Genomic DNA, 55,251 nt, shown 5'->3' with positions numbered 1-55,251 from the left:
TGGCAAACGCCGGCTTCAGCGACGGGATCTTGTCGACCTTGATGCGGCGCGGCCCCTCATCGGTGTCGATGACGGTATCGCCACCCTTGCCCGACACCGTCACCGGCACGATCTCCCAGCGGAAGTCGCCCTGCTCGGTGGCACGCTGGGCGCGGCGCACCGACTCCATCGCGAACGCATCCTGCTGTTCGCGCGTGAAGTGGTACTTGGCGGCGCAGTCCTCGCCGAAGGTGCCCATGGCCCGGCCCTTGTCGTACGCATCTTCCAGGCCGTCCAGCATCATGTGGTCGTAGATCATGCCGTGGCCGATGCGATAGCCACCACGCGCCTTCGGCACCAGGTATGGCGCGTTGGTCATGCTTTCCATGCCGCCGGCCACGGCGATATCGAACGATCCGGCCAGCAGGCCGTCGTAGACGCTCATCGCCGCACGCATGCCGGAGCCGCACATCTTGTTGACGGTGGTACACGCCACGTCGAGCGGCAGGCCCGCGCCAAGCGCGGCCTGTCGGGCGGGCGCCTGCCCCTGTCCGGCTGGCAGCACGCAGCCGAACACCACCTCCTCCACCTGCTCAGGCTTGATGCCCGCGCGCTCGACCGCCGCGCGGATCGCGGCGGCGCCAAGCTGCGGCGCCATCAGACTGCTCAGTTCACTCTGGAACGCACCCATCGGGGTACGCACCGCGGAAACGATAACGACTGGGTCCTTCTGCATGTCTGTCTCCTGAAGCAGGGGTGGAGCTTCGTGGGTTGAAATCAGCGAATCGATGCTTGTGGCGGATCGCCGTACTGGCGCAGTGCGGCTGCAATCTGCGCGTGCAGTTCGTCGTTGTTGCTGGCGGCCATGCCGAGATCGCGCAGCAGACCGTCGGACACACCGTAGACCCAGCCATGCACCGTGACGGCCTGACCGCGCGCCCAGGCATCCTGGAGCACGGTGGTCTGGCAGACGTTGTTGACCTGCTCGATCACGTTCAGCTCGCACAGGCGGGTATGCGCGTCGTCCTCGCGCAGCACGGTGCCCAGATAGCCCGCGTGCTTGTCGGCCACATCCTGCACGTGGCGCAGCCAGTTGTCGGCCAGGCCGACACGCTCGCGCTTGAGCGCTACCTTCACGCCGCCGCAGCCGTAGTGGCCCACCACGGTGACGTGGCGAACCTTGAGCACATCAACGGCGAACTGCAGCACCGACAGCGCATTCAGATCGCTGTGCGAAATCACGTTGGCGATATTGCGATGGACGAAGACCTCGCCCGGCGCCAGGCCAAGAATCTGGTTAGCCGGCACGCGCGAATCGGAACAACCGATCCACAGGTACTCGGGGGCCTGCTGGTTGGCCAGGCGCGTGAAGAAGGCCGGGTCTTCCGCGTTGACGCGGTCTACCCATTCGCGGTTGTTGCGGAACAGCTGGGCGATGGCGTCACTCATGCTGCCCTCCTTGGTTCTTCAGTTGCGGGGCCGGTTGCGCCGGACCCGTAGCGGTGGATGAAGCGTTCTTGGCTGTGGTACGCAAAAAAGTCATGGACATGGCCGGCCAGGAGCCGGTCTTTGTGGTGCTGCCACATCGCAGCGTCAAAGAAATCGGGGTGATGCCGCATGAAAGCGGCGCGCACACGCGGATCGCCCAGCAGGAATGTGCCGTAGGTCTCCGGGAAAATGTCGTGCGGACGTACGGTGTACCACACCTCGCCGGACATTTCCTCTTCCTCGTTGCGCGGGGCGGGCACGCGGCGGACGTTGCAGTCGGTCAGATACTCGATCTCGTCGTAGTCGTAGAAGACCACGCGGCCGTGGCGGGTTACGCCGAAATTCTTGTAAAGCATGTCGCCGGGGAAGATGTTCGCGGCGATCAGTTCCTTGACGGCGTTGCCGTATTCGAGGATGCCGTGATCCACCTGCTCGTCCGTTCCCTCCTGAAGCCAGATGTTCAGCGGCGTCATGCGGCGTTCGATATAGACATGGCGCACGACGATCTCGTCCTCGCCCTGCTTGCTGCGCTGGTACTCGATCATCGACGGCGCGTGCTGCTCCAGCTCGCGCACCAGCGCGTCGTCGAAGCGGGACAGCGGGAACGCCACATCGGAGTACTCGAGCGTATCGGCCATGCGGCCCACGCGGTCATGCTGCTTGACGAGCTGGTATTTCGATTTCACCAGTTCGCGCGTGGTCTCCTTCGGCGCCGGGAAGAAATCGCGGATCACCTTGAACACGTATGGGAACGACGGCAGCGTGAACACCAGCATCACCAGCCCCTTGATGCCCGGCGCGCTGATGAATTTATCCGACGAATGCTGCAGATGATGCAGGAAGTCGCGATAGAACAGGTTCTTGCCCTGCTTCTGCAAACCCAGCGAGGTATAGATCTCCGCGCGCGACTTGCGCGGCAGCAGGTCTCGCAGGAACGTCACGTAGGCCGACGGGATCTCCATGTCGACCATGAAGTAGGCGTGCGCGAACGAGAACAGGATCAGGATCTGCTCCCGGTGCAGCAGCACCGTGTCCAGCACGAGCTTGCCCGATGCCGCGTGAATGATCGGCACCACCAGCGGATAGGTATGGTCGCCGTTGATCACCCGGCCGATGACGAACGCGGTCTTGTTGCGGAAGAACAGCGACGACAGCGTATGCACCTGGAAATTCGGCGCGATGCGGAATTCGCCGAAGTGCTCGGTGATCGCGCGGGCCACATAGCCGGCATCCCGCTTGAGATCCTCGAACGGACGCTCGAGCTGGAAGTTGTTCACGATCCGCTCGAAGCAGGCCGCCATGCCCTCGCGGCTGCCCGGGTAGTAGGCGCGGTAGGTCGGCTTGATCGGCGACTCCTCGTTCTCGATGTACTCGGTCGAGATCGCGGGGCGCACGAAGATGAAATCGTTGTTGAAGTACGAGCGGTGCTGGATCCGCGTGAAGACCGAGTTGAAGAACGTCTCGGCCAGTTCGGGCTGGTGATGGTTCGTCAGCAGGCCGATGTAGTGCAGCTTGATCTGCTGCCAGATCTCGTCCTCGATGTCCTCCGCGTCGTACTCGTCCTGGAGCGTCACGATGGTCTCGTGCACGCGCTGGTTGTAGAACGCGATGCGGTCCCGTTGCAGTTGCTGCAGGCCATGCCAGTCACCGGCCTCGAAGCGCGCCTTGGCCTCGATGCTGACTTCGCGGAACAGCCGGTAGTGCTTGTCGAAGCCATCCAGCATGGTCCGTGCCACATCGTAGGCAATCTGCGACGAGAGCAGCTTGGGGAAGTGGGACATGGCTCGGAGGGCTCGAAGACTGTGAGAATCGGGCAGGCGGCGATGTTGAGATTGTAAAGGCGTTCGGTGCCGGCCCAATGGCGGCGCCGAACGCCTCATGAAGCACTTTTCTGTCGACTGAGCGGATTACATCGTTTCGGAGAACAATTCGCGGCCAATCAGCATGCGGCGGATCTCCGAAGTGCCCGCACCAATCTCGTACAGCTTGGCATCACGCCACAGGCGGCCGACCGGATATTCGTTGATGTAGCCGTTACCGCCCAGGATCTGCACCGACTCACCTGCCATCCACGTGGCCTTCTCTGCCGTGTACAGAATCACTGCGGCGCAGTCCTTGCGGACCTGGCGCACGTGGTCCGTGCCCAGCGAGTCCAGGTTCTTGCCCACGGTGTACAGATAGCTGCGCGCGGCCTGCAGCGTGGTGTACATGTCGGCCACCTTGCCCTGGATCAGCTGGAACTCGCCAATGCTCTGGCCAAACTGCTTGCGATCATGGATGTACGGCGTGATCACGTCCATGCAAGCCTGCATGATGCCGACCGGGCCGCCCGACAGCACGGCGCGCTCGTAGTCCAGGCCGCTCATCAGCACCTTGGCGCCACCATTCTCGGCCCCGAGGATGTTCTCGACCGGCACTTCCACGTCCTGGAACACCAGTTCGCCAGTGTGCGAACCGCGCATGCCGAGCTTGTCCAGCTTCTGGGCCACCGAGAAGCCCTTCATGCCCTTCTCGACGATGAAGGCGGTCATGCCGCGCGCGCCCAGGTCCGGCTCAGTCTTGGCGTAGACCACCAGCACGTCGCAGTCCGGCCCGTTCGTGATCCACATCTTGGTGCCGTTGAGCACGTAGCGGTCACCCTTGAAATCGGCGCGCAGCTTCATGCTGACCACATCCGATCCGGCGTTCGGCTCGCTCATGGCCAGCGCGCCGATCCATTCGCCCGAAACCAGCTTCGGCAGGTACTTCGCCTTCTGGGCCGCCGTGCCGTTGCGGTGGATCTGGTTCACGCACAGGTTCGAATGGGCGCCGTACGACAGGCCGACCGACGCCGACGCGCGGCTGATTTCCTCCATCGCGATCATATGGGCCAGGTAGCCCATGTTGGCGCCGCCGTACTCCTCGGCCACCGTGATGCCCAGCACGCCCAGGTCGCCCATCTTCCGCCAGGCATCCATCGGAAACTGGTCGGTCCGGTCGATCTCCGCGGCGCGCGGTGCCAGTTCGGCCTGCGCCCAGTTGCGCACCGATTCGCGCAGCATCTCGATGTCTTCGCCAAGGTCGAATTTCAGGCCGGGTAGTTCGGTCATGGTGGTGTCTCCTGTTGGTTCGATGGGTTCGATGAGGTCGGTGTCGGCTATTTTATTGACGTTTACGTAAACGTCAATTAGAAGTCGTATGGTGTGCCGCCGGGGCGGCAATCTCAGGCTGTGGGAGTCTTGTTGCCCGCGTTCTTCGCATGTTGGGCAGCCAGCAGCGCCTGGCACTGACGCTCGTGCTGATCGATCTCGGCAAGCTGCGCCTGCAGGTCTTCCAACTGGCGCTCAAGCGTGCCACGGTGGCCGGCCAGGAGATGCAGGAAGCGCTCGAGTTGGGGAGCGGTATCGCGCGGAGACTCGTACAGATCCAGAATTTCGCGGATCTCATTGAGAGTAAGCCCTAACCTCTTGCCACGCAGCGTCAGCTTCAACCGGGTGCGCTCACGGTTGTTGTAGACACGCCGCCGGCCGCTCGGCCCTTCGCGATCAGGCGCCAGCAGGCCCTGGTCCTCGTAGAATCGTATCGCGCGCGGTGTAATGTCGAACTCGCGCGCGAGTTCGGTAATCGTGTAGGTAACGGTTGTTGGCTGAGCCGACATGGTGCGTCCGGAAAAAGTGAACGATCGTTCGTTGCGCAATCAAGTTTTCGTCTAAGATGACGAACAAGCAGAGCGAATTGACGTTAACGTTAGCGTCAAGTCTAGCGCCTTATAACGACCAGAGACAGCCCCATGAACGCACTCGAACACCAGCTCCAATACCCGTTTGGCGAAACCATGCCCGAACCGGGCACCCGGCAGGAAGTCGCACCTGGCGTGTACTGGCTGCGCATGCCGCTACCGTTCGCGCTGGACCACATCAACCTCTGGCTGCTGCGTGACCGCATCGACGGGCGCGACGGCTGGACGATCGTGGACTGCGGCATCACCAACGACACCATCAAGGCGCACTGGGAAACCATTTTCGCCAACGAACTCGAAGGCCTGCCCGTGCTGCGCGTGCTGGTCACGCACTGCCACCCCGACCACGTCGGCCTGGCGCACTGGCTCTGCAAGCACTGGGATGTGCGGCTGTGGATGAGCCTGGGTGACTACATGTCGGCGCGCGTGATGGCCGGCGGCTCGGGCGTCGGCTCGAACGCGGGCGGCGACTTCGCGGCCAGCCACTTCGCCCGTCACGGCATGGTCGATCCCGACAACCTCGAAAAGCTGCGGGCCCGCAAGAGCTACTACCCGTCGCTGGTGCCAGACCTGCCCACCCAGTACCGCAGACTGATGGATGGCGACACGGTCAAGATCGGGGCGGACCCGGCCACCGCGTCGTGGCGCGTGATCACCGGTTACGGCCATGCGCCGGAGCACGTTGCGTTGTTCAACCCGGCCACCAACGTGCTGATTTCCGGCGACATGGTGCTGCCGCGTATCTCGACCAACGTCAGCGTGTTCGACATGGAGCCGGAAGCCAATCCGCTGCAGCTCTACCTGGACTCGCTCAGCAAGTACGAAGGCCTGCCGAAGGATGTGCTGATCCTGCCGTCGCACGGTCGTCCGTTCCGCAATCTTCACACTCGCATCAACCAGCTTCGCGAACACCACGTCGATCGTCTGGCCGAAACGCTGGCCGCGTGCGCGGAAAAGCCCTGCAACGCGCACGACATCGTCAGCGTGATCTTCCGTCGCCAGTTCGACATTCACCAGCTCACGTTTGCGATCGGCGAGGCGCTGGCCCACCTGCACGCGCTGTGGCACCGCGGCGAGCTGGTGCGCGTGGTAGGTGACGACGGGGTGATCCGGTTCAAGAAGGCGGGCTGATCAGAAGCCCTGGGCCAATGACCTGAGGTAGCGCGCGCCGGCCACGGCGCGGCTGCCGTACCACGACAGCATCTCTCCATCGACCAGCAATACCGGCTTGCCGATCTGCCGCTCCAGCGCATCGGCATGATCCTCGGTAAAGCGATAGGGTTCGGTCGACAACAGCACGGCATCCAGCTCGCGCACTAGCGCGTCGCTCCAGCGGAAGGTCGGATAGCGCTCGCCCGGCGCGTTCGGGCGGCTGCAGTCGCCGTCAACGCAGGCGGCCGGCGTGTCCGACGTATCTGCGTCATCGGGCCACGTCGCCCAGTTCACCAGCGCCAGCATCCGGCTGATATAGGTCGCGCGCGACACCGTCATCCAGGGGTCTTGCCAGATCGCATAGAGCACGCGCCGGGCCGGCCAGGTTTGCGCCTGGATGGCATCGAGTTCACCGCGTAACTGCCCCACCAGCGCTTCGGCTTGCGGCCGGCGGCCGAAGATGCCGCCCAGCAGCCGGTAAAGCGCGAAGTTGTCTTCTGGCGCACACGGATGGGTGACGATCACGTGCGGCACGAAGGTGCGGATTTCGTCGACGGTCTCCCGACGGTTTTCATCGATATTGACCACCACGTGCGTCGGAGCCCGTGCGCGCAGGCGATCGAGCTTCACATCCTTGGTGCCGCCGACCTTGGCAACGGCGCGCACTGCCGGCTCCGGATGAATGCAGAAGCCGGTACGCGCCACAAGCTGGTCAGCCAAGCCGAGATCGAACAGCAGTTCGGTGATCGATGGCACGAGCGATGCGATACGGACATCGCCGGATGCCGCCTCATGTACCTGCCCGCCTGCGTCGGTCCACATCATGCGTCCCGGGGGCGGCGCGGCTTGCGCGGCGCGCGCGCGAACAGCGCGTCGTAAAGCCAGCGCGGCATCAGGTGCAGCAGCGAAGCCACAACACCCATCTGCCAGGGGATCACCGCGAAGCGGCTGCCTGCGGCAATTCGCCGCACCGCTTTTTGGGCGAACACCTCGGCATCCATCAGGAATGGCATCCGGTACGGGTTGTGCGACGTCATTGGCGTGCGGATGTAACCCGGTGCAATCGTCACCACGCGAATCTTCTCGTGCGCCTGTTCGAGTCGCAGGCTCTCCAGCAGCTTGATCACCGCCGATTTCGATGCACTGTAGGCCCCGCCGCCGGGCAATCCCCGCACCCCGGCCACGCTGGCGATGCCGACCAGCGTGCCACGCCATCCGTCGGGTCCGGGTGGCTGCTCGCGCATCGGCCCGAGGAACGGCTGAAACGTAGTCAGCGTGCCGAACCAGTTGGTGTCCATGACCGTGCGGAACACCTCCAGATCCTCGCGCTCGCTGGCCACCGTACCCACCGAGACGCCCGCGTTGGCGATCACGACGTCGGGACAGCCCACGTTCGCAAGGAAATCGGCGGCCGCGGCCCCCATGGCGTCGACATCGCGAACGTCCACGGCATAGACGCGCACGGCGTCGGGATTGGGCAGCGTGCCCGCGAACGCCCTGAGCGCATCCTCGCGCCGGCCGACCAGGCCAAGCGTGGCGCCCTGCTCCGCGTACGCGCGTGCCAGCGCCTGGCCAATGCCGCTGGAGGCGCCGGTGATAAAGATTTTCTGTGGTTGCATCGCGTCAATATAGCGAAGTCGGAGATTCCAAAGCAGAACGGCCCGGCGCACCACATGGTACGCCGGGCCGTCGTCGGTCAAGTCGCGGCGATCAGAGCTTCTTGTCGCGCACGCCCGTGACCAGGAAGTCCATGGCCTGGATGGCGCCAGCCTTGGTGCCTGCGATCGAAGGCGAGGTCTCGTACTTGCCCTGCACCACCACGGTCGGCACGCCGTCGATCTTGTAGGCGTCGGCGATCTTGTTGGCACGTTGCGAGTTGGTAGTCACCGAGAACGAGTTGTAGGTGTCCAGCCACTGCTTCTTGTCGATGCCGTTCTGGGCCATGAAATCGGCGATTTCGTCGGTGGTCAGCATGCGCTTGCGCTGCTTGTGGATCGCGTCGAACACCTTGGTGTGCATCGCGTCCAGCTTGCCCATGGCTTCCAGCGCATAGAAGATCTTCGTGTGGGGCAGCAGGTCGTCGCGGAACGCCACCGGCACGCGCTTGAACACCACGTCCTTGCCCTGCTTCTTGACCCACGCCTCGAGCTCGGGCTCGAAGTCGTAGCAGTGCGGGCAGCCGTACCAGAAGAACTCGGTCACCTCGATCTTGCCGGCCGGCACGGGCTGCGGCGATTTCAGGACCGTGTAGTCCTTGCCTTCCGTCGGCGCGGCCATGGCGGCGGGCGCGGTCATCAGCAGGCCGCTGACAGCGGCAACGGTGGCAAGCAGTGCGGCGATTTTCTTCATGTTCGAAGGGCCTTCCGGTTTATCGAGGGTATGCAAGGGTACAGCGAAGCAGCGGATTGCGTTGTCCAGCGCCCGGCCGGGCCCGGATCTCAGGCTATGACCACGGCGGCGGCGCGCGGTTCACCGCCTGCCGCCGCGAACCTGTTACTGCTTGGTAAAGCGGATCACCGAGGCTTCGAAACCGGCCGATTGCAGGCGGTCACGTGCGCGGTTCATGTCGTCGATGCGGTTGAACGGTCCCAGTCGAACGCGATACATCTTCACGCCGTTGACATCGCGATCCGTCACCTTGGCCTCGAAACCCTGCATGGCCAGGTTGGCTTTCTGACGATCGGCGTCATCCTGCGACCGGAACGCCCCTACCTGCAGCAGGTATCCCACCTTGTTGGCATCGGCCTGGGCAATCTCCGCGATCGGGTCGGCCACCGGCTTCTCGGCCGGACGCGCGGCAGGCTTCTCCGGGGTCTTGCCGGCAACGGTGGAACTGGCGGCGGCGCTGGTGCCGGTGCCGGCATCGGCCGGACGGGTGGTCGCCACCGGGGGCTGCGGCGCGGGCTGGCCGGGCTGCGCCTGTTCGGGCTGGCCCACCGGCTTGGCCGGCGTCTTGCTCCAGAGCGGCCGGTTCGGGTCCGACGGCTCCTCGGGCTGCTGCGCCTGTTGCGTCGGGCTCGGCAAGGTGCTGACCACATTGCCAGGCTCGCTGGGACGCGGGGCCGGGGCACTACTGCCGCCCTTCTGCTGGAACGGCGCAGGAGACTTGGTGATGTACAGCGCCACCACCACGGCAATGGCCAGGCCGACGATCAACCCGAGCACTAGGCCCAGGAACGTGCCGCCACGCTGCGTCTTGGTATGGCGGACGGTGCGCGGGGCGCGCTTGGCAATCTGTTGCATGAAGTCCTCTTCGGTGATGCCGGGGATTATAGAGCCAGACCCATGACGCACGGCTTCAGATTCGTCGCAAATTGTCGACTGCCGGCCGCCGATGCCATGGGCTGGCGGGTGGTGCGTCAACCCACCACCCCTACCACGATCAGGCCGGAGCCGCTTCGCGGTCCATGCGCTGCGGTGCCGAAACACCGATCACCGCCAGGCCGTTCTTGAGCACCTGGCGCGTGGCGGCCAGCAGCGCCAGCCGCGCGCGCTTGACCGTCTCGTCGTCCACCAGAACGCGGTCGGCGTTGTAGAACGCGTGGAAATCGCCAGCCAGGTCGCGCAGGTAGAAGGCCACGGCGTGCGGGGCCAGTTCGCTGGAGGCAGCGGCCAGCATGTCGGGGAACTCGGCCAGACGGCGGCCCAGCGCGATCGCCTGCGGGCTCACGTCAGCAGCCGTCACGGCGGCCAGGTCCACGCTGGCCAGCTCGCCCAGCCGCGCTTCCCAGTCCGCGCCGCCCCAGGCCTCGAAAATCGAGCAGATGCGGGCGTGCGCGTACTGGACGTAGTACACCGGGTTCTCGTCGTTCTGCTTCAGCGCCAGGTCCACGTCGAACACGAACTCGGTGTCGGCCTTGCGCGACAGCAGGAAGAAGCGCACCGCGTCGCGGCCGCGCGTGAAGTGCGCGGGCCAGTCGGCCACGCCTGCTTCCAGGCAACCGCGGATCGTCTCTTCGCCGCCGTTGCTCCATTCGATCAGGTCGCGCACGGTCACGTACGAGCCAGCGCGCTTGGAGATCTTCACCTCCTCGCCGTTCTTCATGACGGTGACCATCTTGTGCAGCACGTAGTCGGGGTAGCCCTGCGGAATGCCGATGTCCAGGCCCTGCAGGCCGGCACGCACGCGGGCGATGGTGCCGTGGTGGTCGCTGCCCTGCACGTTGATGACCTTGGAGAAGCCGCGTTCCCACTTGGTGGTGTGGTACGCCACGTCCGGCACGAAGTACGTGTACGTGCCGTCGCCCTTCTTCATGACGCGGTCCTTGTCGTCGCCGTCGTCGGTGGTGCGCAGCCACAGCGCGCCTTCGCTCTCGTACGTCTTGCCCTTGGCGATCAGCGACTGCACGGCGGCTTCCACGCGGCCATCGCTGTACAGCGATGATTCCAGGTAGTACCGGTCGAACTTGACGCCAAACGCCTGCAGGTCGATGTCCTGCTCATTGCGCAGGTAGGTCACCGCGAACTTGCGGATCGACTCCAGATCCTCGATGTTGCCCGAGGCAGTCACCGGCTCGCCGTCCGAGGCGGACACGGTCTTGCCGGACAGGAAATCGGCCGCGATATCGGCGATGTAGTCACCGTTGTAGGCGGACTCGGGCCAGCCGGCGTCACCTGGCTTCAGGCCGCGCGCGCGGGCCTGTACCGAGATGGCCAGCGTATGGATCTGCACGCCGGCGTCGTTGTAGTAGAACTCGCGATGGACCGACCAGCCCTGCCAGGCCAGCAGGTTCGCCAGCGCATCGCCCAGCGCGGCCTGGCGGCCGTGGCCCACGTGCAGCGGCCCGGTCGGGTTGGCCGAGACGAACTCCACCAGCACCTGGCCATGCTCGCCGACCGGACGCGCGCCGTAGCGGTCGCCATCGGCCAGCACGGCACGCAGGACTTCCGCGCGGGCCTCGGGGCTCAGGCGCAGGTTGATGAAGCCCGGGCCGGCGATCTCAAGCGCGGCCACGAGCGCGGTCGCGCGCGGATCGGCCTTGACTGCGTCGACGACCTTCTGCGCCAGTTCGCGCGGATTGGTCTTGAGCGACTTGGCCACCTGCATGGCGATGTTGCAGGCCAGGTCGCCGTGGGCGGCCGCCTTGGGTCGCTCGAATGTCACCGCGGGCAGGTTGGCATCGGCGGGGGCGAGCGCACGCACGGCATCCGTGAACGCGGCGGCAAGTTGGGAGGTCTGAACAGGCAGCATGGATATCTGGGCCCTGAGGCTGGGGTGCTTCCGGCCATGCGTCGGCAAGTGAACGCCGCGCCGCGTGACCGGCAGTGGAAATCGGGAAACGCGGAATTTTATCAGGTGCTATGCTGACATCATGCGGATGGCCTGTACGCCCTGCGCCAGACACCGCCACTCGTGAAAGGAACCACTATGTTGATCACCTTCAAATCCCACGCGGCGCAAGACCTGATCATGATGAAGGATCTTGCCATTACGCTGCTTGGCATCATCGGCAAGCATCTGGGCGAGCGCGGGGTGATCAAGGCCGACGAAATGCCGGCGGCAATCCGAAAGCTCGAAGCCGCCGTCCAGGACGCCAAGAAAGTCCACCCGGCCGAAGCCACCGTCCACCCCGGCAAGGATGACGAGCGCGAAGAGGAACCGCTCCATCTGGGCCAGCGCGCCTATCCGTTCCTCGACATGCTGCGTGAGTCCGTCAAGGAAGGCGCGGATGTGATGTGGGGCGTCTGACCCACTGACGCCCCCTCGGGGCGCCACCATCGCTGGCGCCCTGCTCCACCTTCGTCCGGCGACACCGTGCCGCCGGTCTCCACACGCCCTGCCCCAGAAAGCCGTTTGAAAGGTTCTGCGACATCCGGTCGTCGCACACGAAAAAGCGCCCGGCTGCCGCAGGGCGACCGGGCGACCCGGACCAGGGATTGGTATCCGGGAAGGGGGGTTACTGCGGAAAAGCGCGCGGCAGCGGCCTGCCGCGCGCCTTCCGGCTTCGTTTCCTTGGAAGCAGCTTCAACATGAAGCGAAGCGGTTCTGGCCAGGGTGAAGCAGGAGTTTCGGCTCGCTTGCGAGCCACCTGCGGAACGACGCCAGAATCGCTTTGAAACAGCTTCTTAGTCGTCGCTACGTCGGCCGCCGGCCAGCAGCAGGCCGACGAACGCGCCAACCAGCGCGGCAATCCCCACCGCCATCAGCGGGGATTCCACCACGCGCTGACGGCCGTGGTCGACGGCATCGTCAACATGCACACGCGCCCAGTCCACGCCGTCCCGGCCACGCTCGCGCAGCCGTTCGGCCAGATCCTGCGCACGGTCACGCAGTCGGCGCCCCGCCGCCAGGCTTTCCGCCGAACCCTCACGCGCCAGCACGTCGATCGTTTGCTGAAGCTGCCCGATCAATGCCTTGACGTCCTCCGACACCGGGCCGGCGGCATCGCGTGCCGCGTCGCGGGTGTCGCGCGCGGCATGGCGGATCTGCCGGACCGCTGCGTCAGCGCTGTCGTGCAGGTGGTTGATTTCCTTGCGAACCTTGGGGTTTTGCGTGAGCATGGGATCTCCTGTTTCCGGACGTGGGGCGACTTACCGTCGGCGCACCAGGCCCATTACAAACGTTACGATTGCCACCACCAGGAATATCAAGAACAGGATCTTGGCAATTTCTACCGCGCCGGCGGCAATGCCGCCGAATCCGAAGATCGCCGCGATCAGGGCAACAATAAAGAAGACGAGTGCGTAGTACAGCATGTCCAGCCTCCCTCGGATGATGGGCACGCCGAAAGTGGCGCGTCCGGCTTGCACCACGGCGCGCAAGCTCATAGCCTCATCGTAGGGTTCGCTCGCCAGAGCAGGCACCGAATCCAGACCGATTCCCATGTCAGCCAAGTCCTACAGCGCACCGCGCGCCACACCGGGTGCGAGACCGGCCGGGCCACGGCTACGATTGACCCCGCCCCCTCAATGTGATGCGATGGTCGCCCATCGGGCCGCCGCGCACCTGGAAACGGTCTTCTAACCGGTAATTCTCAATGGCCAAGCATTCCCTACTCGTGCGAAACACACTGCTGCTGGTCAGCGGCATCATGCTGACGCTGGCCGTACTGATCGCATCCGAGACCGGCAACCAGCGCCTGCGCGAGGGATACACCGAGGCAATCCGTTCGCAGCAGCTTCAGAACGACCTGGGCGACCTGATCGGCGAACTCGTCAATGCCGAGGGCGGCCAGCGCGGCTTCCTGCTGACCGGAAAGGACAGCTACCTCGACCCGTACTACAAGGCGCTGCCCCGCATCAACGAACTGATGTCGCGCATCCGCCAGCACTACGCGGACGATCCGGAAGGCCTGCGTCAATTCGGCGAGGCATCCCAGTTCGTGACGCGCAAACTCAACGAGATGGCACTGACGCTGGTCTACGGCAAGCGCGACTTCGACGTGGCGCTCGACATGGTCCGCACCGACTTCGGCAAGCAGACCATGGAGAATGCGCGGCGCGGTCTCGAGCATCTGCAGGTGCGCGAGTCGGGCACGGTCACGCACAATCTCGAAGCGGCCGAGCATGACCTGCAACTGTCGCGCTACGGCATTGGGCTGCTCACGGCCATCAACATCGCATTGATGGTGACGCTCGGCATGGGCCACGCGCGCCGCATGGCGATGGCCGATGCCACCCGGGCCGAACTGGAAGAGGAAAGCGCGCGGCTCGACCGCAAGGTGCGCGCCCGCACGCGCCAGCTGTCCGCCCTGGCCGCTCACCTGCAACGCGTGACCGAAGACGAGAAGACGCGCCTGGCGCGCGAGCTGCACGACGAACTCGGCGCCATCCTCACCGCCATCAAGCTGGATCTGCACTGGGTGCGGATGCGCGTGCAAGACACGCATCCGGAGGCGCGCGACAAGCTGACGCGCGTGATGCAGCACGCGGACCAGGCCATCCAGATCAAGCGACAACTGATCGAGGACCTGCGTCCGACCGTGCTGCTGAACCTGGGCCTGCGCGAGGCCATCGTGCAGCTGGTGGAGGACGTCGGCACGCGCAACCAGTGGGATACCGCGCTGGACCTGCCCGAGACGCTGCCAAGACTGAATGACCCTGCTGCCATCGCGCTGTACCGCATCGTGCAGGAATCGCTGACGAATGCCAGCAAGTACGCGGAGGCCAAGCAGGTGTCAGTAACCCTGGCGTGCACGACCGAACATCTGGTGCTGACCGTGCGCGACGACGGCCGTGGCCTGCCTCCCGACTTCGACGCTGGCAGCATTGCCGGCCATCACGGCCTGCTCGGCATGGAGCAGCGCGTACTGGCGCTGGGCGGCACAATGCAGGTGGATTCCTCGCCGGGACACGGCGTGACGATCCGCATCGAGGTGCCGCTGACCGCGGCGGTGCTGGCGCAGGAAGAGCCGGCCGAGTGAGGGGAAGATATGAAGGCGCTGATCCAAGGGCACCGGAACAGGTGACGCAGGAATGAACGTCGACGTCAGGGCGTCGACATCGCGTAGTCCTCGATCACCCGGAACACCTGCTCCATTTCGAGTGACTTGTCGAAGAAATAGTCCGCGCCGGCTTCGGCGCACTGGCGCCGGTACATCGATACCTGCGCATGGTTCGTGTAGACGATGCGGATGCCCGGGAACCGCGCCTTCTGCATCTCGCGCAGCACATTGATGCCGTTGCCCTGACGCAGTTGCAGATCGACGATCGCCACGTGATAGGCCCCGGCTGCGGCCAGCCCCACCGCCTTGCTTTCCGTATCGGCCCAATCCACGGCTTCCACGAACGGGAACGCGGTCAGGTACTCCATCAACATGCTCCGAATCACGGCCGAGTCCTCGATCAGGAGGACGCGCAGTGGTCGGGGTATGGAGGCAGTGGGCTGCTCCGGCATGGTGCGATGATGGTTCCGAGAATTGAGCGATTTATGGATGCCTGCGTAGAGGCGCTATCAAAATGCAGCGACGCGGTTCTGGCTAGGCGGGGGCCGCAGACAGTACAAGTCGCACGGCAAGGCCCCGCAACGACGCCAGAATCTTTTTGATAGCGCCTTTTACTCCACCAGGCCGTTCTTGATGGCGTAGTACGTCAGATCGGCATTAGTCTTCATCCCCATCTTCTCCAGGATGCGTGAACGATAGGTACTCACCGTCTTGACGCTCAGGAACAGTTCGTCAGCGATGACCGAGACGGATTGCCCGCGCGACAGCTTGCAGAAGATCTGGAACTCGCGCTCGGAGAGGGTGCGGTGCACGGGCTGATCGGTGGGCTTGTCCAGTCCGCCGATCAGCAGGTCGGCCACGGTCGGGCTCACGTAACGTCGTCCCTGGGCAACGGTGCGGATCGCCTTGACGAGGTCGTCCGGCGCCGACTCCTTGGTCAGGTAACCGGATGCTCCCGCACGTATCAGATTGATGGCGTACTGGTCTTCCGGATAGGTCGACAGGATCAGCACAGGCAAGGCAGGCAGTCTCTGTCGGATCAGCTTCAGCACGTCGATGCCATTCCGATCCGGCATGGAAATGTCGAGCACGAGCACGTCGAACTCGCGGTCGCGCAACTGCGCCATCACTTCGTCGCCGCTGCCAGCTTCGCCCGTCACCTCGATGTCAGGCTCCTCGGCAATGAACTGGCGCAGACCTGCACGCACGATCTCGTGATCGTCGGCGATCAGGACGCGAATCATCTGTGTCTCCACGGTGAAGGATGGCCCGGCTTCGGATGGATGGACCGGGCCGGCTTTTTTGCATTGTAGTGCTGCCGCGCGGCCAAATATGTCAGTCTCAGGCTGACATGTCCGGAAGGATACCTGCCCCCACGCGCGCTGTCGGAAATGCACAACGGGCGCACAAGGCGCCCGTTGCCGGTTTGTCGAGGTCTGTCGCGGTCTGTCGACAGTGGGAGCTGGGGCAGTCTGGAGGGGCCCGCCCCGGCACCTGACAGGATTACTGCATCTTCGTACCGGCCTGACCACCCGCGCTGGCACTGGATTCGCTGGTTTCGCCCTTCTTGGATTTGCCCTTGGCTTGCTTGCCCTGATGGCCCTTCGGCACGTCCATCTGGGCGCCGGTACCGCCGTCGGCCGAGGCCCCAGGCGTCACCGCACCACCGGAAGCGTTGACCGATGCGCCGGTGCCGGTTTGCAGGGACGGTGCGTTCACCGCGGCACCGACGCCGGCCTGTGTGCCGGCACTTCCGGCGGTGGCTCCAGTGCCTTGCGCCATCGCAAGCGACGAGGCGGCGGCAATCGACAGGGCGGACAGCGAGATCAGCAGCTTGTTCATGGAAGACTCCTTTACTGGAATGCCCCGCAGCGAAACATTCGCCGCGGCATTCACGCGGTGTCACGTGAACTGAGGCCCAGTCTATGGACTCGCTCCACTCGCTTCTGTGAGGACTTGTAATGCCCTGTAAGCAGAGGTGAGGACATTGCCGCTACAAATCGGCACGATTCGACGCGATTCGGCACAGCGCGCCATGCGAGGGCATCGCGGGCCTGCCCCCAACCATCAACGGCTGACGCCGAGTATGAAAAAAGCCGGGATGCCACGCGCGCGCGGCATCCCGGCTCTTGCACCTGGTTACAGCTTCTACAGGTTCGGCGCCAGTGCGCGTTCGAGCGTAAGACGGTCCTCACCGCGACGGGCCACCATATCGTCGAGCTGGTCCTGACCGATCTTGCCGATGCTGAAGTAGGTCGAGTCCGGATGCGACAGGTAGAAGCCGCTCACCGATGCCGCCGGCGTCATGGCCAGCGCCTCGGTGATGCCCATGCCGATATCGGCAGCATCGAGGAACGTGAACATCGGCGCCTTGACCGTGTGCTCCGGGCAAGCCGGATAGCCGGGTGCCGGACGAATACCGCGATACGCTTCGGCGACGAGCTGATCATTGCTCAGCGACTCCGCGGCGTCGTAGCCCCAGAGATCCTTGCGCACGCGCTCGTGCAGGCATTCGGCGAACGCCTCGGCCAGACGATCGGCCAGCGCCTTGAGCATGATGGCGCTGTAGTCGTCGTGGTCGGCCTCGAACTGCGCCTCCTTCTTGTCCACGCCAATCCCCGCCGTGACCGCGAACAGGCCAATGTAGTCGGCCACGCCGCTCGACTTCGGCGCGATGAAATCGGCCAGGCAGCGGTTCGGGCGACGCACGCCATCCACCACCGGACGCTCGCTCTGCTGGCGCAGGTTGTTCCAGGTCAGCGCGACCTTGCTGCGCGACTCGTCGGTATAGATCTCGATGTCGTCGTCATTGACCGTATTGGCCGGCAGCAGCGCCATCACGCCGTTGGCCGTCAGCCAGCGTCCCTGGATCAGGCGAGCCAGCATGCTCTTGCCATCCGAGAAGACGCGTCGCGCCGATTCGCCGACGATCTCGTCGTTGAGGATGTCCGGGAATTTGCCGGCCAGATCCCAGGTCTGGAAGAACGGCCCCCAGTCGATGTAGTTGGCCAGTTCGGACAGATCGTAGTTGCGGAACAGGCGGCGGCCGATGAACTTCGGCTTCGGCGGCACATAGGTGCTCCAGTCGATCTGCGTCTTGTTGGCGCGCGCCTGCGCCAGCGACACCATCGGCGTGGCCTTCTTGTTGGCGTGCTGCGTGCGAATGCGGTCGTAGTCGGACTTCAGCTCGTCCAGGTACTTCGCCGCGCCTTCGTCAGACAAGAGATTCGACGCCACGCTGACCGAGCGCGAGGCATCGGGCACATAGACCACCGGGCCTTCATAGTTCGGCGCGATCTTGACCGCGGTATGCACGCGCGATGTAGTGGCACCGCCGATCAGCAGCGGAATCTTCTTCACGCGGAAGTAGTCGTCGCGCTGCATCTCCGAGGCAACGTAGGCCATTTCCTCGAGCGACGGTGTGATCAGGCCGGACAGCCCGACGATGTCCGCCCCCTCGACCTTGGCGCGCGCCAGGATCTCGTTGCACGGCACCATCACGCCCATGTTGACCACTTCGAAGTTGTTGCACTGGAGCACCACCGACACGATGTTCTTGCCGATGTCGTGCACGTCGCCCTTCACGGTGGCGATCACGATCTTGCCGCGCGCGCGCACGTCGCCGCCGGCCTCGGCCACCAGGCGCTTTTCTTCCTCGATGAACGGCAGCAGATGTGCCACGGCCTGCTTCATCACGCGGGCGCTCTTCACCACCTGCGGCAGGAACATCTTGCCCGCGCCAAACAGGTCGCCAACAATGTTCATGCCATCCATCAGCGGCCCCTCGATCACCTCGATGGGGCGGCCACCGCGCGCCGCGATCTGCTGGCGCACTTCCTCGGTGTCCTCGACGATGAACGTGGTGATGCCGTGCACCAGCGCATGCGCCAGGCGATCACCCACTGGCACCGGTTGCTCGGGCGTGCCACGCCAGGCCAGGTTCTCTTCCCGCTTCGTGCCACCGCCCTTGAAGCGGTCGGCGATCTCCAGCAGGCGATCGGTGGCGTCGTCGCGACGGTTCAGCACCACGTCTTCCACACGCTCGCGCAATTCCGGGTCGAGCTGGTCATACACGCCCAGCTGGCCAGCGTTGACGATGCCCATGTCCATGCCCGCCGCGATCGCGTGGTACAGGAACACGGTGTGGATCGCCTCGCGCACCACGTCGTTGCCGCGGAACGAGAACGACACGTTCGACACCCCGCCGCTGACCTTGGCGTACGGCAGGTTCTGCTTGATCCAGCGCGTGGCTTCGATGAAGTCCACCGCGTAGTTGTTGTGCTCCTCGATACCGGTGGCCACCGCGAAGATGTTCGGATCGAAGATGATGTCCTCGGGCGGGAAGCCCACTTCGTTTACGAGGAAGTCGTAGCTGCGCTTGCAGATCTCGGTCTTGCGCTCGAACGTGTCCGCCTGGCCCTTCTCGTCGAATGCCATCACCACGCTGGCCGCGCCATAACGGCGGATCTGCGTGGCGTGGTGGCGGAACTGCTCCTCGCCTTCCTTGAGCGAGATCGAGTTCACCACGGCCTTGCCCTGCACGCAGCGCAGGCCCGCCTCGATCACGTCCCACTTCGACGAATCGATCATGATCGGCACGCGCGCGATGTCCGGCTCAGACGCGATCAGATTCAGGAAGCGCACCATCGCCGCCTTCGAATCGAGCATCGCCTCGTCCATGTTGATGTCGATGATCTGCGCGCCGTTCTCCACCTGCTGGCGGGCCACCGCCAGGGCTTCGTCGAACTGGCCGTTCAGGATCATGCGGGCGAATGCCTTCGAACCGGTGACGTTGGTACGCTCGCCAACGTTGACGAACAGCGTGTCGTCGTCGATCGTGAACGGTTCCAGACCGGACAGGCGCATCGGACGCGGGGGCAGGTTTTGCTGGCTCATGATTTCTGTTCTCTTGCGTGCGATGGCTTCAGGCGGCCGATTGTGCGGTGTCTTCGCGATACTGGCCGGGCCAGGCGCGTGGCGTCTTGTTGGCCACGCTCTTGGCGATGGCAGCGATGTGATCGGGCGTGGTGCCACAGCAGCCGCCCACCAGGTTCACCAGGCCGGATGCCGCGAACTCCTCCACCAGCGCGGAGGTCACCTCGGGCGTTTCATCAAAGCCGGTGTCGCTCATCGGATTGGGCAGGCCGGCGTTCGGGTAGCACGACACCGCGGCATCGCACACCTTGGCCAGTTCGGCGATGTACGGGCGCATCAGCGTAGCGCCAAGCGCGCAGTTCAGGCCGAATGTGACGGGCTTCGCGTGGCGCAGGCTGTTCCAGAACGCCTCCACGGTCTGACCGGAGAGAATGCGGCCCGAGGCATCGGTCACGGTGCCCGAGATCATCACCGGCACGCGCTCGCCGGTGTCCTCGAACAACTGGTCGATCGCGAACAGCGCGGCCTTGGCGTTGAGCGTGTCGAAAATTGTCTCGACCAGAAACACATCGGCCCCGCCTTCGAGCAGGGCCTTGCCCTGTTCGTAGTACGAATCGCGCAGTTCCTCGAAGGTGACGTTGCGCGCGCCCGGGTCGTTGACATCCGGGCTGATGCTGGCTGTCTTCGGCGTCGGGCCGAACGCGCCGGCCACGAAGCGCGGCTTGTCCAGCGTGCTGTACTTGTCGCACGCGGCACGCGCCAGGCGGGCGGCCTCGACGTTCATCTCGTACGCGAGGTCGGCCATCTTGTAGTCTTCCTGCGCCACGCGCGTGGCGCCGAACGTGTTCGTCTCGATCAGATCGGCACCGGCGGCCAGGTACTGCTCGTGAATCTCCGTGATGACCTGCGGACGGGTCAGGAGCAGCAATTCGTTATTGCCCTTCACGTCGATCCGATGGTCAGCGAAGCGCGTGCCCCGATAGTCAGCTTCCGTGAGCTTGTAACGCTGGATCATCGTGCCCATCGCGCCGTCGAGAATCAGAATGCGGTTGCGCAGCAGCTTCGGCAGGCTGGCGGCCCGGGTGTAGGGGCGTGGTTGGGATTGGGCGGCGCTCATGGTGGGGCTCGATCTTCGATGCGACGGCGGAGCCGCGCAGTTTGTGACAATTCAGAACCGGCGATTTTATCAGGTAGATCAAGGCATTGCGGCGGTCAGGGACTTGCCCTGCCACTTTGATGGCCGGGTGTCGGCCCGGGTGTCGGCCCGGGTGTTGGGCCAGTTGTCAGCAACCGGCCGCGCGCCTACACTGAGAGACGCATTCGTCACGCTTATCCGCACCATGCAAACCCTCAGCCCCAACGACGCCCGGACCTTGCTCGAAGGCGAGCCCGATGCACTGTTCATCGACTGCCGCAGCGAGATGGAATACCTGTTCGTCGGTCATCCCCGCGGGGCGCACAACGTTCCCTGGAACGACGGCCCCGACTGGGAAGTCAATCCGCACTTCGTGCAGGCGGTAAAAAAACTGGCCGGGCAAGCCTCGGCCCGCCCGGTCGTGCTGATCTGCCGCAGCGGCAACCGGTCGTCCGCAGCCGCTCGCGCGCTGGAAGGCGCCGGATTCGCCACTATCTACTGCGTACTGCATGGATTCGAAGGCGACCTCGACGCCCAGCGCCATCGCAACACGGTCAACGGCTGGCGTCACGACGGGCTACCCTGGGAACAGTATTGATCTGATTTCGCGACTTCTGAGAAGACAGCAACGCCCGCATAAGCGGGCGTTTGTTTTTGGAAGCGGACAAACGGTCTACCGCCGCCGCGCCTCCCGGTGTGATGCGACGCGCCAGTGGTCAGTGCATGACCAGCGGGTTGTTCATCACCGTATCGAATTTGCCGAGAAACTCGTCGACTTCTTCCACGGAGGGTTCGCTCTCGATCAAACGCGTCACATCGGCGCGGAAGGTCTCGGCCATCAGGCCACCGAGGAAAATTTCGCGTTTCAGATTCTTGTCGACGATCTCGTAACCGCCCGAGGCAAGGGTCGCATGCTCGACGTCTGCTCCAAACTCGACAATGCAGTAATTGTCGCTGTTGTAGATCATTTGCATCGCACTTTCCTCCTGGCATAGTTAGCGGCAACTCCGCGCATTGCTGCGCTCCCGGCACAAGGCCTGTGGAATTGACGCGATTTCCTCTCCAAGCTGAGGGTAGTCGCCCGTAATTCAAGTTGTACGACCGGGCGGACCTTGTCGTGCCATTGCTGCCCTCTTACATTGGGCATCGGCGCAGCCTGCAAGTTTCTTGAGCGCCGTGCACTACTGTGTTGCGATATTTCCAATGGCGTTACGGAATATCACACTGGCCGCCACAAGCCGCGTGTCCCAGGAACGCGTCGAAGATCGCATGGAAGCGTTCCGGTTGTTCGATGAATGACAGGTGCGCCGCGTCCGGCAGCACTTCCAGCCTTGAACCGTGAATCTCATTGGCGATGGCTTCGGCGATCGACACCGGCGAGCCCTCGTCCTTGTCGCCGACCACCACCAGCGTCGGACAGTGAATCCGGGAGATCGCGCGGGCCAGATCGAAGGCTTCGATCGCCTGCGCTACACCAACATAGCCGCGCACCGGTGTTTCCAGCAACATTTTCCTGATTCTCTCGACGATTTCTGGGTGCCGCTCGCGGAACGGTGCGGTCAGCCACCGATTCAACGTCGACTCGACGGTCCCGCGCATGCCATGCGCTTCCACCTGTCCGATCCGGTCGGCCCACATCGCCCGGGCTTCCAGCGGCGTGTGGTGAATCGTGTCCACCAGCGTCAGCGACAACAGCCGCTCCGGATGGCGCACGCCCAACGTCTGCGCCACCATGCCGCCCACCGACACCCCACAGAAGTGGGCCTGCGCGATATCGAGTTCGTCCATCAGCGCCACCACGTCGTCGGCCAGCCGCGCCATGGTGTAGGCGCCCACCGGCGCATCGCTACCACCATGGCCCCGCATGTCGAAACGCAGCACGCGATAGCGTGCGGCAAGGTGCCGCGCGGTGTCATCCCACAAAGTCAGATTCGCACCGAGCGCATGGGCCAGGATCACCCAAGGGCCTTCGGCACCATCGACGCGCACTTGCAAATGCACATCCCCGACCTGAAGCCGGTTCGTTTGCGACGCGGTCGATGCGGAAGTGTCAGACATATGTCAGTCTCCGTACGGTCATGGCGCCACCCACCGGCTCCCAAGGCGCATTCGTCAATGTGTCTCACTACTACGATAGACGAGATCGATCTGAGTGCCATCAGGCTCCGTCTGACGCAGACGCGCCGGCATCCAGTTCAGGGACGGCGCCAGCCAGATTTCCACCTTGCGTTTGTCGTTCGGGTGGCGCGGCAGGCGCACGAAGTGCTTCGTGCGCACCCTGTCGATACCGATATCAATGTCCTGTTCGCCAACGTACTGCACCTGCATGACTTCCACTTCCCGCGTGTCGGACACGTTGAACGTCTCCGTCACGCCCGGGGTCGCGTAGCGCTGCGGATCGCCCCGCGCCCACCCAACCAGTTGCAGGAACACGCTGAAGCGGTCCTGGAATGCTGACGGCATTGGCACCTGTCCGCCACGCGTTTCAAACACCACTGTGCCTGCCGTGCGATCAAAGCGGGCGACTTCGACCTTGCTGCGCCGGGCTTCCTCGTAACGGGTGGGATTCAATCCCCCGTCGCTTATGTCGCCCGTGCTCTGGAACGCGAAGCGGAACCAGAGCACGCGGGTTTCCACCGCCAGCCGGTAGTGCTGACCGTCCTGCTGCCACGTGATCCGGCCATCGGGGTTCTGCACGCCGTTGACGAAACTGGCGTAGCGCAGCACCACCGACGGCGGTGCGTCGTACCTGGGCGCGGGCGGGCTCGGTGGGGCGGCTGGGGTTGCCGGCGTCACTGCGGGCGGCGCGGCCGCCGCCGATCCCTCTCCGCCTGATCCGGTGGTTGCCGCGGTCTGGCCGCTTTCCGCCGTGGCGAGTGCCGGCGCGGACTCCGGTGGCGCAGGTTTTGGCGGTGTTGAAGGGGCTGGCGGTTGCGGCGCCGGTCGTGGCGCGGGCACGGGCGGAGGAGGCGCCGGCGGAGCCGGTGGCTTGGGCGGCGGCAGCAGGATGGCGCTGAGCGTAGGGCTCGGCTCGATATCGGGCAGGCTCGGCGCCGGCGCATGAACCAGACGCAGCAGCGCCAGCAAATGGGCGGCCACCACCAACAGAATGACCACAATCCATCTGCGACGGCGCTGCCACCAGCTCAGCATGCCGCCCCGCGACCGACTACGAGGTTTGACCGGTTTGTCCGGCCCGTTGGCTGCCGTCAAGGTAACCGAGTTCCGAAGAGATTTGCCGGGCGATATCGCGCACGCGCCGATCCACCATACCGCCCCATTCTGCATCGAATACGCTCTGCGCGCCGAGCACGATCAGCGCCATCGCCAGATGGCCATTCGCGTCGAACACGGGCGTGGAGATCGCATTGATGCCCGGCAACACCCCGCCGCGCGTGCGTGCCGCGCCGTGCTCTCGCACGTCCGCGCAGATCGCGTCATATTCGTCCAGCGATACGGGCATGTCAGGCAGTGGGACGGTGCCACGCGTGGCCAGTTCCCGCTCGATCAGCGGCAGCGTCTGGCGGCGCGACAGATAAGCCCCATAAAGGCGGCCCGTGGCCGAGTTGAGCATCGGCATGACGTCACCGAGCCGCAGGCTGGCGCTGACCGGATGGCTCGATTCCTCCCAGTGGACGATGGTCGGCCCGTGGTTGCCCCACACGGCGATACCGGCGGTCTGGTCGATCTCGTCACGCAGCTGCGACAGGATCGGGCGCGCCTTGCGTACCGGGTCGAGCCGGTTCAGCCCGGCCAGGCCAAGCTGCAGCGCGAACGGGCCAAGGTCGTAGCGCTGGCTCACGGTGTCCTGCGTCACGGCGCCCAGCCGCTGGAAGCTGACCAGATAGCGGTGCGCCTTGGCCGGACTCATGTCCGCCGCCGCGGCCAGGTCGCGCAGCATCATCGCGCGCGGCGACGCGGCCAGCGCCTGCAGCAACCGGAATCCCACCTCGATGGACTGGATGCCGGCACGCCTGGTGTCGTCGGCAATATCGTCCCGGGTATCGTCGTCTTCGGCTGCGGTCATGCGTTCCTGGCAAGCGTATCGGTATTGCCGGCCATTCTATACGGTGCGCCCGCGCCGCTCCGGTAGACTGTGGCCCATCCGATTTGCCTATGTTCGACTCCGCATGAAACTCGCCACCCTGAAGGATGGTTCGCGCGACGGCCAGCTCGTCGTTGTCTCGCGCGACTTGAAAACCGCGCACTTCGCCACCGATATCGCAGGCAAGCTCCAGACTGTGCTCGACGACTGGGCCTTCTACGCGCCGCAGCTCCAGGACCTGTATGACGCGCTGAACGCCGGCCGGTCACGCCACCCGTTCCCGTTCCAGACCAAGGACTGCATGGCGCCGCTGCCGCGCGCGTACCAGTGGGCCGACGGCTCGGCCTACGTGAACCACGTGGAACTGGTACGCAAGGCGCGCGGCGCCGAGATGCCACCCGAGTTCTGGACCGACCCGCTGATGTATCAGGGCGGCTCCGACGACTTCATCGGCCCGCAGGACGACATCGTCTGCGCCAGCGAGGCCTTCGGCATCGATTTCGAGGCCGAAGTGGCCGTGATCACCGGCGACGTGCGCATGGGCGCCACCCCCGACCAGGCCGGGGAGGCCATCCGGCTGGTGATGCTGGCTAACGATGTATCGCTACGCAACCTGATTCCGGCCGAACTCGGCAAGGGCTTCGGCTTCTTCCAGAGCAAGCCGGCCACGGCGTTCTCTCCGGTGGCGGTTACGCCGGACGAGCTCGGCGACGCCTGGCGCGAGCGCCGCGTGCATCGCCCGATGGTGGTCCACTGGAACAGCAAGAAGGTGGGCTCGCCCGACTGCGGCACCGACATGGTGTTCGACTTCGGCCAGCTGATTGCCCACATCTGCAGGACGCGCAACGTGCGCGCGGGCAGCATCGTCGGCTCGGGCACGATTTCGAACGTCGATCGCAGCAAGGGGTACTGCTGCATCGCCGAAAAACGCATGATCGAGACGATCGACAGCGGCAAGCCCGAGACCGAGTTCATGAAGTACGGCGATGCCGTCCGTATCGAGATGTTCGACGCAGAACACAAGTCGATCTTCGGCGCAATCGACCAGGTGGTGGCCGCGCCATAACTGGCGGCATAACGGGCGCCGCAGCGGGCGCCATCCCATCAGGCACGCAAGCCTTGCCGCGCCAGGCGTTCCTGGGCCTATAATTCCCCGACCAGCCGGTCGGGGAATTGCATTCGACGCGTCTTCCTTGCGTCCCTTCGCGCTCCTTCGCCTCTTTCGGACATCCAGTTCCCCTGCCCGGCGGCCCGAAACTTCTTCGATACCCGCCCAAATGACCACTTCCGACGCCAATACCCTGCCCCCGCGCCTGGCGCGCTATCGCGCCCTGACCCTGCGCCGCCACGGCCCCATCCTCGAGGTGATCATGGGCGCGGCCCAATCGGCCAACCAGAAGCTGGCCACCGCCGACGCCTCCATGCACCGCGAACTGGCCGAGATCTGGCGTGATATTTCGGCGGAACCCGAAATCCGCGTGGCGCTGATCCGTGGCGAAGGCAAGGGCTTCTCGGCCGGCGGCGACCTCGGGCTGGTCGAGGAGATGGCCAATGATTTCGAGACGCGCACCCGCGTCTGGCATGAGGCACGTGACCTGGTCTACAACGTCATCAACTGCGACAAGCCGATCGTCTCCGCGATGCATGGCCCGGCCGTTGGCGCGGGGCTGGTAGCCGGGCTGCTGGCCGATATCTCGATCGCGGCAAAGACCGCGCGCATCGTGGATGGCCATACCCGGCTGGGTGTGGCCGCCGGCGATCATGCCGCCATCGTCTGGCCGTTGCTGTGCGGAATGGCCAAGGCCAAGTACTATCTGATGCTGTGCGAGTCGGTCAGCGGCGAGGAAGCCGAGCGGATCGGTCTGGTGTCGCTGGCGGTGGAGGAAGACGAACTGGTCGCGAAAGCGTTCGAGGTGGCCAACCGGCTTGCGGCCGGATCGCAGACCGCCATCCGCTGGACCAAGTACGCGCTCAACAATTGGCTGCGTATGGCCGGACCCGCGTTCGATACCTCGCTGGCGCTCGAATTCATGGGCTTTGCCGGCCCCGACGTGCACGAAGGCATGGCGAGCCTGCGTCAGAAGCGGCCGCCCGAATTCAAGTAACCGATCGTCCTGCTCACGGTTCGGGACGACCATGTCAGACGGAGTTGCGCGACCATGTTCGGACAGTTACCCGATTTCACCAACAGCTACGAGTTCCTTCGCAAGCTCTGGGCTTCCGGCAGCGGAATGCCCAGCGGGCTGATGCCCGGCCTGAGCGCGATGACGCCCCCGATGGATCTCGAGGGCATCGACAAGCGGATTCACGACCTCAAGGCAGTGGAAAGCTGGCTGCAGCTCAACTCGAGCCTGTTGCGCACGACCATCCAGGGCCTTGAAGTGCAACGCGCCACGCTGGTGGCGCTGCAGACGTTTGGCAGCGCGCTCTCCCCCGATGCCATGCAGAGCGCGATGGAAAACGTGGCGCGCGCCGCCAGCGCGCCGAGCGCCGCGCCGCATCACGAGTACGGCACCGGCAAGACGGTCTCGGAAGCACAAGCCGATGCGGAAAATGACGAGCCCGCCGATGACGACATCGACGCGCCGCCCGAATCCGGCCCCGAAGCTGGTGCCGAAGCCTCGGCCACTTCCACCGGACCCGCCCCGGTGCCGCCCAATGCATCGCTGTGGTGGGACCTGATGCAGCAACAGTTCAACCAGATCGCCAGCAGCGCGGCAGCGGCGGCCAATGTCACGCCGTTCAGCAACCTGGGTGGCTTCAGCGTCGGCCCGGCAGGCAGCGAGTCTGCTACGAGCACCAAGAGCGCCACGAGCGCCGGCGATAACAAGTCCGGCCCTACGCCCAAGGGGGCGAAGACGTCCGGGACGAAGAAGGCGGGAACAAAGACCGTAGCCAGGAAATCCGCAAAATCGGCGACAAAGCCAGCGGCGAAGACATCGGGCAAGTCGTCTGCAAAGAAACCCGCAGCCCGAAAGGCACCGGCCGGGAAATCAACGGCCAAGCCTCAGACCCCACCCGCGCCCGGCACGCCGGAGGACACGTTCGAGTGAGCGCGCTCTCCGCACATTCGGCGGAGGCTTCGGCCCGCGCCCGCCAGCGCCAGAGCACCGCTCTGGTGATGATGGGCGGCGGCGCGCGGGCCGCGTACCAGGCCGGTGTGCTGTCCGGTATCGCGAAGATCGCCGCACGTCTTGGGCTGGCGCATTGCCCGCTGCCGTTCGGCATCATCGCCGGGACATCCGCGGGTGCGATCAATGGCGCGGGGCTGGCGGTCGGCGCCGCCGACTTCCGTGCAGCCACGGACAAGCTGTCAGCGCTCTGGCACAGCCTGCACGCCGACGACGTCTACCGGACTGACGTGCTGCGCGTGGGCGTTTCCGGCGCGCGATGGCTGTCCTCGCTGGCCTTCGGCTGGGTCACGCGGCGGTCATCGCCGCGCGCGCTGTTCGACAATGCGCCGCTCGGCAGCTTCCTGACCGAGCTGTTCGAGCCGGAACGGGTCCAGGCCAGTCTGGACGCCGGCGTGCTGCAGGCCTTCGCGGTCACGGCGCTGTCGTATAGCACCGGCCGCCATGTCACGTTCTATCAGTCTCACCGGCGTATCCACGGATGGCAACGCAGCCAGCGCATGGCCGTGGAGTCCGCGATTGGCGTCGATCACCTACTGGCATCGGCCTCGATTCCGTTCCTGTTCCCGGCCATACCGCTCGAACTCGAAGGCCATCACGAATGGTTCGGCGACGGCACGATGCGGCAGATGTCGCCGCTATCGCCCGCGATTCACCTTGGCGCGTCGCGCATCCTGGCCATCGGCGCCGCGTCGCGCCAGCGGGCCGGCTGGTTCGATACCGTGCCATCAGGCGGCTATCCGTCGCTGGCGCAGGTTGGCGGCCAGGCCCTGGCCAGCATCTTCCTGGATGGCCTGCAGGCCGACATCGAGCGACTCATGCACATCAACCGGCTGCTGTCGCGGATGCCCGAGATGGCCAACGACACCGAAGGCTGGCGCCCGGTGCAGGTCATGACGATTTCACCCAGCGAGCCGATCGAGGCCATCGCAGCCGAGCACCTGAATCGCCTGCCACGCACCGTGCGCGCGTTCCTGTCGCCACTGGGCGGCACCGAGGCGCGCGGCGCCGCGTTCGCGAGCTATCTGTTGTTCGAACCCGAGTTCACCCAGGCCTTGCTGGCGCTGGGCGAACGTGACGCGGCCGCCCAGGGCGACCAGATCGCCGCTTTCCTCTATGGTGTGGTGCCGGAAACCACGCCGGTCAAAAAAGAAGTGACAGAAGTGTCGCAATAGCGCCACTTTTTGCGACAACAAGCGGCAATCCGATTGAAATCGCTACGATCCGGGCTACAACGGAGTAGAGAAATCATTCGAGAATAATTCTTGTCTGGTAGAATCCGCCCGTAATTTCAAAGGCTTAGCATGCTCTACCCCGAACTGTTCAAATCGTTGGAGGCGGTCCGCTGGCATATGGACAAGGACATCCCCTGGGATACCTTCGACGCCAGCCTGCTCACTGACGACCAGGCGAAAACCATCCGCATGAATGCCATCACCGAATGGTCGGCCCTGCCCGCCACGGAGATGTTCCTGCGCGACAACCGCCACGACTCCGACTTTTCGGCGTTCATGAGCATCTGGTTCTTCGAGGAACAGAAGCACTCGCTGGTGCTGATGGAGTACCTGCGCCGTTTCCGTCCGGACCTGGTGCCGACCGAGGAAGAGCTGCACGCCGTGCGCTTCGAGTTCGATCCGGCTCCGCCGCTGGAAACGTTGATGCTGCATTTCTGCGGCGAGATTCGCCTGAACCACTGGTACCGCCGTGCCGCCGAATGGCACTCGGAACCGGTGATCAAGCATATCTACCGCACGCTGTCGCAGGACGAGGCACGCCATGGCGGCGCCTACCTGCGCTACATGAAGAAGTACCTGAACCAGTTTGGCGACAACGCGCGTGCCGCGTTCGCCAAGATCGGCGTGCTGATGGCGTCGGCCCGTCGCACGGAAAAGCCGCTGCACCCGACCAACCTGCACGTGAACAAGGCGCTGTTCCCGAACGACACGGTGCAGTCCCGCCTGCCCGATCCGGACTGGCTCGAGCACTGGCTCGACGAACAGATCCGCTTCGACGAGATCTGGGAAAAGAAGGTCATCGAGCGGATTCTGCACAACATGTCGCTGCTGTTCGAGCGCACGTTCGACACGGTGCAGGACCTGAACCGCTACCGCAAGGAACTGAACGTCAGCCTGCAGGGCGGCGGTGCCCAGCCTGCCCAGGCCTGAGTGTTCCGACCCCGCTTGAGCGCCTGAACATGCCAAACCCCATCGGATACGATGGGGTTTTTCTTTCTCCACGACCCATGAACGCACCCGCCTTCGAATCCAAGCTGGTCCCCGCCGACGATGTCGCGGCCCTGCACGCCGCAGTGGCAAAGCTGCCGCGCCCGCTGGTCTTCACCAACGGCGTGTTCGACATCCTCCACCGCGGCCACGCCACGTATCTGGCGCAGGCGCGCGCGATGGGCGCCAGCCTGGTGGTCGGGGTGAACAGCGACGCTTCGGTGAAGATGCTCGGCAAGGGCGACGACCGCCCGCTCAATCACGATGCCGACCGCATGGCGCTGCTGGCCGCGCTCGCGTCCGTGGATCTGGTAGCGATGTTCCGCGAGAAGACGCCGGTGGAACTGATCCGGCTGGTGCGGCCGGACGTTTATGTGAAGGGCGGCGACTACGACATCGACACGCTGGAGGAAACGCGGCTGGTGCGTAGCTGGGGCGGACAGGCGTACGCGATCCAGTTCCTGCACGACCGCTCGACCACCAAGCTGCTGACGAAGGTACGCGGCGGCTGAGCCGGGTTTTAGAAGCCGTTTCAAGAAGATTCTGGCGTCGTTGCGTGGCCTTGCCGTACTACTTGTACTGTCCGCGGCCCCTCGCCTAGCCAGAACCGCTTCGCTTCATTTTGAAACCGCCTCTTAACCCTCGGCGCGCGCCGCGACTGGCTCGCCGCGCGCCTGGGTCACCGGGCGGCAGTCCTGCAGCACATCGCCGCCATAGCGCAGCCTCACTTCGTCCATCCGCGCGCGCACGGCATCGTCGGCGTGCGCCACGCGCAGCCACTGCCGCGCGATCGCTCTCGGCGCATCGCTGATCTGCGCGGTGCGCACGCCCTGCCCGCGCAACACTTCCAGGAATTTGTCGGCACGCTCGCGGTCACGGAACAGTCCGAGCGAAACCGTGTACGACTCGGGATTCTCGCCCGCCACCACCGATACGTCGGTGACCTTGCGGCGACGCAGCTCCGCCAGCTTTCGATCGGCGTTCTCGCGCGTCGGCTGGGCCGGCAGATGAACCCACCACCGCACCTGCTCCGATCGCTCGAACTGCTCCATCGGCAGGGGTGCGGTCACGGCAATCGCCTTCAGGTCCTCGATCGCGCGCTGCACGTTCTGCGCCGTGAAGCCGCCCACCTCCATGCAACTATCGGCGGATGCGCGCGCGGTGCTGGAGATGGCCGCCGGCTGGGCCGCGCGTGGCACGGCCGGGGACGATGCCGGATCCACTGCCTCCTCTGCGGCCGCCGCCGCCCTCGGCGGCTGGATCTGCATCCGCTCCACCCGCGCCTGTTGCCCCAGGCGTTGCGGCTCGCGCGGGCTTTCTGCCCAGCCGGCCAGTGGCTCCGGACCGAACTTGCCGGCCACGGCCGCCGCAAGCCAAAGGTTGACGAGCAGCAGGATCAGCAGCAGGGCGTTGAAACCTTTGCGGAGCATGGTGACGAATGACAGGCGACGGATAGGGGTTGCGCAGGTATGTCAGGCAGGCAGCGCCATGGCGTGCAACCCGAGCAGCACGAGATTATCGTGCATCTCGAACGGCATCGCGAGCGCGCCAGCCACCGCGTGCCGCGCGCCGCCCGAGAGCAGGCAGCGGACCGGGCCGCGTCCCGCGAGCGCACGCCAGGAACGCTCGATGGCACCGGCCTGCGCGGCCAGACAGCCAGCCGCGATCGCATCGTGAGTGTTGTCCGCGCCCAACGCCCGAACGGCTCGTTCGGCGCCCGCGCCGGTGTCGAGCACATCGAGTTCAGGCAATTGCGCAGTATTGCGGGCCAGCGTGCCGAGCATCAGTTCGAGGCCGGGCAGGATCAGCCCGCCCTCGAAGCGGGCGCCATCCGCCGTGGCCGTGACGATATCGAGTGTGGTGGCCGTGCCCGCCGTCACGATCAGCAGGCTCTCGCCGGGCAACCACCGGTGCGCGCCGATACTGCCGACCCAGCGGTCCACGCCAAGCTGCGTGGGCTCGCGATAGCCGTTGACGAGATCGCCGTGCGCGGCAGTGGTACGTACCCAATGTGGCGACACCGCGCCAAATGCGTCTTCCATCACGGCCTCCATGGCCGCCGCGATGGTCGGGCCCGCCACGTTGGCGATCCAGATCTCGGGCGTGGTCCCGGCGGCGAGTTGCCGCCATGTGCCGACCAGCGCCGAGCGCTCGGCAGGCACGGCGTGCGCCGCCGCGCCGCCGTGTCGCCAAGGCGAGGGCAGAACCGCGCCACCCTCGACGACATGCTCCGCAGCCACGGGCGCGTCATCGCACCACGCCCATTTGAGCCGTGTGTTGCCGATGTCGATCAAGAGCCGACTCATGCACCGGCTCCGCGCAGCGAGACTTCGCCACTGGCGATGCGCTGCAGCCCCTCGGGCGTGTGCAGCAGCAGGTAGCCTTCGCCATCCACGCCGCGCGCCAGCCCTTCTGCCTGCACCACGCCATCGTGCAGCAGGCGCACCGGCTCATCGCGGAATGCATCCCGCGCAGACCAGCGCGACGCCATCGGCGCGAAGCCATCCACCAGGAATGCCTCGCGCATCCGCGCCAGCCGGTTCGCGATCGCAGCCAGGATGCGCGTCGGGTCCCGCTGCGGATCGAACATCGTCATGGCCTCGGCCACACCAGCCAGATCGCGGCCCAGAGCGGCTTCCATCTCCGGGTCACGCACCAGATTCAGGCCAATGCCGATCACGGCCCAGACCCGCTCCGGCCCGGCAGGCACCGATTCGATCAGGATGCCCGACAGCTTGCGGCCGTCGATCTGGAGATCGTTTGGCCATTTCAGGCCAACGCGCGCGCCAAGCGCCGCGTCCACGTCCTCCAGCGCCTCGGCCAGCGCCAGTCCGACGGCAAGACTCAGTCCGCTCAGGCGCGCTGGCGCCAGCGCCAGCGGCATCGCCACCGAGAAAGTCAGGCCAGCTTGCCCCCGCCACGGGCGGCCATGCCGGCCACGGCCCGCTGTCTGGCGATAGGCCACCCGCACGCTGCACGCATCGTCCGACCATGGCGCGGCACGGCAAGCCAGGGTCAGGTCGGCATTGGTCGAGCCGGTTTCCTCGACCACCTCGACGGCCCAGGCGTGCGCGGCACCCGCTCCAAGCTCGCGATGCAGGGAATCGGCATCGATGCGCCAGTCGGGGGCGGATGGGGAACGGTCGGGGGCTTCTGACATGTCGAAAGCAAAGAACTCGGAATTCGGGGAGTTTCAGGGAATCAAACCCGCGCGGCGCGGTCTGGCGAGATTGTAGCCGCCACCGTGTCAGAAGGTGTCTGATCGCCATGCCGGCGGCCAGTAGCATAGAATCGAGACTCGCCCATCACATCAGCCTCATTTGGAACGCCAGCCGACACCCGTCATCGAGATATCGCGCCAGGACACCGACTTCCGCGTGCAGTTGCAGGGAGAGTGGACGGCCGTTGCGCTAGCCGGATGCCATGAAGCACGTGGCCTGCGCGCGCAACTGCACGAACTGTCCGAGGCGCCGCGCCACGCCGAGTGGTCCCTCGATGGCATCACGCGCCTCGACCATATCGGCGCACAACTGATCTGGCAGGCCTGGAATGGCCACATGCCTGACAACGTGTCGCTCAATGACGGCCAGAAGCGCGTGTTCGCGCGCATCGCCGGCCTGCGCACCGAGGGCTGGAAGAAGCACATGGTCGAACGCTTCAACCCGGTGACGATCGTCGGTGCGAGCGTGCTGTCGTTTCTGGCCCAACTCGGCGTCGGCGTCACGATGCTCGGGCAACTGGTGTTCGACCTGCTGCGCTTCCTGCGCGCGCCGCATCGCGGCCCCTGGCGCGAAATCTCCGCGAATATCTACAACGTCGGCTACAAGGCGCTCGGCATCACGGCGCTGGTCGCCTTCCTGATCGGCATCGTGCTGTCCTACCTGTCGGCCAATCAGTTGCGGATATTTGGCGCCAGCACGTTCATCGTCAATATTCTCGGCATGGCCGTTATCCGCGAGCTCGGTCCGGTGCTGGCCGCGATCCTGATCGCCGGCCGCTCCGGCTCGGCCATCACCGCGCAGATCGGCGTGATGCGGGTGACCGAGGAACTCGACGCGATGTCCGTCATGGGGATTTCCCATGGCTTCCGGCTGGTCATGCCGCGTGTGATCGCCCTGGCCATCTCCATGCCGCTGCTCGTGGCCTGGACCGACCTGCTGGCGCTATTCGGTGGCATGGTCGCCGCGCGCCTGCAGCTCGACATCAGCTACGTGTACTTCCTGCGCCAGTTGCCCGATGCCGTGCCGGTTGCCAACCTGTGGTTCGGCCTGTGCAAGGGCGTGGTCTTCGGCATGCTGATCGCGCTGACAGCCTGCCACTTCGGCCTGCGCGTCAAACCCAATACGCAGAGCCTGGGCCAGGGCACGACCGCGTCGGTGGTGACGTCGATCACCGTGGTCATCATCGCCGACGCCGTGTTCGCGATCCTGTTCAAGGACATCGGCATATGAGTCCAACCATTGAGCGCGGCACCCCGCGCGAGACGATCATCGAGGTGCGCAACCTCGAAAAGCGCTTCGGCGACAACGTGGTTCACAAGGATCTGAACCTCGAGGTCTATCGCGGCGAGGTGCTGTCGATCGTTGGCGGGTCTGGCTCGGGCAAGACTGTGCTGCTGCGCCAGATCGTCGGTCTGGACCGTCCGACCTCGGGCACGATCCGGGTCTTCGGCGAAAATCCCGCGGAACTGTCCGCTGACCAGTTGCAGGCCCTGCGCAGCCGCTGGGGGCTGCAGTTCCAGCGTGGCGCGCTGTTCTCCGCGCTGTCGGTGATCGACAATGTCGCGCTGCCGCTGCGCGAAATGCGCGCGCTGCCGGACGACCTCATCTGCCGGGCATCGCTGCTCAAGCTGCAACTGGTGGGGCTCTCCGCCAAGGACGCCGACAAGATGCCGTCCGACCTGTCCGGCGGCATGATCAAGCGCGTTGGGCTGGCCCGTGCCCTGGCGCTGGAACCCGAGCTGGTGTTTCTGGACGAGCCAACCGCTGGCCTCGACCCGATGGCTTCGGACGACTATGTGGCCCTGATCCGCGAACTGCGCCGTGAACTCGGCCTGACCGTGGTCATGATCACGCACGACCTCGACACGCTGGTGGCGCTGTCCGATCGCGTGGCCGTGCTGGCCGACCATCGAGTACTGGCCGCTGCGCCAATTCCCGAGGTGATCAAGGTCGACCACCCATTCATTCGCGAATATTTCCTGGGCGAACGCGCCCAGCGCGCGCTGCAGGCGCTGCCGGCTCCCAAGGGCCCCGGCGCGCCGGACGCGCATCCTGGAGAAGTCTGATGGAAAACAAGTCAAACGCCTTCCTGGCCGGCGTGTTCACCATCGGCCTTGCCATCCTGGTTTCCGTTTCGCTGTTCTGGTTCAGCAGCGATCACACCGTGCGCGTGCCGTACGACCTGATCACGCGATCGACGGTGAACGGACTGGGGCCGCAGGCCGACGTGAAATATCGCGGACTCGAGGTCGGCAAGGTCTTGTCGATCAAGTTCGATCCGCAGGTGCCGGGCCAGATCATCGTCCGTATCAGCATCAACCATGACACGCCAATCACGCGCACCACGTATGCCACGCTAGGCTTTCAGGGCGTGACCGGCATTGCCTACGTGCAGCTCGACGATTCCGAGCGCACGGAGGGCGACACGACGAGCTCGCCGCCGTTGAAGACGTCGGCACGCGAGCCCGCGCGCATCGTGATGCGGCCCGGTTTCTTCGAGGAACTGGAAAAGCGCGGCGATTCACTGCTGACGCAGGCCGAAACACTGATGGCATCGCTCGACAGCATGTTCCAGCCCGCCAACCGCGACGAGTTGATGGCGGCCATCCGGGCCGTGCACAAGACCGCAGACGACTACTCGCATCTGAAGTCGACCCTGCAGCCGGCCGCCGAGAAGCTGCCCAAGGCCGTGGACAACCTGAACGCAGCGCTGGTGTCGACGAAGCGGCTGACCGATGAGATCGGCAACCCCGACGGCACGGTCATGCGCACGGTCAACCGCGTTGGCAACGACCTGCAGGTGGCTGCCGATTCAGTACAGTCCACCACCACTATCGTGAATCAGGAAACGCTACCACAGATCAACGGACTGGCACGCGAGTCACGCCAGGCGGTGCGCAGCATCGACCGCGCCGCTAGCCAGTTCAACGACAAGCCAAGCAGCGTGCTGTTCGGTGGCCCCTCGCTCACGCCTGGCCCGGGCGAGCCGGGTTTCAAGGCGCCATGATCCGCAGGGCCCCACATTTGACGGTAACTCGACGGAAATTCACCATGACCATCGCCTCCGCTCTCCGATTCACCGCGCTGGGCCTGCTGATCGCACTGTCGGGCTGCAGCGTGCTGTCCTCGCAGCCGCCTTCGACCACCTATGATTTCGGCCCGCTGGCAGCGGCGCCATCTCAGCCGCCGGCACCGTTGCCAAAGCTGCGCATCACGCAGACCGACGGGCCGATCTGGATGGACGGCAGCGGCATCTACTACCGGCTCCAGTACACGCAGGCACAGCGACTGCAGGCGTACTCGACGCAGCGTTGGGTAGACTCCCCGCAGCACCTGTTCAACGATCGCCTCCGCGACGCTGTGGCCGCTCGCGGCCCGCTGTCATGGTCGGGCGATACGACGATCCCGGCGCTCAAGGTTGATCTGCTCGCCTTCGAACAGGTCTTCGACTCCCCGGCCAGCAGCCGCGGCGTGGTTCGAGCCCGCGCCACGGTCTACCACAAGGGCTTGATCGGACAGAAAACGTTCGTCGCCGAACAGCCGGCGCCAAGCGCGGACGGCCAGGGTGGCGTCAAGGCACTTTCGACCAGCGTCGATGCCGTGATCGCCGCGATCCTAGACTGGACCGCGACGCTCCCGCTCGATGGCGCGCAGGCATCGACCGCGCCGCCGGCCCCGCAGCGCCGATGAGCGTAGAGTGGTAGCCGTGTCGGTCACATCGTTCGACGTCCTACCGTAGTCATGGCACAGGCAACGCCCCCGCCCTCTCCCCACTCCCCAGAGCCTCCGGAGCCGCAGCGGAGCCAACCGGAGGACACGCGCCAGTCCGAACTCGAAGTCGCGCTGCTGCCGCGTCACTCGCCGGTGGCGCGCGTGGGCCTGCTCTGCTTCACACTGCTCGTGGTGTACGCGAGCCTCTATCCGTTCACCGGATGGGTCAACAACGGCGTCTCGGCATTCGCCTTCCTGACCGCGCCGAAGCCGCGCTACATCACCGAGTTCGACCTGCTGACCAATGTGCTCGGCTACTGCCCGTTCGGCGCGCTCGTTGTGCTGTCTCTGCATCCGCGCGTGTCCGGCGCGCGGGCCACGCTGATCGCGCTGGTGGCCGGCGCGCTGCTGTCCGGCTCGATGGAGGCGCTGCAGACCTGGCTGCCAACACGCATCTCCTCGAACATTGACCTGATCACGAATGCGCTGGGCTCGCTGCTCGGCGCGGCCGTGGTGGCGCCGTTCACCAGCGCGCTGGTGGACCGCGGCACCCTGACGCGACTGCGCTATGCGTGGTTCGAGCCGTACGCGAGCTTCGCGATCATCCTGATCCTGCTCTGGCCGTTCGCGCAGATCTTCCCGCAGGAGCATCTGTTCGGTATGGGCGGGATCGTGCGGGAATGGCTGACCGACCCGGACTCGTGGCCGATGGAGCTGGTGCAGGCCTACTTCCCTGCGCTGATCGCATGGCAGGACAACATCGGTCTGCGCCCTGACGATATGCAAGGCCAGTTGATGCTGGAGACGATGGTCACAGCATCGAGCTGGATCGGCACCGGCCTGTTCGCCTCGATCGCCATGCGGCGCACCGCGCCGATGCTGCGCATCCTGGCGGGCCTGCTGACTGCCGCGCTCATCATCAAGGCCGCGGTAGCCGAGCTGCAGTTCCCGGACGACAACGCCTTCAACTGGCTGTCCGAGGGGGGGCGCTTCGCGCTGCTGACGAGTTCGCTGGTGCTGGTGCTGCTGTTGCGCCTGCCACGCTGGCTGCGGGCGATCCTCGCCACGCTGGCGCTGGCGACGCTGATCGTGCTGACCAACGTGCTGCCGTCGAACCCGTACGCTTGGATTTCGGAGCAAGGCTGGCGCATGGGCCGCTTTATCCATTTCAACAGCCTCGCGCAATGGCTGGGCTGGCTATGGCCGCTCCTGGCGTTCTTCTACATCATCTGGCGATTCGAGCAGGCCAGCGTGCGACGCCGGCTGGTGCGGCGCGCGAGGCGCCGCGCCACCGAGCGCGCGGTGGCGGCCGCGACGGAAGCGCAGCAGGAATCGAAGCGGCCGCAATCCTGAGGCCGCTCCGCTCCTGCTAGTGCAGTTGCCCGCCGCCCTCGCGAATATCCGCGTCCGTCGATAGCGACGTGGCCACCGCCACGCGCAACCCCGCGATCAGCGTATCGAGTGCGAGGCTCGGCGCCCCCGGATGGCGTGCGGCCTGTTCAGGCAGATAGGGAATGTGGATGAATCCCCCGCGCGTGGTCGCGGTGCTGCCCGTCTTGCGATGGGCAAGCACGTGCATCAGCCCATAGAAGACATGGTTGCAGACGAAGGTACCTGCGGTCTGCGAGACCATCGCAGGCACGCCGGCCGCGCGCATGTCGCGCACGATCGCCTTGATCGGCAGGGTCGAGAAATACGCGACCGGGCCATCCTTGGCGATCGGCGCGTCGATCGGCTGGGCCCCGGCGTTGTCGGCAATGCGGGCATCGTCGACATTGATCGCCACGCGCTCGATCGACAGCTCGGTGCGGCCGCCGGCCTGCCCGACGGCGATCACCACGTCAGGGCGTAGCGTATCGACCAGCGCGTCCATTGCCTCGATGGCCTTGCCGAAGACGCAGGGCAACTGCCGCGCAACGATCAAGGCATCGCCCACGCGCTCGCCATCGAGCGCCCGCACCGCCTCCCAGGACGGATTCACCGGTTCGTTCTCGAACGGCTCGAAGCCGGTCAGCAGGACAGTACGGGTGGTCATGGTCAGGCTCCGGTTACATCAGGAAGTACAGCAGGATGATATTGGCCACCAGGATGCACAGCGCGGTAGGCACCTGCGCGCGGATCACGGCGTTCTTGTCTTCCAGTTCCAGCAACGCGGCAGGCACGATGTTGAAGTTCGCTGCCATCGGCGTCATCAGCGTGCCGCAATAGCCGGAGAACATGCCGATCGCCGCCATCACGGCCGGGTTCGCATTGAACATGCCGACCAGGATCGGCACGCCAACACCACCGGTCATCACCGGGAACGCGGCAAAGCCGTTGCCCATGATGATCGTGAACAGCGCCATGCCCACGCAGTACACCGCCACGGCCACGAGCTTGTAGTCCATGTTGATGTACGCCGTGGTCAGGTGCGCCACGGCCTTGCCCACGCCGGCATCGGCAAACACCAGACCCAGCATCGCCAGCATCTGCGGCAGCACCAGCGCCCAGCCAAGCGATTCGATCAGGCGACGCGATTCACGCATGCTTTGCGTCACCGTGTCGCGTGTGAGCCAGCAGACCACGATCAGCGAGACGATACAGCCGATGCCCAGCGACACGAACGTGACGTTCTTCGGATCGAGCAGCGCCAGTCCGGCGATCTTCACATCCTTGAACAGCACGGTACCGAGCACCGTGACCAGCGGGATCAGCAGCGCGGGAATGAACAGCTTGTTGCCCAGGCGGCGCGCGCTGGCGCGACGCTCTTCGTCGGGCAGGCTGCCATGCTTGCCCTGCCCCACGCCGCCGAATCCGGCGATCAGCGCCATCACCACCGCGCCCACGCCAACAATCGCGGGCGGGATCTTGTCGCCGACGAGAAAGATGACCGCGTACAGCAGCCAGAACAGCCCCGTGGACAGCCGACGCGGGTGCGTCTTGTCCGTGAACGTCATCAGGGCCGTGATCAGCAGGACGAAGCCGGCCAGCCAGTAGAGATAGTCGATCGAGACAATCATGGCTTACTCCCCTTTCGCTGCGTTGGCTACAGCAGTGGCCGGCGTGCCGGCGGCTTGCTTGCCACCGAGTTCGCGCTCGAGCCAGCCATCGAGGCGCTTCAGGCGCACGGCATGGATCAGGAACGCGCAGATGGCGGTGGGGATGCCCCAGACGGCAATGTGCAGCGGCTCGACGTCGATGTTCGATGACAGCAGGAACGTGTGCATCAGCGCGATGGCGCCGAAGGCCACAAAGATGTCCTCACCGAAGAACAGGCCAACGTTGTCGGTTGCGGCACAGAACGCCAGGATGCGTTGGCGCACCGGTTCGGGCAGATGACCGAACCGGTTCTCGGCCGCGCCTTCGGCCATCGGCGCCAGCAGCGGGCGCACCATCTGCGGATGGCCGCCCAGGCTCGTCAGCCCCACCGCAGCGGTGAGTTCACGCACACCCAGGTAGACGATCAGCAGGCGGCCAACGGTAGCCGATGCGATTCGCGAGATCCACGCCTGGGCATGCTCGCGCAGCCCATGACGCTCGAGCAGGCCGATCACCGCCAGCGGCAGCAGGATGATCAGCGGCAGGTTGCGCGCCTTGACGAATGCCGTGCCGATCGCCGTGAAGATCTGCATGACAGGCATCGACGCGGCCAATCCGGTGACGATAGCAGCCGCGGCCACCACCATCATGGGATTGAACCGCAGAACAAAGCCAAGGATGATGACGCCGACCCCTAGCAGGGGCCAAAGATTGAGTGCGGTTTCCATGGAGTGCACCGGATAAGGTTTGGGGGGAGCAAAACCAGCGCGTGAGTGAGCCCGTCGTGATGGCTCGTCAGTTGCCGGCCCGGATGGCAATGCCTTCCGCGCCGAGCCGTTCCCGGATGCGGCGCGCGAAGGCAAGCGCGTGAGCACCGTCGCCGTGCAGACACACGGTTTCGGCGCGAATCGGTACCCAGGTGCCATCGATCGCGCGCACCTGCTTGTCGCGGATCATCGACAGCGTCTGGTTCAGGGCCACTTCCTCGTCCTCGTGCAGCGCGCCCGGCGTGCCACGCTTGACCAGCGTGCCATCGGGGTTGTAGCCGCGGTCGGCGAAGACTTCTTCTTTCACGCGCAGGCCCGCCGCGCGTGCGATGTCGATCATCTGGCTGTTGGCCAGGCCAAAGAAGACCAGGTCTGAGTCGTAGTCACGCACGGCGCGCACGATCGCCTCGCACAGCTTTGCGTCGCGCACGGCCATGTTGTAGAGCGCGCCGTGCGGCTTCACGTGGGCAAGTTCGCCGCCCTGCGCGCGCACCATCGCATCGAGCGCGCCGATCTGGTACAGCACATCGGCATAGACCGCCTCGGGATCGCGCTGCATCTCGGTGCGGCCGAAGTTCTCGCGATCCGGAAAGCTCGGATGCGCGCCGATCGACACCTCGTTGGCCAACGCCCATTTCACGGTTTGCAGCATCGTGGCGGCATCGCCCGCGTGCCAGCCGCAGGCGATGTTGGCGGAGCTGATCAGCGCCAGCAGGGCTTCGTCGTTGCCGCAGCCTTCGCCGAGGTCGGCATTCAGATCGATTTGCATGTGCGTCCTCCGGGGATATGTAGGGGCAGAGTTCGTTGTTCGTTGCGTCGTTGCGTCGTCTGGGCGTTCAGGCGACAAAGCGCGTGGTCGCGCGGCGCCGTGCTGCGATCTGCATGCCGTCGCGCTGCCATGCCAGTGCCTGGTCGATCTGGCGCAGGTAGCGGTCCACCTCGGCCTGCGCGGCGGCGGCTTCCTCGAGCGTGACCTGGCGGAAGCGCACCGTCGCGCCCAGCGGCACCTGCGCCAGTCGCCACAGGTCCGCGCCAATCACGGTGCCGATCTTCGGATAGCCGCCCGTGGTCTGCGCATCGCTCATCAGGGCGATAGGCTGGCCTGACGGCGGCACCTGCATCACGCCCGGCACCACGCCGTGCGACAGCAGGTCGGCCGAGCGCTCGGCTCGGCGTGCCAATGCGGGACCTTGCAGACGCAGGCCCATGCGGTTGCTTTGCGGCGTGATGGTCCATTCGAACTGCCATAGCGCGGCTTGCGACGCCGGCTCGAAGTCGGCGTACTCGGGGCCGGGCAGCAGGCGGATGGCGATGGCATTGCCACCGTCTTGCCCCGGCAGCGCCCAACCCGGCGCAGCCACGCCCACCCAGTCCTGCCCCTGCTCGATGCCGGGCCGGCCTACGGGCACGCGATCGCCTTCACGCAGCACGCGGCCTTCAAAACCGCCAAAGCCGGACTTGAGATCGGTACTGCGTGAATTCATGACCAGGGGCACGTCGATGCCACCGGCCACGCAGAGATAGGTGCGCGTGCCGCCGCGCGGCGACGGCAGCGTGAGCGTCTCGCCACGGCGCACGTCGAACGCGTGCCACGACCAGACCGGGACACCGTCAAGATTCGCGCTGCATTCGGCGCCCGTCAGCGCCACGCGCATGTCGGCCTCGAAACGCACGGCGGCGCGGCCCAGTGTGAACTCGATCGCCGCCGCGCCAGGATCGTTCCCGAGCAGGCGATTGCCCACGCGCAGCGCCAGGTCGTCCGCCGCGCCCGAGCGGCCCACGCCGAAGCGGCGGAAACCCACACGACCGAGGTCCTGCACCGATGCCTGCGCGCCAGGTCGAATGATCTCGATCACAGCAGGATCTCCTCGGCAACAAAACGCACGGTATCGCCGGGCGCGAACAACGACGGCGGATCACGATCGGCCACGAATAGCTGGGCGTCGGTACGCCCGATCAGTTGCCAGCCACCCGGCAGCACGGCCGGGTAGATGCCGGTCTGCTCGCCACCAATGCCCACCGCGCCAGCCGGCACGGCCAGACGCGGCTCGCGGCGGCGCGGCGTGGCCAATTCGGGCGCAAGCCCGCCCATGTAGGTAAAGCCGGGCTGGAATCCAAGGAAATAGACCACGTACTCGCCAGCGGCATGGCGGCGCACGACCTCAGCGGGCGTCAGGCCCGTGTGGGCGGCCACATCGGCCAGATCGGGCCCGAACTCGCCGCCATAGCGAACCGGAACTTCCACGAGCCTGCCCGTCGCATTGCGTGCCTCTCCCGAAGCCCAGGCTAGCTTCAGGTTTCGCTCCAGCGCTGCCACGTCCGCCGTGCCATCGAAGGTCACGGTGAGGTTGTTCATGCCCGGCACCACATCGACCACGCCCCGCCAGTCGGCGGCACGCGCGGCCATCGCCCAGATACGCCGCTGGACATCGAGCGACGCCGGCGGCTCGACGCTGTAAAGCAGCGCCTGTTCAGCCAGACGATGGACAGTGCATTGAGGCATTTGGAACTCACGAGGTAACTGCAGCCCGCAATCTCAGGCAGTGTAGGCGCCACAAGACCACGGTGCTGACTCGCCGATGAAGCCGACGCGACTCAATCGAATTTCATCGACGATTTATCGATAAATTCATGGTATCGAAACTTACCCGTGCACGGCACTCGGTGTTGACCCTAGGTAGTTATGCACCGTTAGCGACAAGAACACGCCGGAATGGTGACAAAGTTAACTATGGATCACCATGGGCGTCGGCATGGAGCAACGTGCGATTTGACGATGGGCAAGCGCCAGTGAACTGGAAAGGCGTGACGGATCTGCGATGCTATGTTGAGCGCCTCTTTATCCACATAGAGGGTCCATATGATTCGATGCAATCTGGTGAAAGGTGACAAGTCAGCTTTGGGGGGCGAGGCGCTCGATGGAATCGCGCTGTGCACCATCATGGGTCGGGAAATGACCTTCCTGGGCGCTAGCGTCTATTGCCCCGCCTGCAAGACGACAGGCCAGATCGTCGGTGTCGGCCCACGCCATCGCAATGACTGGATGGGCAAGCAGGATGCATTGGAAGGCGATATCTGCGTCTGCCGATGCGATCCCCCTCCCGTCATGATCGCGTCCCAGCGAGCGATGTTTCACAGCTTCGAAGCAGCGGAACTCGCAGCCATGGGGTTCGACGTGTTCGGCAAGCCGTTGGAGCAATCTGAACATCGAAGTGATGATCAGATGCCATTTGATGAGCAGGTGAGACTGACTGCCGCCGCAGGACGCTCGATGGCAGGAATGCGGTACCGAATTGAGGGGCCCGATGGCCCGATCAAGGAAGGCCGAGTGCCCGCCAATGGAGAGCTACCGCGAGTTACCACACAATTGGAATCGGCTTACATCGTTCTCTGGGGCGATGAGGCCGTCGACGAGGAGGAATAATGTCCGAGAACACTCGCCACAATGTTCCCGCGACTGGCAGGTTCAAAGTCCGCACAACCCGACTGCCGAACTCCCAAGTCTGCCTCAACGTCGAGCCCATCACGTTTAGGGAACTATGGAAGAACTATGTGGGCGGAAGCCCACACCTCAACCGGAACTACAAGAATCAATGCGCTATTCGGCTGAGCGCAACCCTTCACAGGGTAGGCGTTTCAATGAAGTCTTTCTCGCAAAAGTACGTCCCAAAGATGCCAGGAAAGAAAACTCTCGGACGCGACCTGCTAGACGGCAAACCAGTCGCGCTGCGCGCCTATGAGATGGCCACATGGCTGAAGCAGGAGCGGCCATTTTGCGGATTGCCGGCAGAACCGCAGGACATTACCGGCGAGAACTGGGAAGCGAAAGTCCGCGGCCGAACCGGCATCATTTACTTCTATGGCTACTGGCGACAGGACGGAGATAGCGATGGCACGCTGACCGGTGGACACATCGACCTCTGGAACGGCGCCCGACTCACTATTAGTAGCATTTCCGGCGCGTTCTCCACGCTTGGGCGATGGGCAGGATATCCGTCAATGCTCTCCGACAGATCGTTCGGCTACTCAAATTTGGCCGATTCAAGTGAGATTCTGTTTTGGGAGGTGAAATGAGAATCCTGCAAATGACTGAAAGAGTGGCGACAGCCTGTGCGCTCATCGGGATAACGACCGCACCGATCTATCTTTTGCGAGAGTTTGGGCACAACCACGTTGGTGGAAGGCACACCATTGCGGTGTTCTTTCTGCTCGCGCTTGCCGGTTGCGCTGCGCTCGCATTGATCTATCTGCTGCTGTACTGGCGAGTTATCTTTCGCAGTCGATCAATCTTCATCGCGCTTGCCATATTCTCGCTCCTGATCACGATGGCATTGGGAGCGTTTTATTTTGTTGAGTCGATCAAGTACTTGGCCGAAGTGGATCAAACGCGATCGGTACAGACCGACTTGGCCCATCGACACATGCTCATTGCGACCAGTGATATCGACAGCATCTATTCCGAGGGTAGCTACTCTGAAAGCGTTCCAATTGCTCAGTGGGAACGCTGCGCGCTGAATGCCGTTGCTTGTTCGGGCGAACCACGGACGGCCTACATGAAATGCAAGTCCAACATGCTTCTTGCCGTGAACGAACGCGATTGGCCGAGCTTCGCATTGGTGCCAAGGGAAAACGCAATCGGCGCCAGTCCACTCAAGTCCATGAGATTGTGCGACGAATAATGAAGCCGGGACCTCGATCATTGCGCAAATCCCCCGACACCCCTCCCACTGCCTTTTGAGAAACAGAACGATCCGCCTGCTTGTCGTCGTAGGGGTCGCCATTTTCGGTTTGGCGTGGACGTTGGCATGCGACAGCCTTGTCCGCATGATCGACTGGCCCGTGAATCCCAACCGCACGTGGGAATGCAGGGAGATCGATCATTGCGATGATCTCCATTGGACAGCAATAGTGCAGCTACTGCTCTTCCTCTTCGGTCCTGCGCTTGCGTTTTCGACGATCGTCTACTGGGGAATGCGCCGTGGATGGCGAGCGTGGCAGTGGGTAAAGGCTTGCCTGGGCGCGCCGGCGCTCACGCTGGCGCTGTATTTCGCGGTCGCGGCCTACTACGCGTTCGTCTGATTCCGATTGGGAGAATCAGGAAGCCGCCCTCCGCTTCGAAGCGCAAAGGGCGGCCAATCCAATCAGGCAAACCCAGCCTGATGCGCCTGCTGATCAGCGTGATACGAGCTGCGGACCATTGCGCCGACGGCGGCGTGGGTGAAGCCCATTTTGTACGCCTCTTCTTCGAACATCTTGAAGGTGTCCGGGTGGACGTAGCGCGTAACCGGCAGGTGGTGGTTCGAGGGCGCCAGGTACTGGCCGATCGTCAGCATGTCGATGTCGTGGGCGCGCATGTCGCGCATGACTTCGAGGATTTCCTCGTCAGTTTCGCCCAGACCCACCATCAGTCCCGACTTGGTCGGCACATTGGGGTTGCGGCGCTTGAAATCCTGCAGCAGCTTCAGCGAATGCGCGTAATCAGCGCCGGGGCGGGCCTGCTTGTACAGGCGCGGCACGGTTTCCATGTTGTGGTTCATCACGTCGGGCGGGCATGCCTGCAGGATGTCCAGCGCGCGGTCCAGGCGGCCGCGGAAGTCCGGCACCAGGACTTCGATACGCGTGTTCGGCGACAGCTCGCGCGTTTGCGAGATGCAGTCGACGTAGTGCTGGGCGCCACCGTCACGCAGGTCGTCGCGGTCGACGCTGGTGATCACCACGTAGTTGAGCTTGAGCTGGGCGATCGTGCGCGCCAGGTTGCCGGGCTCGTTCACGTCTAGCGGGTCCGGGCGGCCGTGGCCCACGTCGCAGAACGGGCAGCGACGCGTGCACTTGTCACCCATGATCATGAACGTGGCAGTGCCCTTGCCGAAGCATTCACCGATGTTCGGGCAGCTGGCTTCCTCGCACACGGTCACGAGATTGTTGGCGCGCAGGATGTCCTTGATCTCGTAGAAGCGCGAATTGCCAGTGGCAGCCTTGACGCGAATCCAGTCCGGCTTCTTGAGCTTTTCCGCCGGCACGATCTTGATGGGGATGCGAGCGGTCTTCTCGGCCGACTTCTGCTTCTTGGTCGGATCGTAGTCGGCAGGGGATTGCGTGACTTCGCTGGACGTGGCGATCGGGGCGTCGCTCATACTGTTCTCCGCACGCGCGTCAGCGTGCAATGTAGGCTGTAAATATAGGCTGTGATTCGGGCCGGGCTAGCCATGCTCAGGCGGCCTCGGCAGCGGCTTGTCCCGGTACCGGGGCACGCGCTTCGCGTGCTGCCAGTACCTCGCACAGGGCCGCCGCCAGGCGTTGTGCGATTTCGGGTTGTTGTGTCGCGGTGACGGGCCGATGCACCGTGCCGCCGGCATCGTCCGCCACCGTGAAGGCGGCGCCCGCGGTAGCCATGTCGACCGTTTCCAGTCCGGCATAACCGCAGGGATTGATGCGCAGGAACGGTGACAGGTCCATCTGCACGTTAAGGCTGACGCCGTGATAGCTGCAACCGTTGCGGATCTTGAGACCAAGCGCGGCGATCTTGGCACCCTGGTGCGTACCGTCGGACAGGTAGATGCCCGGGGCGCCGGCCTTGCGTTCGGCTGCGAGATTATACGCCGCGAGCGTGTCCAGCACCGCCTGCTCGATATCGTGCACGAGCTCGCGCACCATCAGGTGACGCCGGCGCAAATCGAGCAGCAGGTAGGCCACGACCTGTCCCGGTCCGTGGTATGTGATCTGGCCGCCACGATCGATCTGCACGACCGGGATCGTGGCGTCGGGGGCGAGCAGATGCGCGGGGTCGCCGGCCTGGCCAAGCGTGTAGACCGGCGGATGCTCGACCAGCCAGATCTGGTCGGGCGTCTCGGACGTGCGGGTGGCGGTGAAGTCCCGCATGGCGTCGAAACAGGGCTGATACGGCTGGCGGCCCCGGTCGATGACGTGAATCGGATGCATGGGCAAGAGTGTAACGAAAAGGGCCGGCCTACGCAGAGCGCGGGCCGACCCGATTTGCTTCGTCATACCGGTGTTCAGCGTTCGTCGCGCGGCGGCCAGACAATTCTAAGCCGCCGCTCCGGCACCGCCCCATCGGCATCAGGAGGCGGTGATCTTGTCTTCCGCGGGCGTCCACTCCGTGCCTCGAACCAGCCGCTTTACGGCGCGATATGCAAGATGCGGCACATCGGCCAGCGTCAGCGCCGGACGGCGCGCTTCGGCGATCAGCGCCAACCGTACCGTGCCGGCGGCACGCGGGTCCACGCTGAGCACGATCTCATCGCCGCGCCGGAGCATCAGGCTCGAACCACAGCGCAGCCAGTAATCCTCCGAGTCGTTTTCGCGGGTCACCCATACATCCATGCCTTTCGCATCTTCCACGAACAGGCGCTGTGCCGCGTGCAGCGACAGCGCGGTGACTTCCCCGGGGGCGAGGGTGAAGACGGTCGTTGTGAGCAGGGCTTTCATGATGACTCTCCGTGAGTCCGGATTCCAGCTGTCTTGGCGGGGGTCCAGAAACTGGCTTGGCATTTGGACCGGGCCAGTTATTCATTGCATTCAGCGGTGTCCGGTGAAGTGAATTCTAGTGATTGCCCTGCCACTATCAAAACGATATATATTCTTGTGTCTTGTTAGCCAACCTCACATAGCCGAGAGCACCATGGTCTGGACCGGAGCCTGGAATCCCGACGAACCGCGTAGCTGGAAGCGCGAGTTTCCGCGCCTGCCCGCGCTGGCCGCGCTGCGCACCTTCGAGGCCGCGGCGCGCCACGAGAGCTTTTCGCGGGCCGCCACCGAATTGTTCGTCACGCACGGCGCGGTCAGCCACCAGATTCGCGCGCTGGAGGAGGAACTGGGGCAGCAACTGTTCGAGCGCCGGGGCAAGCGCGTGATGCTGACCACCAACGGACGTCTCTATGCCGAGCGCGTACGTGACGCGCTGTTGCAGATCGCCGACGCCACGCGCGTGCTGCAAGCCGGCAATCGCGACAAGCGCCTGACTATCAGCACCATGCCGTCCTTTGCCGCGCGCTGGCTGACGCCCCGCATCGGCAGCTTCATCGAGCAGCATCCGGAACTGGACGTCGAACTGTTGTCGTCGAACTCGCTCGTCGACTTCGCCAGCGAGGAGGTCGATATCGCGCTGCGCATGGGCACCGGCCACTACCCGGGCCTCTACGTGGAGCGGCTGCTCGACGATGTGTTCTTCCCCGTCTGCAGCCCGAACTACAACGGCGGCCGCCTGCCCGAGCAACCGGCCCACATGGCCGGCATGCCGTTGCTGCGGGGTGAAGGCGATCCGTGGAAACCGTGGTTCGAAGCGGCCGGGCTCGACTGGCCCGAGCCGATGAAGGGCCTGCTGCTGCAGGATTCGTCGCTGCTGCTGCAGGCTGCGGCCGAGGGACAGGGCGTGGCACTGATCCGCTCGTCGCTGGCCTACAACGACCTGCTGTCCGGCCGGGTGGTGCGATTGTTCGACGTCAGCATTCCGTGCCCGTGGCTGCTCCACTTCGTCTGCACGCATACCAGTCTGGAGACGCCCAAAGTCCAGGCCTTCCGGCACTGGCTGCTGCCCGAGATGGAGCGATTCCGCAACATCCTCTCGCAGTGGAACTAGTCTTCGCCTGAATCGTCCGGCTCGGCCAACTCGTCCGATTCGTCCGACTTGCCGGGTTTCACGCTGGATGCCTTGGGCGGCTTGCTTGCCCGACCGGCGCGCGGATGGGCCTGATCGTAGACCTTGGCCAGGTGCTGGAAATCGAGCGAGGTGTAGATCTGCGTGGTGGAGATGCTGGCGTGGCCCAGCATTTCCTGCACCGCCCGCAGGTCGCCCGACGACTGCAGCATATGCGTGGCGAACGAGTGGCGCAGCATGTGCGGATGAACATCGCTGGGCACCCCTGCGGCCAGCGCCTGGCGTTTGATGCGCTGCTGCACCGTGCTGATCGGCAACCGCCGGCCGCGCGTGCCAAGAAACAGCGCGTGGGCATCCTCGGGCAGCGCGCCGGGCCGCAACATCGCCTCGCGCACGTGAATCCAGGCTTTCAGCGCCTGGATCGCCTTGCTGCCCACCGGCACGGTGCGCCGGCGCGAACCCTTGCCGAGCACGGTCACTTCGGCGCCATCGAGATCGAGCCAGCCGGACGAGCGATAGTCGCCGTCCTCGGTATAGCGGACGTCGAGCTGGATCAGCTCCGACAGCCGCAGGCCGCTCGAATAGAACAGCTCAAAGACAGCCTGATCACGTAGCGATTCGTTGGTGTCGTCCTGGCGATGGGCGACCAGCGCCACCGCATGTTCGACCGAGAGCGCCTTGGGCAGCGGCCTGCCACGCTTGGGCGCGCGCACGCCGTCGACGGGATTGGACTGTACGCCGTGACCATGCCGCGCCGCCCAGAGATAGAAGCCGCGCCACGCCGACAGCGTGCGTGCGATGGTGCGGGCCGACAGGCCATTGCCATGCAGCCGCGCCGCAAACGAACGAATGTGACGGGTCTCCAGCGCCAGCAACGCCACGCCGGGCGCCAGGCGAATGGCTTGCGACTGCAACACGGACAGATCGTGCCCGTAGCTGGTCAGCGTGTGCGCGGCGAGCTTTCGGCTCGTGGCCAGCCAGTCGAGATAGCGCACCACCAGCGGGTCTGGGGCCGGCCTCTCGGCCGACGCCTCATCGGCCTCATCGGCCCCAGCGACCGCATGGGCCCTGTTGCGTGCCGGCTGGCGCGTGCGCATGGGGGAGTGTTTGCCCCGCTTAGTCGCGCAGGCGATTCAGCGCCGCGCCGGCGACTTCGCCAATCTGGGCCAGATAGGCGGTGCCCATGCCTTCATGGAAGCGGCGCGCGTCGGGCGAGCCCAGCACCAGCAGGCCGAACGCCGCGCCCGGGCCGTCCTCGTCGGGCTTGGCCGGCACGCGCAGCGCCACCATCGCCAGCGATGCGACGTCGTCGCGCTCCAGCAGTTGAGCGGCCTCGAAACCGGCGTTCGCGCCGCAGAACGGCGCGCGCAGGCCTTCGGCGAACAGGCGCAGGTCATCGCTGGCACCCTGCGCCACTTCCATGTGGGCATAGGTCTCACCAACGGTCCACAGGCGCAGCCCCACGGCGGGCACGTCGAACACCTGCTGCAGGCCGTCACGCACCGCATAGGGCAGCGCGTGGGAATCGGCCTCGGCCAGCAGGCGCATCTGCCAGTCATGCATACGCTGCTGCGTGCGATCGTTCTCGTGGCCGTGCCGGACGAGATCGGCCAGCTTGAGTTCCAGGCCCTTGTTCTTCTCGCGCAGGATTTCCATCTGGCGCTCCTGCAGCGACACCGCCCGATGGCTGTGTGGGCTGGTCAGTTGCACCGTCGCCAGCAGTTCGGCGTGATCTTCGAAAAACTGCGGATGGCTCTGCAGATAAGCGGCAACGTCTTGAGCGTTCATGGGCTTCCACCGGAACAAATTTTGGATGGCAGTGTAGCAAAGACGCCATCCACTACGTTTGTATCAACCTTTTCTGCCTGGAAATGCTCATCAGAATGCCGATGCCCATTCCCAGCGTCACCAGCGCGGTCCCCCCGTAACTCATCAGCGGCAGCGGCACGCCCACTACCGGCAGGATCCCGCTCACCATGCCCATGTTCACGAAGGCGTAGGTGAAGAAGATCAGCGTGATGGAGCCGGCCAGCAGACGCGAGAACAGCGTTGGCGCGTTCGCCGCGATATAGAGCCCGCGGAAGATCAGCAGCAGGTACAGGACCAGTAGCACCGCATTGCCGATCAGCCCGAACTCCTCGGAGAACACGGCGAAAATGAAGTCGGTGTGCTTCTCGGGGATGAATTCGAGGTGCGTCTGCGTGCCCTTGAGCCAGCCCTTGCCGGTCACCCCGCCCGAGCCAATCGCGATGATCGACTGGATCGTGTGGAAGCCCTTGCCGAGCGGATCAGTGGTCGGGTCGAGCAGCGTGCAGACACGGTGCTGCTGGTAGTCGTGCAAGATCGGCCAGTTCACGCCCGGCGCACAGATCTGGTTCTGGTAAGTCACGATCAGCGTGATCACCACCACGCCCGCACCGAGAATCGGCAGGATGATCTTCCACGTCAGGCCCGCGAAGTAGATCACGTAGATGCCGGCGGCCAGCACCAGCAGCGCGGTGCCCAGGTCAGGCTGCTTGGCGATCAGGCCGACCGGAATACCGAGCATGATCAGCGCCACGACGAAGTCGAACCATTTGATCACCCCCTCGCGCTTCTGGAAGTACCACGCCAGCATCAGTGGCATCGCGATCTTCATGATCTCGGAGGGCTGAATCACCATCCCCACATTCAGCCAGCGCCGCGCGCCCTTGCGGATCAGGCCGAACATCGCCACGGCGATCAGCAGCGCTACCCCCACGGTGTAGAGCGGCACGGCAACCCGCATCAACAGCTGGGTCGGCATGTAAGCGATCACCAGCATCACCACATACGACAGCAGGATATTGCGCAGCTGGTCCTCGACCCGGCCCGGCATGTCGATCGCGGCCGAGTACAGCGCGATGATGCCGGTGGCGAACAGCAGAAAGACGATCAAGGCCAGCGGCTTGTCGAAGCCGGTCAGGGCAGACTTGATGATCGATACGACGCGGCGTCGGTCCATGCGCGTCTCCTTGTTACTCTGAAACGTTGTTGCGGGCCGCCGAGCCCGAGGCCGGGCCCGCGACATTGGCGGGCTTGGGCCGGGCGGGCTGCGTCTTCGGCTTGGCGGGTGCCGGGGCCGAGGCGGGCGTCGCACGCGACGGCGTGGCGGGTGGCGTCGGTGCTGGCTTGCTGTGGCCAAGCGCCTGCAGCATCCGCGCATCGAGCGTCACTTCGGCCGAGGCCGGGGCGATGGCATTCGGGTCGAGCTGGCCGGCAATCGTGTCGGATGTCGACCGTGCCGCCGGCACCGATGCTGAAGCCCCCGCCGCGCTCGCGCCTGCGGCATTGGCGGTGCCCGTCGCGGCATCCGACGCGGCGGCCGGTGCCGTCTGCATCACCGTGGAACTGGCGGCATTGGCAGTCTGGCCGGTCGTGAACACGCTCGGCGTATCGACGGGCGGCTTGCCGCCAGCGCGCTCGCGCTCCGCGGGCGGCGGGGCCGTCGCGGCCAGTTCCTCCGGCCACTTGCCCAGCAGGTAGTAGTCCATCACCTTGCGCGCGATCGGCGCGGCCACGGCGGCGCCGAAACCCGCGTTCTCGACGATCAGTGCCAGCGCGATCTTCGGATGATCGGCCGGGGCGAACGCGGTGTAGAGCGAGTGGTCGCGCTTGCGCTCGTCCAGCGCATGGTGGTTGTACTTCTCGTTCTTGCCCAGCGTGTAGGTCTGCGCCGTACCGGTCTTGCCGGCCGACTCGTAGGCAGCGCCGGCGAACACCCGGGCGGCGGTACCGGAGTGCGTCACGGCAACCATCGCTCGCTTGATCACGTCGATATCGCCCTGCTTGAGCGGGATGCGATAGCTTTCCTTGGGCACGGTCAGCGTGCGCTTGCGCGAGACCGAATCCTCCACCGCCTTGACCAGGTGGGGCTTCATCGCCACGCCGTTGTTGACCAGGATCGACACCGCGTTGGCCAACTGCAGGATCGTGAAGCTGTTGTAGCCCTGCCCGATGCCCAGCGAAATGGTTTCGCCGTCATACCACTTCTGCTGCTCGGGCCGGCGGTACGCCTTCCGCTTCCAGTCCGTGGATGGCAGGATGCCGCGGTTTTCGCCCTCGATATCGATGCCGGTGATCTGGCCGAAGCCGAGCGGCTTCATGAAATCGTGGATCGCGTTGACGCCCATGTCACGCGCCAGCATGTAGTAATAGGTATCGCACGACTGCACAATCGACGCCTGCATGTCCACCCAGCCGTGGCCGCCGGGCTTGTCGTCGCGGAACGTGTGATTGCCAAGCGTGAAGAACCCCGGATCGTGCATCCCCCAGGCGGCGGTGCGCTTGCCCGTGGTCAGCGCGGCCAGCGCCATGAACGGCTTGTACGTCGAGCCCGGCGGATAGGTGCCACGCAACGGTCGGTTCAGCAGCGGCTTGTCGGGCGAGGTGTTCAGTTCGTCCCAGGTCTTGGAGTCGATGCCTTCGACGAACAGGTTCGGATCGAAGGTCGGCTTGGACACGAAGGCCAGGATGTCGCCCGTTTCGGGCTCGATCGCCACCAGCGCTCCACGACGGTCGCCGAACAGCTGCTCGGCCAGTTGCTGCAGGCGGATGTCGAGCGACAGGATCAGGTTGTTGCCCGGCGTGGCCGGCGACGTGGACAGGGTGCGAATCGGCCGCCCACCCGCGCTGACCTCCACCTCCTCGAAGCCCGTCAGGCCGTGCAGCTCGGTCTCGTAGCTCTGTTCCAGCCCGATCTTGCCGATGTAGTTGGAGCCCTTGTAGTTGTCGGCGTCCTTGCGCGGATCGTACTTGTCGCCATCGGCGGCGTCGTTGGCCTCGTCCATGGCCTCGATCCGCTCCTGGTCACGCTGCGAGATGCGACCCAGGTAGCCGACCACGTGGCTGGCCGCTTCGCCCATCGGATACTGGCGGAACAACCGCGCGCGCACGTCGACGCCTGGAAAGCGAAAGCGCTGCGCCGAGAACCGGGCCACTTCCTCGTCGGTAAGCTGGCTGCGTATCGGCAGGCTTTCGAAGCTGCGCGACTCCTCCAGCAGCCGCTTGAAGCGGCGACGGTCGCGCGGTTGGATATCGACGAGCGTGGCCAGCTCCTCGATTGTGTTGTCGAGCGTGTCGGTCAGCTTGGACGGCGTGATTTCAAGCGTGTACGCGGAGTAGTTGCGCGCCAGCACCACCCCGTTGCGGTCCATGATGATGCCGCGGTTCGGCTCGATCGGCGCCACGGAGATGCGGTTGTCCTCGGCCTTGGCCGAGTACTGGTCGTGCTTGTACCACTGCAGCCACAGAAAGCGGGAGAACAGCAGGCCAAAGCAGACGACCGTGAACAGGGCGGCGGCCGCCACGCGGATGCGGAAGCGGCCGATTTCCAGTTCGACGTTGCGAATTTCGGTCATGGCGGTACTGCGGGCGGCGTGGTGAGCGCGTCAGGGATTGGGACTAGATCGGACGCGTCTCATCGACTTCGTTCGATCTGCGTTGCGGCGCCAGCAGCAGGCTGGTGGCCATCGGCCACAGCACCGCCTCGATCACCGGGGCCAGCAGCAATTGCCAGCCGGGCAGCGGCGCGCCCATGGCCAGGCGGATAACCACCGGCACCGCGTGCGCGATGAACAACAACGGCAGCACGTGCAGCGCCTGCGCGTAGACCGAAAACCACAGTACCCGGCGATGGATCGTGATCGCGAAGTAGGCCAGCAGCGTGTAGGCAAGCGCATGTTCGCCAAGCAGGCGGGCGTCATGCACATCCATCAGCAAACCCAGCAGGAACGCCACGCCCATGCCGACCTTGCGCGGCTGGTGGATGTTC

The 55,251-nt window shown here is 64.9% G+C and carries 58 protein-coding genes (2 of these 58 running past the window's edge); 20 read left to right on the top strand and 38 right to left on the bottom strand.

Annotated elements, in window-relative coordinates; all coding sequences use genetic code 11:
* The 5 genes from K6G35_RS00540 to K6G35_RS00520 all read right to left on the bottom strand — a co-directional run.
* Nucleotides 1-715, bottom strand: partial view of an acetyl-CoA C-acetyltransferase gene (locus K6G35_RS00540; protein ID WP_008642878.1) — the 5' portion only. It extends 470 nt beyond the left edge of the window; 715 of the gene's 1,185 nt are visible here — the first part of the coding sequence; its start codon is at nt 713-715; its stop codon lies beyond the left edge, outside the window.
* 41 nt (nt 716-756) lie between these two features.
* A complete protein-coding gene (gene can, locus K6G35_RS00535) occupies nt 757-1,428 on the bottom strand; it encodes a carbonate dehydratase (RefSeq protein ID WP_008642880.1) in 672 nt (223 codons plus the stop codon).
* Entirely contained in the window at nt 1,425-3,248 is a 1,824-nt protein-coding gene (gene aceK, locus K6G35_RS00530; RefSeq protein ID WP_008642882.1) for a bifunctional isocitrate dehydrogenase kinase/phosphatase, read from the bottom strand. The genes can and aceK overlap by 4 nt, the downstream gene beginning before the upstream one ends.
* Before the next feature lie 126 nt (nt 3,249-3,374).
* Entirely contained in the window at nt 3,375-4,556 is a 1,182-nt protein-coding gene (locus K6G35_RS00525; RefSeq protein WP_008642884.1) for an isovaleryl-CoA dehydrogenase, read from the bottom strand.
* A gap of 113 nt (nt 4,557-4,669) precedes the next feature.
* A complete protein-coding gene (locus tag K6G35_RS00520) occupies nt 4,670-5,104 on the bottom strand; it encodes a MerR family transcriptional regulator (RefSeq protein WP_286880176.1) in 435 nt (144 codons plus the stop codon).
* Between the two features lie 132 nt (nt 5,105-5,236).
* Between K6G35_RS00520 and K6G35_RS00515 the strand changes: the two genes are divergently transcribed.
* Entirely contained in the window at nt 5,237-6,316 is a 1,080-nt protein-coding gene (locus K6G35_RS00515) for an MBL fold metallo-hydrolase (protein ID WP_286880067.1), read from the top strand.
* Here the strand turns inward: K6G35_RS00515 and K6G35_RS00510 are convergent, their stop codons facing one another.
* The 5 genes from K6G35_RS00510 to argS form a co-directional block, all read right to left on the bottom strand.
* A complete protein-coding gene (locus tag K6G35_RS00510) occupies nt 6,317-7,159 on the bottom strand; it encodes a helical backbone metal receptor (protein ID WP_008642887.1) in 843 nt (280 codons plus the stop codon). It lies immediately after the preceding gene.
* A complete protein-coding gene (locus K6G35_RS00505; RefSeq protein WP_035881244.1) occupies nt 7,159-7,956 on the bottom strand; it encodes an SDR family oxidoreductase in 798 nt (265 codons plus the stop codon). Before K6G35_RS00505 ends, K6G35_RS00510 begins: the two co-directional genes overlap by 1 nt.
* Before the next feature lie 91 nt (nt 7,957-8,047).
* Nucleotides 8,048-8,686 carry a thiol:disulfide interchange protein DsbA/DsbL gene (locus K6G35_RS00500; RefSeq protein WP_008642890.1) on the bottom strand — a complete coding sequence of 213 codons (639 nt, stop codon included), beginning with the start codon at nt 8,684-8,686 and terminating at the stop codon, nt 8,048-8,050.
* A 144-nt stretch (nt 8,687-8,830) separates the two neighbouring features.
* A complete protein-coding gene (locus K6G35_RS00495; protein ID WP_495675981.1) occupies nt 8,831-9,580 on the bottom strand; it encodes an SPOR domain-containing protein in 750 nt (249 codons plus the stop codon).
* A gap of 139 nt (nt 9,581-9,719) precedes the next feature.
* A complete protein-coding gene (argS, locus tag K6G35_RS00490) occupies nt 9,720-11,528 on the bottom strand; it encodes an arginine--tRNA ligase (RefSeq protein WP_035881242.1) in 1,809 nt (602 codons plus the stop codon).
* A gap of 177 nt (nt 11,529-11,705) precedes the next feature.
* Here argS and K6G35_RS00485 point away from each other — a divergent pair, with 177 nt between their 5' ends.
* Entirely contained in the window at nt 11,706-12,026 is a 321-nt protein-coding gene (locus K6G35_RS00485; RefSeq protein WP_008644542.1) for a DUF1840 domain-containing protein, read from the top strand.
* Between the two features lie 377 nt (nt 12,027-12,403).
* Here the strand turns inward: K6G35_RS00485 and K6G35_RS00480 are convergent, their stop codons facing one another.
* Together K6G35_RS00480 and K6G35_RS00475 are read right to left on the bottom strand one after the other, a co-directional pair.
* The gene (locus K6G35_RS00480; protein ID WP_008644541.1) at nt 12,404-12,838 is read right to left on the bottom strand and encodes an ElaB/YgaM/YqjD family protein; all 435 of its coding nucleotides are present in this window, start codon (nt 12,836-12,838) and stop codon (nt 12,404-12,406) included.
* A 30-nt stretch (nt 12,839-12,868) separates the two neighbouring features.
* Nucleotides 12,869-13,033, bottom strand: coding sequence for a DUF1328 domain-containing protein (locus tag K6G35_RS00475; RefSeq protein WP_008644540.1), 165 nt, complete (start codon nt 13,031-13,033; stop codon nt 12,869-12,871).
* Between the two features lie 281 nt (nt 13,034-13,314).
* Between K6G35_RS00475 and K6G35_RS00470 the strand changes: the two genes are divergently transcribed.
* Nucleotides 13,315-14,700: a CHASE3 domain-containing protein gene (locus K6G35_RS00470; protein WP_008644539.1), complete on the top strand. Its 1,386-nt coding sequence runs from the start codon at nt 13,315-13,317 to the stop codon at nt 14,698-14,700.
* A gap of 65 nt (nt 14,701-14,765) precedes the next feature.
* Here K6G35_RS00470 and K6G35_RS00465 read toward each other — a convergent pair whose 3' ends face one another.
* From K6G35_RS00465 to K6G35_RS00445, 5 genes are all read right to left on the bottom strand, one after another.
* Nucleotides 14,766-15,173 (bottom strand): response regulator, encoded by a 408-nt coding sequence (locus tag K6G35_RS00465; protein ID WP_011515012.1) that lies wholly within the window; start codon nt 15,171-15,173, stop codon nt 14,766-14,768.
* A gap of 159 nt (nt 15,174-15,332) precedes the next feature.
* Entirely contained in the window at nt 15,333-15,965 is a 633-nt protein-coding gene (locus K6G35_RS00460; protein WP_008644536.1) for a response regulator, read from the bottom strand.
* Between the two features lie 259 nt (nt 15,966-16,224).
* The gene (locus K6G35_RS00455) at nt 16,225-16,563 is read right to left on the bottom strand and encodes a hypothetical protein (protein WP_035881240.1); all 339 of its coding nucleotides are present in this window, start codon (nt 16,561-16,563) and stop codon (nt 16,225-16,227) included.
* Between the two features lie 306 nt (nt 16,564-16,869).
* On the bottom strand, nt 16,870-19,617 hold the full coding sequence (gene metH / locus K6G35_RS00450) for a methionine synthase (protein ID WP_008644531.1): 2,748 nt from the start codon (nt 19,615-19,617) through the stop codon (nt 16,870-16,872).
* Nucleotides 19,618-19,645: 28 nt separating this feature from the next.
* Nucleotides 19,646-20,713 (bottom strand): homocysteine S-methyltransferase family protein, encoded by a 1,068-nt coding sequence (locus tag K6G35_RS00445; RefSeq protein ID WP_008644530.1) that lies wholly within the window; start codon nt 20,711-20,713, stop codon nt 19,646-19,648.
* A gap of 223 nt (nt 20,714-20,936) precedes the next feature.
* Here K6G35_RS00445 and K6G35_RS00440 point away from each other — a divergent pair, with 223 nt between their 5' ends.
* Complete coding sequence (locus K6G35_RS00440) at nt 20,937-21,329, top strand: rhodanese-like domain-containing protein (protein ID WP_008644527.1); 393 nt, start codon at nt 20,937-20,939, stop codon at nt 21,327-21,329.
* 118 nt (nt 21,330-21,447) lie between these two features.
* On the opposite strand, the gene K6G35_RS00435 is transcribed toward K6G35_RS00440, so the two are convergent.
* The 4 genes from K6G35_RS00435 to K6G35_RS00420 form a co-directional block, all read right to left on the bottom strand.
* Nucleotides 21,448-21,705, bottom strand: a complete 258-nt coding sequence (locus K6G35_RS00435) for a BTH_I0359 family protein (RefSeq protein ID WP_008644526.1) — start codon at nt 21,703-21,705, stop codon at nt 21,448-21,450.
* A gap of 235 nt (nt 21,706-21,940) precedes the next feature.
* Nucleotides 21,941-22,789 (bottom strand): 3-oxoadipate enol-lactonase, encoded by an 849-nt coding sequence (gene pcaD / locus K6G35_RS00430; protein ID WP_035881239.1) that lies wholly within the window; start codon nt 22,787-22,789, stop codon nt 21,941-21,943.
* Between the two features lie 54 nt (nt 22,790-22,843).
* Nucleotides 22,844-23,848 carry a DUF3108 domain-containing protein gene (locus tag K6G35_RS00425; protein WP_051705297.1) on the bottom strand — a complete coding sequence of 335 codons (1,005 nt, stop codon included), beginning with the start codon at nt 23,846-23,848 and terminating at the stop codon, nt 22,844-22,846.
* Nucleotides 23,849-23,900: 52 nt separating this feature from the next.
* A complete protein-coding gene (locus K6G35_RS00420) occupies nt 23,901-24,758 on the bottom strand; it encodes an IclR family transcriptional regulator (RefSeq protein ID WP_035881237.1) in 858 nt (285 codons plus the stop codon).
* 103 nt (nt 24,759-24,861) lie between these two features.
* On the opposite strand from K6G35_RS00420, the gene K6G35_RS00415 reads away from it, so the two are divergent.
* From K6G35_RS00415 to rfaE2, 6 genes are all read left to right on the top strand, one after another.
* Nucleotides 24,862-25,842 carry a fumarylacetoacetate hydrolase family protein gene (locus K6G35_RS00415; RefSeq protein WP_008648243.1) on the top strand — a complete coding sequence of 327 codons (981 nt, stop codon included), beginning with the start codon at nt 24,862-24,864 and terminating at the stop codon, nt 25,840-25,842.
* Nucleotides 25,843-26,053: 211 nt separating this feature from the next.
* On the top strand, nt 26,054-26,881 hold the full coding sequence (locus tag K6G35_RS00410; RefSeq protein WP_008648241.1) for an enoyl-CoA hydratase/isomerase family protein: 828 nt from the start codon (nt 26,054-26,056) through the stop codon (nt 26,879-26,881).
* A gap of 54 nt (nt 26,882-26,935) precedes the next feature.
* Nucleotides 26,936-27,829, top strand: a complete 894-nt coding sequence (locus K6G35_RS00405) for a PhaM family polyhydroxyalkanoate granule multifunctional regulatory protein (RefSeq protein ID WP_286880084.1) — start codon at nt 26,936-26,938, stop codon at nt 27,827-27,829.
* A gap of 68 nt (nt 27,830-27,897) precedes the next feature.
* Nucleotides 27,898-29,082 carry a patatin-like phospholipase family protein gene (locus tag K6G35_RS00400; protein WP_234706927.1) on the top strand — a complete coding sequence of 395 codons (1,185 nt, stop codon included), beginning with the start codon at nt 27,898-27,900 and terminating at the stop codon, nt 29,080-29,082.
* Between the two features lie 129 nt (nt 29,083-29,211).
* On the top strand, nt 29,212-30,072 hold the full coding sequence (locus tag K6G35_RS00395) for a ferritin family protein (RefSeq protein ID WP_008648236.1): 861 nt from the start codon (nt 29,212-29,214) through the stop codon (nt 30,070-30,072).
* A gap of 77 nt (nt 30,073-30,149) precedes the next feature.
* A complete protein-coding gene (gene rfaE2 / locus K6G35_RS00390; RefSeq protein WP_008648234.1) occupies nt 30,150-30,641 on the top strand; it encodes a D-glycero-beta-D-manno-heptose 1-phosphate adenylyltransferase in 492 nt (163 codons plus the stop codon).
* Nucleotides 30,642-30,764: 123 nt separating this feature from the next.
* Here rfaE2 and K6G35_RS00385 read toward each other — a convergent pair whose 3' ends face one another.
* The 3 genes from K6G35_RS00385 to K6G35_RS00375 are packed head-to-tail and all read right to left on the bottom strand — an operon-like array spanning nt 30,765 to nt 33,289.
* Nucleotides 30,765-31,559, bottom strand: coding sequence for an SPOR domain-containing protein (locus tag K6G35_RS00385; RefSeq protein ID WP_495675980.1), 795 nt, complete (start codon nt 31,557-31,559; stop codon nt 30,765-30,767).
* Between the two features lie 42 nt (nt 31,560-31,601).
* Nucleotides 31,602-32,435: a type III pantothenate kinase gene (locus K6G35_RS00380; protein ID WP_495675979.1), complete on the bottom strand. Its 834-nt coding sequence runs from the start codon at nt 32,433-32,435 to the stop codon at nt 31,602-31,604.
* Entirely contained in the window at nt 32,432-33,289 is an 858-nt protein-coding gene (locus tag K6G35_RS00375; protein WP_495675978.1) for a biotin--[acetyl-CoA-carboxylase] ligase, read from the bottom strand. Before K6G35_RS00375 ends, K6G35_RS00380 begins: the two co-directional genes overlap by 4 nt.
* A 160-nt stretch (nt 33,290-33,449) precedes the next feature.
* On the opposite strand from K6G35_RS00375, the gene K6G35_RS00370 reads away from it, so the two are divergent.
* The 5 genes from K6G35_RS00370 to K6G35_RS00350 are packed head-to-tail and all read left to right on the top strand — an operon-like array spanning nt 33,450 to nt 38,414.
* On the top strand, nt 33,450-34,580 hold the full coding sequence (locus K6G35_RS00370) for an MlaE family ABC transporter permease (RefSeq protein WP_008648923.1): 1,131 nt from the start codon (nt 33,450-33,452) through the stop codon (nt 34,578-34,580).
* Nucleotides 34,577-35,416 (top strand): ABC transporter ATP-binding protein, encoded by an 840-nt coding sequence (locus K6G35_RS00365; protein WP_008648922.1) that lies wholly within the window; start codon nt 34,577-34,579, stop codon nt 35,414-35,416. The genes K6G35_RS00370 and K6G35_RS00365 overlap by 4 nt, the downstream gene beginning before the upstream one ends.
* Nucleotides 35,416-36,357 (top strand): MlaD family protein, encoded by a 942-nt coding sequence (locus K6G35_RS00360; RefSeq protein WP_008648921.1) that lies wholly within the window; start codon nt 35,416-35,418, stop codon nt 36,355-36,357. Before K6G35_RS00365 ends, K6G35_RS00360 begins: the two co-directional genes overlap by 1 nt.
* 44 nt (nt 36,358-36,401) lie before the next feature.
* Nucleotides 36,402-37,040, top strand: coding sequence for an ABC-type transport auxiliary lipoprotein family protein (locus K6G35_RS00355; RefSeq protein WP_495675977.1), 639 nt, complete (start codon nt 36,402-36,404; stop codon nt 37,038-37,040).
* A gap of 51 nt (nt 37,041-37,091) precedes the next feature.
* Entirely contained in the window at nt 37,092-38,414 is a 1,323-nt protein-coding gene (locus K6G35_RS00350; protein ID WP_035881232.1) for a VanZ family protein, read from the top strand.
* A 16-nt stretch (nt 38,415-38,430) separates the two neighbouring features.
* Here the strand turns inward: K6G35_RS00350 and pcp are convergent, their stop codons facing one another.
* From pcp to pxpB, 6 genes are all read right to left on the bottom strand, one after another.
* Entirely contained in the window at nt 38,431-39,096 is a 666-nt protein-coding gene (pcp, locus tag K6G35_RS00345; RefSeq protein WP_008646602.1) for a pyroglutamyl-peptidase I, read from the bottom strand.
* Nucleotides 39,097-39,109: 13 nt separating this feature from the next.
* The gene (locus K6G35_RS00340; protein ID WP_035881231.1) at nt 39,110-40,060 is read right to left on the bottom strand and encodes a DUF979 domain-containing protein; all 951 of its coding nucleotides are present in this window, start codon (nt 40,058-40,060) and stop codon (nt 39,110-39,112) included.
* Nucleotides 40,061-40,063: 3 nt separating this feature from the next.
* Entirely contained in the window at nt 40,064-40,807 is a 744-nt protein-coding gene (locus K6G35_RS00335) for a DUF969 domain-containing protein (RefSeq protein WP_008646604.1), read from the bottom strand.
* Between the two features lie 67 nt (nt 40,808-40,874).
* A complete protein-coding gene (pxpA, locus tag K6G35_RS00330) occupies nt 40,875-41,615 on the bottom strand; it encodes a 5-oxoprolinase subunit PxpA (protein ID WP_008646606.1) in 741 nt (246 codons plus the stop codon).
* A 67-nt stretch (nt 41,616-41,682) separates the two neighbouring features.
* Entirely contained in the window at nt 41,683-42,702 is a 1,020-nt protein-coding gene (locus tag K6G35_RS00325) for a 5-oxoprolinase subunit C family protein (protein ID WP_495675976.1), read from the bottom strand.
* Nucleotides 42,699-43,349 (bottom strand): 5-oxoprolinase subunit PxpB, encoded by a 651-nt coding sequence (gene pxpB, locus K6G35_RS00320; RefSeq protein WP_008646610.1) that lies wholly within the window; start codon nt 43,347-43,349, stop codon nt 42,699-42,701. The genes K6G35_RS00325 and pxpB overlap by 4 nt, the downstream gene beginning before the upstream one ends.
* A gap of 375 nt (nt 43,350-43,724) precedes the next feature.
* On the opposite strand from pxpB, the gene K6G35_RS00315 reads away from it, so the two are divergent.
* The 4 genes from K6G35_RS00315 to K6G35_RS00300 all read left to right on the top strand — a co-directional run bounded on the left by K6G35_RS00315 (nt 43,725) and on the right by K6G35_RS00300 (nt 45,925).
* Nucleotides 43,725-44,270: a PAAR domain-containing protein gene (locus K6G35_RS00315; RefSeq protein WP_234706920.1), complete on the top strand. Its 546-nt coding sequence runs from the start codon at nt 43,725-43,727 to the stop codon at nt 44,268-44,270.
* A gap of 215 nt (nt 44,271-44,485) precedes the next feature.
* Complete coding sequence (locus tag K6G35_RS00310; protein WP_234706919.1) at nt 44,486-44,920, top strand: T6SS effector amidase Tae4 family protein; 435 nt, start codon at nt 44,486-44,488, stop codon at nt 44,918-44,920.
* Nucleotides 44,917-45,525: a hypothetical protein gene (locus tag K6G35_RS00305; RefSeq protein WP_008646616.1), complete on the top strand. Its 609-nt coding sequence runs from the start codon at nt 44,917-44,919 to the stop codon at nt 45,523-45,525. The genes K6G35_RS00310 and K6G35_RS00305 overlap by 4 nt, the downstream gene beginning before the upstream one ends.
* Before the next feature lie 229 nt (nt 45,526-45,754).
* On the top strand, nt 45,755-45,925 hold the full coding sequence (locus K6G35_RS00300) for a hypothetical protein (protein ID WP_160172180.1): 171 nt from the start codon (nt 45,755-45,757) through the stop codon (nt 45,923-45,925).
* Between the two features lie 62 nt (nt 45,926-45,987).
* Here K6G35_RS00300 and lipA read toward each other — a convergent pair whose 3' ends face one another.
* The 3 genes from lipA to K6G35_RS00285 all read right to left on the bottom strand — a co-directional run bounded on the left by lipA (nt 45,988) and on the right by K6G35_RS00285 (nt 48,292).
* The gene (lipA, locus tag K6G35_RS00295) at nt 45,988-46,980 is read right to left on the bottom strand and encodes a lipoyl synthase (RefSeq protein ID WP_008646626.1); all 993 of its coding nucleotides are present in this window, start codon (nt 46,978-46,980) and stop codon (nt 45,988-45,990) included.
* A gap of 76 nt (nt 46,981-47,056) precedes the next feature.
* Nucleotides 47,057-47,785 carry a lipoyl(octanoyl) transferase LipB gene (lipB, locus tag K6G35_RS00290; protein WP_286880100.1) on the bottom strand — a complete coding sequence of 243 codons (729 nt, stop codon included), beginning with the start codon at nt 47,783-47,785 and terminating at the stop codon, nt 47,057-47,059.
* A 138-nt stretch (nt 47,786-47,923) separates the two neighbouring features.
* Nucleotides 47,924-48,292, bottom strand: a complete 369-nt coding sequence (locus K6G35_RS00285; protein WP_008646630.1) for a DUF2917 domain-containing protein — start codon at nt 48,290-48,292, stop codon at nt 47,924-47,926.
* 193 nt (nt 48,293-48,485) lie between these two features.
* On the opposite strand from K6G35_RS00285, the gene K6G35_RS00280 reads away from it, so the two are divergent.
* The gene (locus K6G35_RS00280) at nt 48,486-49,442 is read left to right on the top strand and encodes a transcriptional regulator GcvA (protein ID WP_186425513.1); all 957 of its coding nucleotides are present in this window, start codon (nt 48,486-48,488) and stop codon (nt 49,440-49,442) included.
* On the opposite strand, the gene K6G35_RS00275 is transcribed toward K6G35_RS00280, so the two are convergent.
* The 5 genes in view from K6G35_RS00275 to mreD are tightly spaced (at most 52 nt apart) and all read right to left on the bottom strand, a layout consistent with a single transcriptional unit that may run on beyond the window.
* Entirely contained in the window at nt 49,439-50,557 is a 1,119-nt protein-coding gene (locus K6G35_RS00275; RefSeq protein WP_035881228.1) for a tyrosine recombinase XerC, read from the bottom strand. The two genes, K6G35_RS00280 and K6G35_RS00275, sit on opposite strands and share 4 nt — an antisense overlap.
* Before the next feature lie 19 nt (nt 50,558-50,576).
* Entirely contained in the window at nt 50,577-51,248 is a 672-nt protein-coding gene (locus K6G35_RS00270) for a DUF484 family protein (protein WP_035881227.1), read from the bottom strand.
* Between the two features lie 52 nt (nt 51,249-51,300).
* Nucleotides 51,301-52,443: a rod shape-determining protein RodA gene (gene rodA, locus K6G35_RS00265; protein WP_008652644.1), complete on the bottom strand. Its 1,143-nt coding sequence runs from the start codon at nt 52,441-52,443 to the stop codon at nt 51,301-51,303.
* A gap of 13 nt (nt 52,444-52,456) precedes the next feature.
* Nucleotides 52,457-54,838: a penicillin-binding protein 2 gene (gene mrdA, locus K6G35_RS00260; RefSeq protein WP_495675975.1), complete on the bottom strand. Its 2,382-nt coding sequence runs from the start codon at nt 54,836-54,838 to the stop codon at nt 52,457-52,459.
* A 43-nt stretch (nt 54,839-54,881) separates the two neighbouring features.
* On the bottom strand, nt 54,882-55,251 hold the 3' portion of the coding sequence (gene mreD / locus K6G35_RS00255; RefSeq protein WP_008640831.1) for a rod shape-determining protein MreD. 143 nt of this gene lie beyond the right edge of the window; the window shows 370 of its 513 coding nt (coding positions 144-513); its start codon lies beyond the right edge, outside the window; it ends in the stop codon at nt 54,882-54,884.

It is taken from the genome of Cupriavidus sp. HY129 (assembly GCF_059492215.1).
Note: the sequence above shows the minus strand (reverse complement) of the source record. Positions and strands in the feature narration are given on the sequence as shown.

What these genes read in the sequence shown, in the direction of transcription:
- K6G35_RS00525 (WP_008642884.1), bottom strand. Translation starts at nt 4,556, where the DNA reads ATGACCGAACTACCCGGCCTGAAATTCGACCTTGGCGAAGACATCGAG.
- pxpA (WP_008646606.1), bottom strand. Translation starts at nt 41,615, where the DNA reads ATGCAAATCGATCTGAATGCCGACCTCGGCGAAGGCTGCGGCAACGAC.
- K6G35_RS00400 (WP_234706927.1), top strand. Translation starts at nt 27,898, where the DNA reads ATGATGGGCGGCGGCGCGCGGGCCGCGTACCAGGCCGGTGTGCTGTCC.
- K6G35_RS00415 (WP_008648243.1), top strand. Translation starts at nt 24,862, where the DNA reads ATGAAACTCGCCACCCTGAAGGATGGTTCGCGCGACGGCCAGCTCGTC.
- K6G35_RS00510 (WP_008642887.1), bottom strand. Translation starts at nt 7,159, where the DNA reads ATGTGGACCGACGCAGGCGGGCAGGTACATGAGGCGGCATCCGGCGAT.
- K6G35_RS00360 (WP_008648921.1), top strand. Translation starts at nt 35,416, where the DNA reads ATGGAAAACAAGTCAAACGCCTTCCTGGCCGGCGTGTTCACCATCGGC.
- K6G35_RS00435 (WP_008644526.1), bottom strand. Translation starts at nt 21,705, where the DNA reads ATGCAAATGATCTACAACAGCGACAATTACTGCATTGTCGAGTTTGGA.
- K6G35_RS00305 (WP_008646616.1), top strand. Translation starts at nt 44,917, where the DNA reads ATGAGAATCCTGCAAATGACTGAAAGAGTGGCGACAGCCTGTGCGCTC.
- lipA (WP_008646626.1), bottom strand. Translation starts at nt 46,980, where the DNA reads ATGAGCGACGCCCCGATCGCCACGTCCAGCGAAGTCACGCAATCCCCT.
- K6G35_RS00460 (WP_008644536.1), bottom strand. Translation starts at nt 15,965, where the DNA reads ATGATTCGCGTCCTGATCGCCGACGATCACGAGATCGTGCGTGCAGGT.
- can (WP_008642880.1), bottom strand. Translation starts at nt 1,428, where the DNA reads ATGAGTGACGCCATCGCCCAGCTGTTCCGCAACAACCGCGAATGGGTA.
- metH (WP_008644531.1), bottom strand. Translation starts at nt 19,617, where the DNA reads ATGAGCCAGCAAAACCTGCCCCCGCGTCCGATGCGCCTGTCCGGTCTG.
- K6G35_RS00500 (WP_008642890.1), bottom strand. Translation starts at nt 8,686, where the DNA reads ATGAAGAAAATCGCCGCACTGCTTGCCACCGTTGCCGCTGTCAGCGGC.
- K6G35_RS00270 (WP_035881227.1), bottom strand. Translation starts at nt 51,248, where the DNA reads ATGAACGCTCAAGACGTTGCCGCTTATCTGCAGAGCCATCCGCAGTTT.
- K6G35_RS00465 (WP_011515012.1), bottom strand. Translation starts at nt 15,173, where the DNA reads ATGCCGGAGCAGCCCACTGCCTCCATACCCCGACCACTGCGCGTCCTC.
- K6G35_RS00285 (WP_008646630.1), bottom strand. Translation starts at nt 48,292, where the DNA reads ATGAAAGCCCTGCTCACAACGACCGTCTTCACCCTCGCCCCCGGGGAA.
- K6G35_RS00405 (WP_286880084.1), top strand. Translation starts at nt 26,936, where the DNA reads ATGTTCGGACAGTTACCCGATTTCACCAACAGCTACGAGTTCCTTCGC.
- K6G35_RS00350 (WP_035881232.1), top strand. Translation starts at nt 37,092, where the DNA reads ATGGCACAGGCAACGCCCCCGCCCTCTCCCCACTCCCCAGAGCCTCCG.
- K6G35_RS00410 (WP_008648241.1), top strand. Translation starts at nt 26,054, where the DNA reads ATGACCACTTCCGACGCCAATACCCTGCCCCCGCGCCTGGCGCGCTAT.
- argS (WP_035881242.1), bottom strand. Translation starts at nt 11,528, where the DNA reads ATGCTGCCTGTTCAGACCTCCCAACTTGCCGCCGCGTTCACGGATGCC.
- pcaD (WP_035881239.1), bottom strand. Translation starts at nt 22,789, where the DNA reads ATGTCTGACACTTCCGCATCGACCGCGTCGCAAACGAACCGGCTTCAG.
- K6G35_RS00340 (WP_035881231.1), bottom strand. Translation starts at nt 40,060, where the DNA reads ATGATTGTCTCGATCGACTATCTCTACTGGCTGGCCGGCTTCGTCCTG.
- K6G35_RS00440 (WP_008644527.1), top strand. Translation starts at nt 20,937, where the DNA reads ATGCAAACCCTCAGCCCCAACGACGCCCGGACCTTGCTCGAAGGCGAG.
- K6G35_RS00480 (WP_008644541.1), bottom strand. Translation starts at nt 12,838, where the DNA reads ATGCTCACGCAAAACCCCAAGGTTCGCAAGGAAATCAACCACCTGCAC.
- K6G35_RS00505 (WP_035881244.1), bottom strand. Translation starts at nt 7,956, where the DNA reads ATGCAACCACAGAAAATCTTTATCACCGGCGCCTCCAGCGGCATTGGC.
- K6G35_RS00455 (WP_035881240.1), bottom strand. Translation starts at nt 16,563, where the DNA reads ATGAACAAGCTGCTGATCTCGCTGTCCGCCCTGTCGATTGCCGCCGCC.
- K6G35_RS00310 (WP_234706919.1), top strand. Translation starts at nt 44,486, where the DNA reads ATGAAGTCTTTCTCGCAAAAGTACGTCCCAAAGATGCCAGGAAAGAAA.
- pxpB (WP_008646610.1), bottom strand. Translation starts at nt 43,349, where the DNA reads ATGCCTCAATGCACTGTCCATCGTCTGGCTGAACAGGCGCTGCTTTAC.
- K6G35_RS00375 (WP_495675978.1), bottom strand. Translation starts at nt 33,289, where the DNA reads ATGTCAGAAGCCCCCGACCGTTCCCCATCCGCCCCCGACTGGCGCATC.
- K6G35_RS00380 (WP_495675979.1), bottom strand. Translation starts at nt 32,435, where the DNA reads ATGAGTCGGCTCTTGATCGACATCGGCAACACACGGCTCAAATGGGCG.
- pcp (WP_008646602.1), bottom strand. Translation starts at nt 39,096, where the DNA reads ATGACCACCCGTACTGTCCTGCTGACCGGCTTCGAGCCGTTCGAGAAC.
- K6G35_RS00280 (WP_186425513.1), top strand. Translation starts at nt 48,486, where the DNA reads ATGGTCTGGACCGGAGCCTGGAATCCCGACGAACCGCGTAGCTGGAAG.
- K6G35_RS00520 (WP_286880176.1), bottom strand. Translation starts at nt 5,104, where the DNA reads ATGTCGGCTCAGCCAACAACCGTTACCTACACGATTACCGAACTCGCG.
- K6G35_RS00395 (WP_008648236.1), top strand. Translation starts at nt 29,212, where the DNA reads ATGCTCTACCCCGAACTGTTCAAATCGTTGGAGGCGGTCCGCTGGCAT.
- K6G35_RS00475 (WP_008644540.1), bottom strand. Translation starts at nt 13,033, where the DNA reads ATGCTGTACTACGCACTCGTCTTCTTTATTGTTGCCCTGATCGCGGCG.
- mrdA (WP_495675975.1), bottom strand. Translation starts at nt 54,838, where the DNA reads ATGACCGAAATTCGCAACGTCGAACTGGAAATCGGCCGCTTCCGCATC.
- K6G35_RS00355 (WP_495675977.1), top strand. Translation starts at nt 36,402, where the DNA reads ATGACCATCGCCTCCGCTCTCCGATTCACCGCGCTGGGCCTGCTGATC.
- K6G35_RS00515 (WP_286880067.1), top strand. Translation starts at nt 5,237, where the DNA reads ATGAACGCACTCGAACACCAGCTCCAATACCCGTTTGGCGAAACCATG.
- lipB (WP_286880100.1), bottom strand. Translation starts at nt 47,785, where the DNA reads ATGCATCCGATTCACGTCATCGACCGGGGCCGCCAGCCGTATCAGCCC.
- K6G35_RS00365 (WP_008648922.1), top strand. Translation starts at nt 34,577, where the DNA reads ATGAGTCCAACCATTGAGCGCGGCACCCCGCGCGAGACGATCATCGAG.
- aceK (WP_008642882.1), bottom strand. Translation starts at nt 3,248, where the DNA reads ATGTCCCACTTCCCCAAGCTGCTCTCGTCGCAGATTGCCTACGATGTG.
- K6G35_RS00445 (WP_008644530.1), bottom strand. Translation starts at nt 20,713, where the DNA reads ATGAGCGCCGCCCAATCCCAACCACGCCCCTACACCCGGGCCGCCAGC.
- rodA (WP_008652644.1), bottom strand. Translation starts at nt 52,443, where the DNA reads ATGGACCGACGCCGCGTCGTATCGATCATCAAGTCTGCCCTGACCGGC.
- K6G35_RS00335 (WP_008646604.1), bottom strand. Translation starts at nt 40,807, where the DNA reads ATGGAAACCGCACTCAATCTTTGGCCCCTGCTAGGGGTCGGCGTCATC.
- K6G35_RS00495 (WP_495675981.1), bottom strand. Translation starts at nt 9,580, where the DNA reads ATGCAACAGATTGCCAAGCGCGCCCCGCGCACCGTCCGCCATACCAAG.
- K6G35_RS00385 (WP_495675980.1), bottom strand. Translation starts at nt 31,559, where the DNA reads ATGCTCCGCAAAGGTTTCAACGCCCTGCTGCTGATCCTGCTGCTCGTC.
- K6G35_RS00470 (WP_008644539.1), top strand. Translation starts at nt 13,315, where the DNA reads ATGGCCAAGCATTCCCTACTCGTGCGAAACACACTGCTGCTGGTCAGC.
- K6G35_RS00420 (WP_035881237.1), bottom strand. Translation starts at nt 24,758, where the DNA reads ATGACCGCAGCCGAAGACGACGATACCCGGGACGATATTGCCGACGAC.
- K6G35_RS00485 (WP_008644542.1), top strand. Translation starts at nt 11,706, where the DNA reads ATGTTGATCACCTTCAAATCCCACGCGGCGCAAGACCTGATCATGATG.
- K6G35_RS00275 (WP_035881228.1), bottom strand. Translation starts at nt 50,557, where the DNA reads ATGCGCACGCGCCAGCCGGCACGCAACAGGGCCCATGCGGTCGCTGGG.
- rfaE2 (WP_008648234.1), top strand. Translation starts at nt 30,150, where the DNA reads ATGAACGCACCCGCCTTCGAATCCAAGCTGGTCCCCGCCGACGATGTC.